We start from the raw sequence: 45,642 nt of genomic DNA on the forward strand, positions 1-45,642 counted from the left end.
GTTATGTCGCTAACCTTCTCAGTTTCGTTTCCGGGAGGAGCGCGGCGCTACAATCGTATGAGACCACGTTCCATCAGGATTTAAATAGCGATGGTGTTGTTGCGATAGCTGCTGGCAGTTCATCAATTGCAATGGCCGCAGACGACACCTTTGTGTTCCATTCTATCTTCGCCGAATCCAACAACTTTGAGTACGTTCCTACGGCGCTCCTAGGTTTGAATGCAGACAGCAATGGTGCAAGGGCCTCGCTCGGCCCATCCAATCCCGTGCTAGAAGCCGTGACGCAGATCGACGCAAATGTCGCCGATCTGCTTTCGGGCCACTTCAATCATCTGGCAGGTTTCGCGGCGCACGATCTGCTCGCCTGACGTATGCGAGCGAGGATAAAACGCAGGCATCGAGCCTGGCAGACGAGAGTGTCGAGAAGCTGCGTCGCCTGGCGAGGGATGCAGGCGTGGTCCAGATTTTGATATCTGAAGGTCTCTCGCAGATGCTGATCGATGTGTCTCTTTACCCGGTGCACTTGCGGCGCTAATTGCGGCGCAAAACAAGACCGCGCTCGCATTATTCGGACAAGCTTCTGCGGGAGCTTGAGGCGAAGAAGGCAGAGAAGCGGCAGCCGACTCCGCTACAAATCAAAATTGAGGAATTCCGAAAAATGCAAGGACGACGGTAACTGACGCGTCGTAACTGAATGTTACGAAGGGGATTCCGAGCCCATCTTGGTCTCGCGCCAGTTGGCGTGGAAGAAGGCGCCGGTTGCGTCGGGCAGGGACGCCCATCCGCCTGGCCAAGCCGCTACCGTTGAAGGGAATAAATCGCCCGCCCCCATGCTGCTTCGCCGGCCTGGGGCAGTTGCTGATACCGCTTTCAGACGCGTGGAAGATGGCACCCCGGCAACTTGCCCGTCACTCGGCTAAGTTCACCCCTTCCTTGAAATAAGCGATCGTCTTCTGCACCCCTTCGTCCAGTGCGACTTTCGGCTGCCAGTCCAGCAGCGCTTTGCCGTCGAAAGATCCGGCCGGCGGTGTCGCGGATCGTCTTGCGGCAGCGGCTTGAAGATGAGTTTGGAGCATGAATTGGTGAACTTGATCACCTTCTCGGCCGAATTCCGAGTTGCGGCCGAGATTGACGGCCCCCCGTGCACCCGTCAGGAGACAACATACCCGAATGGTCGCCTCGACGAGATCGTCGACATAACAAAACGACTGGTTTGGCCACCGTCGGCGAAGATGGTGATGGGATCGACCTTGAGCGCCTGCACGATGAACGATGAAACGATGCGGCCGTCGCTCGGCTGCATTCGCGGACCGTATGTGTTGAAGATGCGGCCAACAACCTTGATCGGCAACCGATGCTGGCGCCAATAGTCGAAGAACAGGGTTTCGGCGCAGCGCTCGCCTTCATCGTAGCAGGAACGGAGATCGGATTGACGTTGCCCCAATATTTTTCAGTCTGCGGATGGATCAGCGGCTCTCCATAAACTTCGCTCGTAAAAGCCTGGAAGATCCGCGCCTTGAGACGCTTGGCTAGATCCCATCATGTTGATGGCGCCGTGGACGCTGGTCTTAGTCGTTTGTACGGGATCGCGCTGGTAATGGATCGGCGAGGCCGGGCAGGCGAGATTGAAGTCGCGTCGACCTCGACATAGTGCGGAAAGGTTACGTCGCGCCTGACCGCTCGAACCACGGGTTCTGCAAGAGATGAGCGATGTTGCGCCGGCTGCCGGTGAAGCTTGTCGACCGAGAGGACCTCCGCCCCTTCGGCAAGCGGCCGTTCACACGAGTGGGAACCTATTAAGCCGGCCCGCCGGTCACCAGGATTCGGCCGTTGTGGTAACGCTCAAGGGCATCGGCTCCAGTCGCTTGGGTTCGGCTGACTAGGGCTCGAGCGCGACTTCTATTGGCGGCGCGGCTGATAGCCAATCCTTAATGTTATAGGTATTCTTATACCGTGGTCGCAATTTGCGCAAAGACCGGTCGCTGCATTGTCCGCTGTCCCGAGGCGTTGGCGCTTCCCGTCATTTTTTCTCGATAGAAAAGCGATGCTGCGCACGGTAAGACCCCCTAGGCGGGTTCGCGGCAGCGCCAAGGCAGGACTTCCACTGTGACGCCAATTTCCAGTCTCACCTATCGCAATTATCTGATTGCGCTGCATGACGCTATTGCGACAGCTCTGGCGGTCCTTGTCAGCTTCTGTCTTCGTTTCGAAGGCGATCTTCTATTCGAGCGATTACCTCTGCTACTTCGCCTGCTGCCGTTCTTTGTCGGGTTCAGCGTCGTCGTTTGCTACGTTTTCAATCTAACCACCACGAAATGGCGGTTCATATCTCTGCCTGACGCGCTCAACATTCTGCGCGTCGCGTCTGTTCTCACGGCCGCATTGGTTGTGGCCGACTACATTTTTGTATCTCCGAACGTCTTTGGTGCATTTTTCTTAGGAAAGATTACTATCGTTCTGTACTGGTTCTTTGAAGTATTCTTCCTTAGCGCATCGCGGTTTGCCTATCGGTATTTCAGATATAGCCGCACTCTTCGTCATGTTCGCGAGCAGAATGCGCCTCCAACGCTCATTGTCGGTAGGGCTGCCGACATGGAGGTCCTTTTGCGCGCGATCGAGAACGGCTTGGTCAAGGGAATTTTCCCGATAGGGCTCATTTCGCCTTCGCGAGCGGACCGAGGGCAGCTGGTTCGCAATATTCCCGTGCTTGGCGGCTTGGACGATTTCGAAAACGTCATTCGCGATTTTGCCAATCGCAAGCGACCGATAGCGCGGCTTGTGATGGGGCCGTCGAGCTTTGAGCCCGATGCGCATCCTGAGTCAATCCTTGTGCGGGCCAGAAATCTGGGCATGGTCGTAAGCCAACTACCCTCGCTGGAGAGCGGGGAGACGCCGAAGCTGAAGCCGGTCGCCGTAGAAGATCTCCTGTTGCGGCCGATCCATACCATCGACCATCGGCGGCTCGAAGATCTGGTCGAGGGAAAGGCGGTGGTGGTCACCGGAGGAGCGGGATCGATCGGCTCCGAAATCTGTGATCGTGTACTTCGTCACGGCGCGGCCAGACTACTCGTGATCGATAACTCTGAGCCCGCGTTGTACCGTTTGATGGAGACGATCTCCGTCACTAATCCGGCTGCGAAGCTGGAAGCCAGGATCGCGGACGTGCGAGACCGAAACCGGATCTTTCGGTTGTTGGCGGAATTCAAACCTCAAATCGTGTTTCACGCTGCGGCGCTTAAACACGTTCCCATTCTTGAGCAGGACTGGGGCGAGGGCGTGAAGACGAACGTGTTCGGCTCGATCAACGTTGCCGATGCGGCCGTCTTGTGCGGCGCTGATGCGATGGTCATGATTTCAACCGATAAGGCTATCGAGCCGGTCTCGATGCTTGGCCTCACTAAGCGGTTCGCAGAGATGTATTGCCAAGCCCTTGATTCCGAGATTGGAACGGGCCTCACGGCGGACCGGACGCGACTGATTTCCGTCCGCTTCGGTAACGTCCTTGCCTCTAATGGTTCCGTCGTTCCAAAATTCAAGGCGCAGATCGAGGCAGGCGGCCCGGTCACGGTTACGCATCCTGATATGGTTCGCTATTTCATGACGATCAGAGAAGCTTGCGAACTGGTCATGACCGCGGCGTCTCACGCGTTGTGGGCAGATCAAAGAGACGTGTCCGTTTATGTTCTCGACATGGGCCGCCCGGTGAAGATTGTGGATCTAGCAGAGCGCATGATCAAACTTTCCGGCCTCGAGCCGGGCCGTGACATCGATATTACTTTCATCGGCATTCGGCCGGGCGAAAGGCTGAACGAAATCCTGTTCGCGAGCGAAGAGCCAAAGGTCGATATCGGAGTTGCCGGCGTAATGGCCGCGAAGCCCAACGAAGCTTCGATGTGGAAGATGAGGAGCTGGGTAAAAGCACTGAAAGAGGCCAGTGAGAAAGTGGACAGAGAGGCAATTCAAGCGATTCTGCAGGAGGCCGTGCCGGAGTTCCGGAACGATGCGGCTTAGGCAGACGATCTTCTTTTTCTTCTTTTTTTGTGAGCGACGCAAAAGCCCGCTCAGCGCTATGCGGCCGCGCAAGCACCACCACCATGATTTCGATCGCGACGGACCTCTGTTCGCCGCGGTCGGGCTTTGAGCAAGGAAGACGCGCTGCTGCAGCGAGCGCTTGCGGCCCCCAGCGGCAGCGTACCCAGCTTTAATCTCGTAAATCCGATCTGTGCTGCAACGAACCGGTCGCGTCATCGTTCTCCAGACATGGGCCTGGCCAAGGGCAAGAACGCGTGGGCGACGGGACAAGTCTAATCTTGTTGCACGACTCACTTCATGCTTTTCTCAAGCGGTCGTTAGCTGGGGGAGTCGAATGAGCCCTTTGGTTCGAGCAACTGCCTTAGCAGGCTGTCTGGCCTCGCTTTTTGGTTGCGCCACTCCAAACCAAACGCCCTCGCAGTCCTCCAATCTATCAGGAGCGCCGTGGGCACGCGATCTTATGAACCACCGCCGCATCGGGAGCAGCCCTCTGGCCTGCCGCTAAGTATTTCCTCGAGACGGAGTTAGAGTCCGGCCCGAAGAAGGACGGACAGATGAAGCGAGCACGGTTCACGAAAGAGCAGATTATTGCGGTGCTGAAGGAGCATGAGGGGGGCGAAGACGGCCGATTGGGCTCGCAAGCACGGGGTCTCCGAGGCGACGATCTACAATTGGAAGGCCAAATTCGGCGGCATGGACTTCCGAGGCGAAGCGGTTGCGGGCCCTGGAGGAGGAGAACGGGAAGCTGAAGAAGCTTCTGGCCGAGCAGATGCTCGTTGCAGCCGCACTTCGCGAGCTCCTTTCAAAAAAATGGTAGGGCCCGCCGCCAAGCGCGCTGCTGTCGCGCATCTGCAGGCCGTCATGAGCCTGTCGGAACGGCGGGCCTGCTCGATCGTGGGTGCGGATCGGAAGATGATCCGCTATCGCTCCAGCGATTTCGATTCGACGTTGGTTGATGCCGAGCCGCATTGTAACTAGTTCGCGGACTTCGCCGCGCCGCGTGGCGGTCAGTCGCAGGGGAATGTGAATGGCCAGACGGCTGGGATGGACCGGATTGGCCGCGCTGCGGATCATCCCTGCCTTGGGTGCAGGGGCGACGATGGCGGCGACCTCGTCCCGACAGCACGTTCATGGCTGTTTGCTGCGCGGCACTTCAACGTGCGGGTGGAGAGAAGGCCGCGGACAGCGCGGCTCGCTTTTCGTTACTGAGCTTGTTGTACAGCTCGACGATGGATCGGCCGACGATGCGCGCCGAGAGCTTGTCGTCGACCAGTTTCCGCGCGGCAGCGCCAAAGCGTGCGCGCAACTCCCGCGACTGCGCAAGCGTCAGGATAGCGCTGGCGAGCGCCGGCGGATCTTCGATTGGGACCAATAGCCCGGTCTGATTGGCGATGCAGATCTCGCGGCAGCCGGCCGCATCGGTGGCAACCAGCGGCCGGCCACAAGCCGCCGCTTCCATCAGTGCGACCGGCAGGCCCTCGCGATGCGAGGGCAGCACTGCGATATGCGCCGTGCGCCACAGCGTGGCGATATTATCGACATAGCCGAGCCGGGCAACGCCGGGACGCCTGATCCAGGATTCGACCTCGTCGGGCGACACGGACGCCGGATTCGCCGGATCCGGATCGCCCCTGATAATCAGATTGATATTGTGCCCCTGAGTCCGCAACAGATCATGGGCCGCGACCAGCGCGCGGATGCCCTTGTCGACCAGGAGTCGTCCGACAAAGCCGATGGTGATCGGGCCATCAGGCTCGGGCAGCGGCTGCAGCCTGTCAGCATCGACGCCGGAGCCCGGGATCAGCGTGATCCGCTCGGGCCTCGCGCCAAGTGCCAGCAGTGCGTCGCGGTCATCAGGATTTTCCACCAGAATGTTGCTGTGCCTGCGGTTGAGTAGCCACGGCAAAAGCAAGACCATGCCCTGTTTCAACAGGCGCGCTAGAAGACCCGGCGAGGTGAAGATGTAGCCGAGCCCGGTGATGGCATTCACGATCGGAAAATCGCGGTCGAGTGCGGCAAGCGAGCCCAACACGCAGCATTGCAGAGCGGAGTGATGCACGACCGCAGGACCGATCGCGTTCTCGATCTTGCGGATCGCAAGCACCGCACGCATGGCCGCAAGCGGCGACAGGCCGCCGCGCTTGAAGGGAATCGGGTGGAGCACAAAGCCTTCCGCCTCGATCGCGGCCCGGCCTTCGTTCACATTGCTCGCGACATGGACCTCGAAACCTGCGTCGCGGGCGGCGCGCGCCATCGGTAGGCGGCTGAGCAGGAAGGCCCAATCCTCGACCACGACATAGAGGAGGCGCGACGGTCGATTGATCGCGCCTGAGGTCATCGGATGAGGGCCGTCGGTCACTCCGTCGCCTGCTTGTTCTCGCTGAGATAGGCGCGGTAGGCCAGCGCAATGCCGTCCTCCAGCGAAGTACGGGCGCGCCAGCCGAGTGCGGCGAGGCGGCTAACGTCGAGCAGCTTGCGGGGCGTGCCGTCGGGACGCGAGGTGTCGTAGCTGATCGCGCCCGTATAGCCGACGGTGCGCGCCACGACATTCGCAAATTCGGCAATCGAGATGTCCTCGCCGGTGCCAATATTGACCAAGTCGCTCGACGAATGCACTTTCATCAGGTGCACGCAGGCATCTGCCATATCGTCGACATATAGGAACTCCCGCCGCGGCGTACCGGTGCCCCAGACCACCACGTTTGCAGCTCCGGACAGCTTCGCCTCATGGAACCGACGAATCAGCGCGGCCACCACGTGACTGTATTCGGGATGGTAATTGTCGCCGGGGCCATAGAGGTTGGTTGGCATCACGCTGATGAAATCACAGCCATACTGGCTGCGATAGGCTTCCGCCATCTTGATTCCGGCGATCTTGGCGATCGCATAAGGCTCGTTAGTCGGCTCCAGCGGACCGGTCAGCATGGTATCTTCGCGCAAGGGCTGCGGTGCGAGCTTTGGATAGATGCAGGACGAGCCGAGGAACATCAGCTTCTCGGAGCTGTTCATCTGGGCAGCCTGGATCACGTTCGCCGCGATCGCGATATTGTCGTAGATGAACTCGGCGCGCAGCGTGTTGTTGGCAACGATGCCACCAACCTTGGCTGCGGCGAGGAAGGTCACCTGGGGCCGCGCGCGCGCGAACCAGTCGAACACTTGGGCCTGGTTGCAGAGATCGACCTCGCGCCGGTCCACGGTGACGAGCTTGACCTCTTCCCGTACCAGCCGGCGTACAATCGCACTGCCGACCATGCCGCGATGGCCGGCCACGAAGACCGTCTTGCCCTTCAGCTCAAACGGCGTGCTTGCCATTGGCGACCTCCAGCCGGGCCTCGCTAAGATCGCCCGCCACCATTTCCTTCACCAGCTGAGCAAAACTCGTCTTCGGCTTCCAGCCGAGCTTGGCCCGCGCCTTGCTGGAGTCGCCGATCAGGAGATCGACCTCGGTGGGGCGGAAATAGATGGGATCGATCCGCACCACGGTCTTGCCGGTCTTACTTTCGACGCCGGTCTCCTCGACGCCTTCGCCGCGCCATTCAACGTTGCGGCCGACCTCGGCAAAAGCAAGCTCCACGAACTCTCGCACCGAGCGCGTCTCGCCGGTCGACAGCACGAAGTCGTCAGGGCTATCCGCCTGCAAGATCGCGTGCATGCCCTCGACATAGTCCCGCGCATGGCCCCAGTCGCGCTTGGCCTCGAGATTGCCGAGATAGAGCGTCTCCTCCAGCCCCATCTCGATGCGGGCGACCCCGCGCGTGATCTTGCGGGTCACAAAGGTCTCGCCGCGGATCGGGCTCTCATGGTTGAACAGGATGCCGTTGCTGGCAAACATCCCATAGGCCTCGCGGTAGTTCACCGTTATCCAGTAGCCATAGAGCTTTGCCACGCCGTAGGGCGAGCGCGGATAGAACGGCGTGGTCTCCTTCTGCGGGATCTCCTGCACCAGGCCATAAAGCTCGGAGGTCGAGGCCTGGTAGAAGCGGGTCTCTTTCTCCATGCTGAGGATGCGGATGGCTTCCAACAGGCGCAGCACGCCGATCGCGTCCGCATTGGCGGTGTATTCGGGGCTCTCGAAGCTGACGCCGACGTGGCTTTGCGCAGCGAGATTGTAGATCTCGGTCGGGCGGATCTGCTGCACCAGGCGGATCAGGTTGGTCGAATCCGTCATGTCACCATAGTGCATCAAAAACGGCACGTTGCCGACATGGGGGTCCTGGTAGAGATGATCGACGCGGGCGGTGTTGAAGGAGGACGAGCGTCGCTTGATGCCATGCACGGCGTAGCCGAGGCCGAGTAGATATTCAGCGAGGTACGCGCCGTCCTGACCGGTCACGCCGGTAATTAGCGCCACGCGCCGTTTGTTGTCCTGTGCCTGCATCTCTTCTCCACCAAACGCGGTCGCCACTCGTCTCCGGCGTCAGCCAAGATCACGTCGGCCGTGCCCCCGCTCATAGTTCGGCACTGGCCCGAAAACCCCTGTTCATTGACACGGGAAGCGAGGAGCGCAATGAGCCGCCTCAACGGCGCATGGCCTTAGCATCTCGGCTTTTCAAAGTCTAATGGCAAGACGGGCCGAAAACGGAACGAAAAGTCCCGGCTCGCAACAGTCGCCTGTGCGGTCGGCGTGGCAGCGACGACAACGTTCCGCATGCCGTCGTCGGCGAAGTGGAAGCTGTCCTGCAAAGACTGTCCCAGGAATTGCAGCGACGCCGCATTCGCGCCGTTGCTCAGCGAAAGGGTGCCGGAAGCGCCGTCGAAGCTCGAATGCAGTGTATTGAAGTCGAAGCCACGCAGATCAACCTGGTCGGAGCCGGCAAGTGTGGTGTCGCCGCCAAAGCCCAGGAGCTGCCCGCTAAAAGTGGAGGGTGCGTCGAGCGTCAGCGCTTCTCCATTGAACGTGGTCTGCATTGCAGAAGCTGCGGGCGCCGTTGCGGGCATGCCGATCGTGCCGTCGCCGTTGAAGCCCTGCTGGAAGGTGGTTTCGTACGACTCGGCCGCGGTGCTCGTCGCTGCCGCGAAGCTGAGCGGGTTGGTGATGTAGTGTCTAGTGCTGTCGGTGCTCCAGATGTTGAACTGGCCGGTGCCGGCGTTCTTCCAGGCCACATCGTAACCGCCAAAAGTCTGCACTGCGCCGATCGGCGCCCAGCCGGCCCACATTCCGGCAGTGACGGGCGCTCCGCTGAAATAAAGCTCTGGGCCGGTGCCGCCGACTGGATTGAGAAAATAGTTCGGTCCGGCTTGAACCAAGCTGGTTGATCCGTCGGTCTGGATGACCACGGTCGGGATGCCGATCGTTCCGTCGCCATTGAAGTCCTGCTGGAACGTGGTTTCGTACGATTCGAGCGCGGTGCTCGTTGCGCTGGCGAAACTGAGCAGGTTGGTGATGTAGTGCCCGCTGCTATCGGTGCTCCAGATGTTGAACTGGCCGGTACCGGTGTTTTTCCAGGCCACATCAGACCCGCCTGACGCCTGCACCGCGCCGATCGGCGCCCAGCCAGCCCACATTCCGGCCGTGACCGGCGCGCCTGCAAAGTAGAGCTCCGGCCCGCTGCCGCCAGAGCTCGGGACCGGTCCAGCTGCCGGCGGCCTCGAGAAAATAGTTCCCTCCGGATTGGACCAACCTCGTAGTGAGGTCCGTTTCAAGGATGACAACTTGGATCCCGATCGCGCCATCGCCATTCAGATCCTGATGGAATGTGCTCTCGTAGGATTCCAGCGCGGGATTGCTCCCGGAAACGAAGCTCAAGAGATTTGTGCTGTAGTGGGCGCTGGCGTCGGTGCTCCAGATGTTGAACTGGCCGCTGCTGGCGTTCTTCCGTGCAATGTCGTAGCCGCTGACCGTCTGTGAGCCCATCCCGCCCACATCCTGACGGTGACGGGCGCACTGCCATATGGAGTTCGGGGCCGGTTCCGCCGCCGACCGGATTGAGAAAGTAGTTTGACCCGTTCTGGACAAGGCTTGTGTTCCGTCGGTCTGGATCACCACGGTTTCTTGCGCGGCCAGGTGGAATCCCAGCGTGTCCAGCCGCTTGAGGTCGATTGCGGTCAGCTGCTGCAGCGTGCCGGACGAGTAATATTCGTTGAAGGGATCAGTCGCGCCCTGAACGCCGCTGTTCAGAAAGTCGCTGGGATCCGAGTTCTGGCCATAGTCCGCGATCTTGGTATTGCCGCCATCCAGGGAAAAATAGGAGGCGCTCGCGGGGATGTTGTCGGTGAGCAGCCTGGCGCCCTGGCTCGTGAAGCGGTAGAGACCGAAAACGTCCGGCTGGGGCCCATAGGGCACGCGGCCCATCGCATGGGTCAGCTCGTGCAGCGCCACCCCGACCAGGAGATTCGGATCGATGTCGGTCGCGAAGGTCGCGGTGCCGTCGTCGGTTGTGGTGTCGTTGGCGCCAACCAATCCCCAGAGCTAGAGCTGTGCATTCCAGACCGCGACGCTCGACTGGCCCTGGATGGTCGATCCTGTCGGCAACGCGTTCAAATGGGGTGTCGCCGGGCGAGGCATTGTTGACGAGATCGGCTCTCACCGTCGAATAGGTGGCCCATTGGCCGCTATCGGGCCGGCTGCCGCGCCGCCGCCTGTCCCAGTTAGTCGATGTTGAAGTTCAACGTGACCTTGTCGGAGATCGCGGAGCTCAGAATCGCGGCCGCCTGCTCGATGCCGGCGCGGAAGCTCGCAGGCGCGGCCATCGCGGCCGCGTCGAAAATGAGATTGATGATCAGACCGCCGGAGGTTTCGGCGACCACGGAGCCAGGACCGCCAGGGCCGGAGGCGCTGACTGCCGCCTGGGCTTCGTACGTCTCGGCGGGAAGGACGACGGGTGTCGGCGGCGCGCCGGACGACTGCCCCTGTTGCAACAGCAACTGAAACGCCGATCCGCTGGAAAAGCTGTCCGACGGATCCGAAGCGTCTAGCGGATCGTGGAGGGTGGAACTCAAGCTCATCGCGGATTTCCAGAACCGGCAGACATGTCCAGCGCGCTGGCTTTGACCGATGCAACGAAGGATCACGCAACAAACGATTCGCGCACGGAATCCTGTGCGCGATTTCGTAGGACGGGCGTCGAGCCTTGATTTTGCGTGTCCCGCAGTGGAATCGAGATGCGACCTTGGATCGCAACTGCCGGCGGCGCGTCAACCCGTTCGTCTACGGCCGATGCTTTTCAGTTGCCGTAATCATTTGGCGTCAAAGCAAATGGTATCATGGGGCAGCTGACGCAATGATGAAGCTCGAAGCTTGTCGCCGTCGACGGCATCTTGCCCTGCTATATGCGCTCCGGTCGCGCCGCTCCCGATATCCTCCCGCCAACCCCATCTTATCTCGGAGAAAAAAGGTATTTTATTTCAATACATTATATGTGTTCACGTCTTGAACGTTCCGCTTGACGTTCACGGCTTGAACGCAGTAATAGCCTTCGCTGCGGCTGGAGACTTGAGAGGTGAGCGCTTGCTAAACGCAGACCATGAGAACGAGCGAATCGTTCTTGGCCTGTTGAGTTCGGTGGAAAGCGATGGTGCGCGCTCGCAGCGCCACATCGCCACCGAGCTCGGCATCGCGCTCGGCTTGGTCAACGCCTACCTCAAACGCTGCATCAAGAAGGGGCTGGTCAAGGTGAGTGATGCGCCCGCGCGCCGCTACGCTTATTACCTGACGCCGCAGGGCTTCGCCGAGAAATCCCGCCTCACGGTTCAATATCTGTCCAACTCATTTTCCTTCTTCCGGCTGGCCAAGAGCGATTGCGCGCGCGTGCTCGACGAGGCCAAGGCGAGAGGCTTTTCCCGCGTGGTGCTTGCGGGCCAATCGGACCTGGCCGAAGTTGCGATCCTCTGTACGGTCGAGGCGGGCGTTGCGGTCGTGGCGGTCGTCGATCCCGCAACCGAGGTTGCACGCTTTGTCGGCGTCAATGTTTTCAGGTCCTATGACGAGGTGAAGGAGGCGTTCGACGCCGTCATCGTCACCGACGTCGCGCACGCCGGCGCGTTCTATGACGCGGCCGCCGCGGTGTGCGGCGCGGAGCGGGTGCTCGCGCCGGGTCTGCTGGGCTTGCGCGAGCGAAACGGAAAAGCGGAAGGTGCACCATGAGCGAGGCGGTCGAGGCGCGCTGGTATGTGGTGCAGACCCAGGTGAACGGCGAGGCCAAGGCCGCGCAGAACCTGTCGCGCCAGGGCTACGAGATCTATCTGCCGCGCTATCTGAAGCGCCGGCGCCATGCGCGCAAAGTCGATTTCGTCGCAAGAGCGCTGTTTCCGCGTTACATGTTCGTGGCCATCGACATGGCGACGCAGCGTTGGCGCGCGATCCAGTCGACCCAGGGCGTGTCGCATCTCGTCTGCAACGGCGAAGAGCCGGCCGCGGTGCCGAGGGGCGTGCTCGGTGCGTTGAGGGCGCGCGAGGACGAGCGCGGCTTTGTGAGCATGGAAGCCAAGCCGGCGTTCGCGCTTGGTGACAAGGTGCGGGTGCGTGCAGGCGCCTTCATGGACAATGCCGGGCTATTCGACGGAATGGGGGACCATGACCGGGTCGCCATTCTGCTCGATATGCTCGGCCGCAAGGTCCGCGTTCACCTCGACGTGGATCTGGTCGCCACCGCCTAAGTGCGAGTACTCGCGCGGCGCGGTCTTGAGGGCGCCGTGCTTCGTGTCTGCTCCTTTCGGGAGCCTCCGGGTGGAGAGCGTTTCACCCGGAGTGCGGTAGCATGGAAATTTTCGGCGAATGACGATTCTGGTAACGGGCGGCGCAGGCTACATCGGCAGCCACATCGTGTTGGATTGGTCGATCGAAACGAGCGCGTGACCGTGCTCGCAACCTGTCGTCGGGCTTCCGGGACGAGGCGTGCCGGCGATCCGGCCGCCATCGTCGCTGACAGTCGGCGGCTGCAGCGAGTGTTGTCGTGGGCGCCCGCCTATGACGACCGTGAGTCCATCGTAAAGCACGCGCTCGCTTGGGAGCGGAAGCTCAACCTCCAATGAAAGCCATGACAGCCAAAATCATCATCTCGCACGGTCGCGTATCGACCGCACATCGTCTTGTGTGTCGCGGAATCGACTGCTTTTGTTTGGCCGGCGAGAGAGACCAACATTCGGCCTCACAACCTGACGGCGCGACGCGGAGCCGAGTATGACGATTGTTCTGACGCCTGTTGAAGATGAGATTGGCGGTATCAAAGATACCGACGTCAGCCTGCGCTCGCTGGAGATCAGTGCAGCCGAAGATTTGTGGCTTGGGCTCTTCAGGCGCGAGCTGTGGGGCCGGCTCGGCTGGCTCGATGTGAAAAGGCGTTATCGACGGACGACGATTGGTCCGTTTTGGACATCGATTACGCTTGCAATCTATACGTTCAGCGTCGGCTTCGTCGGCGCGGCGCTCTGGCACCAGGACATCTTTGAGTACTTGCCGTTTCTGGTCAGCGGCATGGTCGTTTGGATGCTGGTTTCATCCATTGCGATGGAATCGTGCAACATGTTCATTGCCGGACAGGCGCTGTTCCGCAACATCAGGTTCCAGTACTCGATCCTCGCCTATGCGCTGGTCTGGCGAAATTTTCTTGTGCTCTTGCACAACTTCGTTGTCTATTTCCTGGTCGTCGTGGCGCTGAAGCCGTCACTTCTCAGTTTCACACTCCTGCTGGTATTCCCGGGACTTGCGCTCGTCATCTTGAACGGCGTTTGGATATCGCTGTTTCTTGGGCTGGTCTGCCTGCGATTTCGCGACGTGCCACAATTGGTCTCCAGTGCCATACAGATTTCGATGTTGATCACGCCGTTGTTCTGGCCGGCCGACACGTTGACGGGAGTGCGACGTATCCTGTTTGTGGAATCGAATCCTCTCTATCACGTGATCGATGTGGTTCGCGGGCCGCTGGTCGGCAGGGTGCCGGGCGCGATCAGCTATGTGGTCATGATCGTCATGTGCATCGGCGGATGGTGGCTGACATATGCCATGTTCAAGCGCTTCCGCAGGCGCATCGCCTATTGGAGTTGAGCAAAGTGGCGACCGTCATTCTTGAAAATGTGAATGCGCATTTCCCGATTTATGGGGCTCAGCAGCAGAGCCTGCGCAAGGCGCTGTTCCAGCGTGCCACCGGCGGTTCGATCGAGCGCGAGGGCAAGAACAATGATCGCATCACCGTCAAAGCCCTGAGCGACATCTCGCTCGCGCTGCGCGACGGTGATCGTGTCGGCTTGGTCGGCCACAACGGAGCCGGCAAGTCGACGCTCCTCAAGCTGATGGCCGGCATCTATCCGCCGGTCTCCGGCACCGTCAGGGTCGAGGGACGCGTGACGCCGCTGTTTGACGCTATGCCCGGGCTCGACGGCGAGGACACCGGCTATGAGAATATCATCACGTCCGGAATGCTAATCGGGATGACGCGGCGGGAAATTGAGGCGAAAATTCCCGAGATCGAGGAATTCTGCGAACTCGGCGAGTATCTAAGCCTCCCGGTGCGCACCTACTCGACGGGCATGACAATGCGCCTGGGCTTTGCGCTAGTGACGTCGCTCGACCCCGGTGTGATCCTGATGGACGAAGGTTTCGGCACCGGCGACCTCCGCTTCGCCGAGCGCGCGGAGGCGCGAATGAAGGAGTTCATCGGACGAAGCCCCATCATGGTCCTGGCAAGTCACTCGGACAAGATCATCAGGACGATGTGCAACAAGGCTGTCCTGATGGAGTCCGGCCGGATCGTTGCGTTCGGTCCTGCGGACGAGATCTGTGACCAGTATTACGAGAGCGTCCATGCGGCGGCCGCGGCGGCCGAGCGTGCGAGGCAGATGGAACGGGCGGCGGCCGTCGCCGAGGCAGCCGCGGCAAATGATGGTGAAGCCGCCCAGGATTCCGAGGGCGGGTCCGCCGGCGAGCGTCGCGGGATGTTTCCCAGGTCTTCGTTGAATTTCCCCCTGGAAGCGCTGAGACCGGGCGATGATGTCGCGAAACTTCATGGCGCGCGATTGCTGGTGGGTGATCTCGACGGACTCGAAACCATCGACAGGAACGAACTGATCAGCATCGAAATGAAATTCGAAGTGCTGAAGCCTGGCCACACGATGATGCCGAACTTTCACGTGTTCCTGGGTGATCAGTATGTGTTCGTGAGTTCTCCGTCGCAGAATTCCGAGCTGGAGCCCGGTATCTACACCACCCGGATGTCAATCCCGCAAGGATTTCTCAATGTGGGGTTCTTCGTCGTCGGCGTAGCGCTCACCTCGGTCAATCCGCAGCGGATCCATTTCTATCTCCAGCAAGCACTGCGCTTCAGCATTACGGAGCGAGTGTTCGATGGAATCCCTGGGCCTGTCAGACCATCGATGACTTGGGACGTCGCCCGTGCGTGAGCGGCGGAGCGGAGCAGTCCGGTGATTTTCCACGCGCTTAAGTTTGCCGGTGCGTATCGTATCGAGCCGCAGTGGATCACCGATCAGCGTGGCAGCTTCGCGCGGCGGTTCTGCGCCGAGACCTTTGGTGCGCGCGGACTTGAAACCGACTTCATCCAGAGATCGATCTCCTCAAACAGACGTGCAGGAACCCTGCGCGGCATGCACTTCCAGGCCGCTCCGCATCTTGAGACCAAGCTCGTGCGATGCACGCGCGGGGCGATATTCGACGTGATGGTCGATTTGCGGCGGGAGTCGGCGACTTTCGGTCAATGGTACGGTGAAACCCTGACCGCCGACAACGGCATCATTCTCTATATTCCGAAGGGCTTCGCGCACGGCTTCCAGGCCTTGGTCGACGCCAGCGATGTCGACTACGAGATCACACCGGCTTACGTGCCTGGTGCCGAAAGGGGCTTCCGCTTCGATGATCCCGCGTTGGCCATCGACTGGCCGCTCGCGGACTTTATCATCTCGGAACGGGACCGCGCGCTGCCGCCATCGTTTCTCGAAGCATCACTTGGGTGAATTGCATGCCAGATCGAACTCCGACGGCTTCGTCGACACCGTCTCGCATACTCTATACCAAGCCGTCCATTACGGAGCTCGAGACGCGCTATGCGGCGGATGCCGCGGCCAACGGCTGGGGCGCACGCTGCTACGACTATATCAATCGCTTCGAGGCTGCCTTCAGGGATCATCTCGGAGTGTCCCACGCAATAGCCACGTCAAGCTGCACCGGCGCGCTGCACATGGGAATGGCGGCGCTCGGTATTGGTCCGGGTGACGAGGTCATCATGGCCGATACCAACTGGATCGCCTCGGCGGCGCCAATCACCCACCTCGGGGCGACCCCCGTCTTTGTCGATATTCGTTCCGACAGTTGGTGCATCGACCCCGATCTGGTGGAGGCCGCGGTCACACCGCGGACTAAGGCTATCCTTGCCGTTCACCTGTACGGCAATCTGTGCGACATGGACCGCTTGTTGGCGATCGGCGAACGGCATGGCATTCCGGTGATCGAGGATGCCGCGGAGGCGATCGGTTCCGAGTATTTCGGCAGACGTGCCGGAAGCATGGGGCGCTTCGGGGCCTTCTCGTTTCATGGAACCAAGACCGTCACCACGGGCGAGGGCGGGATGTTCGTGACCAACGATCCATCCCTTTACGAGCGCGTACTGACGCTCTCGAACCACGGCCGATCGCGAACGCAGCACAAGCAGTTCTGGCCGGACGAGGTGGGCTTCAAATACAAGATGTCTAACCTCCAGGCGGCTCTCGGCTGTGCGCAAATGGATCGAGTTGCCGATCTGATCGGCCGCAAGCGGCAGATCTTCCACTACTACCGCGACCGCTTGCGTGATCTGCCGGGGGTGCGAATGAACCCGGAACCAAGCAACATCGTCAACGGTGCCTGGATGCCCACGGTTGTCTTCGACGAAGCAACTGGCGTGTCGCGCGAAAAGCTCGCGGCCGCGTTCGCAGCCGACAATATCGATGCCCGGGTTTTTTTCTATCCGCTATCGGGATTGTCGATGTTCGAGGCCGTGCCGGGCAACCGGCTGGCGTGGTCGATTCCCGAACGCGCGATCAATCTGCCCAGCTATCACGATATGACGCAGGAAGAGCAGGATCGCGTGATCGCCGTCGTGCGCCGATTTCTGTCGGACAATTGACACTGCAATGAAGCTTCTCCTGTTTGCGGACGGTCACATCGGCTTCGAAGTCGCTCGCTGGCTGCTTGGAAATTATCCGGACGATCTCGGCCTGGTGGTGAGTACGGCCGACAATGAGATCGCCGCGATGGCGGGTTGCGCGGGTGTGCCGTCGCTCGTCTTTCAGTCGTCCAGCCAGATCTCGGATTTCGCCGCGAGCGAGCGCCTTTCTTTCGACCTCGGCATTCTGGCGTGGTGGCCGAAGATCATCCGGCCGCCACTGCTCGGCCTTCCTCGCCGCGGGTTCGTCAACACCCATCCGAGTCTGCTGCCCTACGGCCGCGGCAAACACTACAATTTCTGGTCGATTGTCGATCGGGTGCCCTTTGGGGTGACCCTGCATATGGTCGACGAAGGGGTCGATACCGGCGATATCGTCGCCCAGGCCGAGCTTCCCTATGACTGGGAGGATACCGGCGAATCGCTCTACCAACGGGCGAGGGAGGCCATGCTAAAGCTGTTTCAAGAGGCGTATCCGAGACTTCGGAGCCTCGACTTCGAGACCCGGCCGCAGCATCCCGGAGCCGGGACCTTTCACCGCGCCTCCGAACTCGAGCCGGCCAGTGCGATCGACATCGAGAGGACGTATTTGGCGCGCGATCTGCTGAATTTGCTGCGTGCACGCACCTTTTCAGGCTATCCCGCCTGTTCGTTCTCGGATGGCGATGACGTGTATGAGGTTCGCGTTGAGATCAAGAGGAAGCCGCGATGAGTGAGTATGAGAAATTCAAGCGCGAATGCGCGACCGAGATCGCGCAGATGGGCGATGATGGCGAACTCGCTCTTGCCACGCGCGCCTGGATGGATCGCGCCAATCGCGCGAAATACTCCTACCATTTCGAGTGGATGGGCCGTCCAATAATCCAATATCCTCAGGATATACTCGCTGTTCAGGAGATCATCTGGTCGGTGAAGCCTGACCTCATCATCGAGACCGGCATCGCGCACGGAGGATCGCTGATCTTCTCCGCTTCAATGCTGGAATTGAACGCGATTTCCGGCGGCGCGAAGGATGCCGAAGTGCTGGGAATCGATATCGACATCCGCGCCCACAACCGCGCCGCGGTCGAAGCGCATCCGATGGCCCGGCGGATCTCCATGATCGAGGGGTCCAGTGTCGCTCCGGAGGTGGTTGCCGCGGTCAGGGCCAAGGCTGCCGGCAAACGCAGCGTTCTCGTCATGCTGGACAGCAACCATACCCACGATCACGTCCTCGCGGAGCTGGACGCCTTCGCCCATCTGGCGACCGTCGGGAGCTATTGCATCGTGTTCGACACCGTGATCGAGGATATGCCCGCTGACGCTTTCACAGATCGACCCTGGAGCCGGGGCAACAATGCCAAGACTGCCGTATGCGAGTTCCTCGAGCGGCACCCGGAATTCGAGATCGACAAGAGCATCCAGCACAAGCTGTTGGTCACGGTGGCCCCGGACGGTTACCTCAAGCGTCTCAAGTGAGGGTTCGGGTAGCCAAATGACTGAGCCGCTCGTCACCATCGGAATACCGACGTTCGACCGACCGGAGGGGTTGCGGCGGACGCTTGGCAACCTTTGCGCGCAGACCTATCGTCACATCGAAATCGTCGTTTCTGACAACGCGTCTCCAGGCTCGGCTGTTCGAGACGTCGTCGACGAGTTCGCCGCAAACGATGCACGGGTCAGCTACCAACGGCATCCGGAAAATATCGGAGCCATGCGCAATTTTTCGTCCCTGGTGCTCAGGGCGCGCGGCGAGTTCTTCATGTGGGCCGCGGATGATGATCGCTGGGAGCCGTTCTTTGTCGAGCGCTGCGTCCAACGGCTCGTGGCAGATCCCGGGCTCGCGGTGTGCCAGATGGAAGCCCAATACGAAGTCGACGGGAAGATCTTGTTTCCGTTCTTTTTCGAGGGCTCGCCGTTCAACAGCTATTCCTCACGCTCGCCAGTCGACCGGGTGAAACATCTGCTCCGTCACGTCTACGGCAATCTGGTCTACGGCGTCTTCAGGCGGGAAGCTCTGTTCCACGATGGGAAGCCGGTTACCGAGTGGATTGGCCGGACGCTCAACGAGATCCCGATGCAGATCCTGCTGGCATCGTGGGGAAATATCCGGGTTATTCCGGAAATTGGCCTCTACAAGTCGGCGCCGCGAACCGTTTGCGAGCAGGCGCAATGGGAGCAGGTCGGCGGTCGGCTGCCCTATTGGCGGGGCTGGCGGAATTATCTTACGGATTGTCGATCGCTGCACCAGTATCACAAGATGGTCATGCATGAGAATTTCGCGGCAATTGACGCCCTCGGGCTCGATTCCCGGACGGCCGGACGGCTACGCACCTTCGCCGCATATTGTCTCTTCAAGCATGAATGTCTCCTCGCATTGCGGTGGAAGCCTGTCGGCCCGGAAGCACCGCGGCCCACCGCAGCGAAGCCAGTAGCACAGAATTGATCCTAGATGAGCGACCGCGTACCCCGTGTTTCGGTTGGTCTGCCGACCTACAATCGCCCCGAACTTCTCGCGCTGGTGCTCGATATCTTTCAGCGGCAGACATTCGCCGATTTCGAACTCATCATTTCCGACAACGCCTCCACCAACCCCGAGGTGAGGCAAGTATGCGAGCGCTACGCCAGCGAGGATCCGCGCTTCCGGTACGTACGTCAGCCGGTCAACCGGGGCGCCGAGAGTAATTTCTGGTTCGTCTATGACCAGGCGCGAGCGCCTTTGTTTCTCTGGGCGGCCGATGACGATTTGTGGCCGACCGACTTCCTGGAAAGAGGTGTCGCCGCGCTTGATCGGAATCCGCGTGCCTCGGCCTGGTTTTGCCAGGTCGTCAACATCAACATGAACGGCGACGTCGTCAGGGCCTATCCGAGCTTCAAACGTTTCCAGTCGAGCGCGTTCAAATTCCTCGATCTGGCGCGATTTCTCTGGGAGCCCGAAATCATGGGCAAGGCCAACCTGATCTATTCCATCTTCCGGCGGCAGGAACTGGCGCGGGTGATCGATCTGTTTCGTGATCGTCCGTCGACTTGGGGGAACGACATGAACCTGGTCTATGCCTATTTGTGTCGCTCCAACCTGGTCGTCGACGATGAACTTGTGCTGCAGAAGCGCGTCCCTACGGACATCGTCGATTCAGTGGTCAGCCCGCGCTCGCAGATCTATCCACGCGATGAGCGATCGACCTATTTCGAGAACTATCGCCGGGCAGCGGAGGGCAGCTACTATTGGCCGCTGACGGTGGCCGTACTGGCCGTGAGATCCCCGTACGACTATGTCGCATCCGGCAGAGCCGCATGGGACTACGAACATTCGGAGTTCAAGCGCGACCTCGATGAACGGATGAACGATTTCGAGAAGTGGAAGACGACAAAATCGCAAGAGATCCAGACGTGGAAGGCGCACGCTTCCGGTTTTATCGCGCGGAATGCCGCCAGAACCGGCGCGCTGTTCGCGCGAAAACTTGCGCGAGCCTCCCGACTTCTCACGCGGAATCTCGCACGTATTAGAGCACGAATCCCTGGATTAGGGGGCGGCAGGTAGGGAGTAATGAAATGAAAGCAGTCATACTCGCAGGCGGCATGGGTACGCGCATATCCGAGGAATCATTGGTGCGGCCGAAGCCCATGATCGAAATCGGCGGCCGTCCGATCCTCTGGCACATCATGAAGCTCTATGCGTATCATGGGATCACGGATTTTGTGATCTGCCTCGGCTATAAGGGGTACATGATCAAGGAATACTTCATGAATTTCGTGCTGCATCATTCCGATGTCACCATCGATGCCAAGAAGAACAGTGTCACCTACCATCAGAGCAGCGTCGAGCCTTGGCGGATCACCCTGGTGGATACGGGCGAGACCACGCTGACGGGCGGCCGGCTCAAGCGGGTGCGCAATTATCTCGATCCGCAGGAGCCGTTCTGCTTCACTTACGGCGATGGCCTGTCCGATATCGATATTGCCGCCAGCATCAAGTTTCACCGCAGCCACGGCAAACAGGCAACCGTGACGGCGGTGCGACCGCCGGGCCGGTATGGCGCGCTGGAAATCGATGACACGTCGGTAAAATCCTTCGTCGAGAAGCCGCCCGGCGACAACGCCTATATCAACGGAGGCTTTTTCGTGCTCAACCCGGCGGTGATCGACCGGATCGACGGTGACAAGACCTCCTGGGAATCGACGCCGCTGGAGGCGCTCGCCCGCGATGCGCAACTCGCCGCCTATCGGCACTACGGTTTCTGGCAGCCGATGGACACGCTGCGCGACAAGATGATGCTCGAGGAACTCTGGCAGTCCGGTCGCGCACCCTGGCGGCATTGGGGCTAGGCGCGATGGCCATTGGCTCTCCGATGTGCCGGTCCTGCGGCGCGCCGCTCACGGCCGTGCTGGTCGATCTCGGCATGACGCCGATTTCGAATGCGTTTGTCCGTGCCGAACATGCCTCGCTCAGCGAGCGGTTCTATCCGCTCAAGAGCTTTGTCTGCGACCATTGCTGGCTGGTGCAGCTGGAGGATTTCGAGACGCCGGAGACGCACTTCCATGCGGACTACGTCTATTTCTCGTCCTTCTCGGATAGCTGGCTCGCCCATGCGAGGATGTTTGCGGAAAAGGCCGCGGCGCGGCTTGGTCTCGGTGCCCGCTCGCGGGTCGTGGAGGTCGGCAGCAACGACGGCTATTTGCTGCAATATTTCGTTCAGCGCGGCATCCCCTGCCTCGGGGTCGACCCGGCGGCCAACTGCGCCAAGGCAGCCTGGGAGCTGCGGCGTGTACCGACCGAGGTCGCCTTCTTCGGGTCAAAGGCGGCAACGCGGCTGCGCGAGCAGGGCGGCACTGCCAATCTGATCATTGCCAACAATGTGCTCGCGCATGTGCCCGACATCAACGATTTCGTTGCCGGCTTCAAGATACTGCTCGGCGAGCGGGGCGTTGCGACCTTCGAATTTCCGCATGTTTTGGAAATGATCCGCAATGTCGAATTCGATACCATCTATCACGAGCATTATTCCTATTTGTCGTTGCTGGCCCTGGAGCCGCTGTTCGCTCGCCACGGTTTGCGGGTGATCGATGTCGAACGCCTTTCGACTCATGGCGGCTCGCTCCGACTCCATGTTGCGCATGACGACCGCACCGACGTTCTTGATAGCGTCAAGCAGCTCAGGCGCGAGGAGGCCCAAGCCGGCCTGGACCGGCTCGCGACCTACGAGACTTTCGGGCATCGGGTCCGGCAATTGAAACGATCGCTGCTGCGCCTTCTGATCGAGCTCATAGAGGCCGGGAAATCGGTCGCCGCCTACGGCGCGCCTGCAAAAGGCAATACGCTGCTCAATTACTGCGGAATCGGCCGCGACTTCATCTCGTTCACGGCGGATCGCAACGTGCACAAGCAGGGCTTGCTGCTGCCGGGCACCAGGATTCCAGTCCTCGCCCCGGATGAGATCGCGCGCAGGCGACCCGACTATGTTCTCATCTTGCCCTGGAACTTGCGGCAGGAGATCGTGCAGCAGATCAGCCAGATTCCCGATTGGACAGGCCAGTTCATCATTCCGGTGCCTGAGCCCGTCATTCTGGACAGCCGTGGGAATTCAGACAATGACTGAACAGGATCGCGCCCCCACCGTCAGCGTCGTGCTGTCGGTGCGGAACGGCGGCGTTGATTTGCCCAAGGCGCTTGAAACGATCCTCACGCAGTCGTTTACCGATTTCGAACTGATCGCGATCAACAACGGCTCGACCGACGGCACGCGCGAGTTCCTCGACCAGATCGCTGATCCCAGGGTTCGCGTGTATCATCAGGAGGACCAGGGCCTCGCTGCGGCTCTCAATCGCGGCATTTCGCTCGCACGGGGACGCTACATCGCGCGGCAGGATCACGATGACTGGGCGCTGCCGACCCGCATTGCGCAGCAGGTGGCGTTCCTCGATGCCAATCCCGATCACGCGCTGGTCGGAACCAGGGCCGAGGTCTGGGTCGGCAACAATCCGACCGGCCGGTTTCACGACCACCCCACCGAAGACGGGGACCTGCGCTTTGCGCTGCTGTTCAACAATTACTTCGTCCATTCCTCGGTTATGATGCGCAAGACGGCGCTCGACCAGGTTGGCGCCTACACCACCGACCGCTCGCGCCAGCCGCCCGAGGATTACGAGCTCTGGTCCCGCATCGCCCGACAGTTTCGTGTCGCTAACCTTCCGGAGCGCTTGACGATCTATCGCGAGGTGCCGACCAGCATGTCGCGCGACGGCGTCAACCCTTTCATGGAGAAGTTGATCCTGATATCGGCTGAAAACCTTGCGGCTGCGTCGACCGGCGTGCCGGAGCCTCAGCCCGTTCATCGCGACATTGCGTGTCTGGCTCATGGCCAGCCAGACAAGATGTCACGAGACGCCGATATCGAAGCCATGTGTGCTGCAATTGTCATGGCTGGAAAATCAATCTTCGGCGATCGCAGCTTTGATCCGAATAGCGATCCCGTCGCGTTCTGGTGCCGGAACCTGCGACATCACTTCGCCATTCGTCGCTATAGGCTCAAGGGTGCGCAGACCGTCGCGCGCAGCGTGAGAACGGCGTTGCGTCGGTTTGGCCTTTCGATTTGAGGTTGCTTGCGTTCGAGCGACAAATCGTCGTTGCGCATAATGAAGGAACATTGATTGCGCCTCCTGCTTTGCTGTGAATCCTATCCGCCACACCGAGGCGGCGTGCAGGAGGTCATGCGGCAGATCGCCGAACGCATGGCCGCACGGGGCCATGACGTCACGGTGGCCACAAGTATGCATCCGGACAGGCGATCGAAGGTCGTCAACGGCGTCAGGATTCGCGCGTTCGTCGCCGGCGGAAAGTCCGTCTATGGCCTAAGCGGCGAGATCGAGGCGTATCGCGAGTTCGTCAGGACGTTCCCCATGGACGCGATCCTGATCATGGCCGCGCAGCAATGGAGCTTTGATGCGCTGTGGCCCGTGTTGGACGACATTAAGGCGCGCAAGGTGTTCATTCCTTGCGGCTTTTCGGGTCTTTACGAGCCCGATTTCGCGGACTATTTCAGAGCGCTTCCGGACATCCTCAGGAAGTTCGATCATCTCGTCTTCAACGCCGAAAGATATCGCGACATCGATTTCGTCCGAAGGATCGGCCTGACCAATTTCACGGTGCTGCCCAACGGTATCAGCGAGGCCGATTTCGAGCGGGAAGCAGATCCCGAGTTTCGGCAGCGGATGGCGATACCGGAAGATGCGTTCCTCTTCCTGACCGTCGGCAATCCGATCGAGGCCAAGGGCCATCGCGACGTCGTCGAGGCGTTCCTGCACCTGGATACAGGCGGACGATCGGCGGTTTTGCTGTCGATCGCGGGATGGCCCGCCATTGAGTCCGGATATCTTCGGCACGTGAAGGCCGCCGTTCGCTTTGCCATGACCCTTGCTGCGCGTGCGGTCGCCGTGATCAGGCGCGAAGGCTGGTCCGGGTTGCAACGGCTAGTCCGGCGGGCGCTGGAAAGATTGCGCCACGCTATCGTCATCCGTCTGGTCAACTCGCGGCTGGGTTATGTCGCCCGCTTTGTCGATGCTGCCGTCCGGCGCGTCAGTCATATCGCGCAGGTCGAAGGATGGCCTGGCATCAAGCGACTTGTTCTGCGCAAGCTTGGCAGGCGCGCGCCCGTCGGCGTGGCCCCTTGTTCCGATATGCAGCCCAAAATGCAACCTGACGGCACGCACACAGCCGCCATGGGCGCGCCGCCGCCACCTGCGCCCCTCGCGAGCATCGAGAGCATCGCCAAGAGGGCCTCCGCGCAGCCGCTCAAGCGTGCGATCCTGACCGATCTGACGCGCTTGGAGTTGATTCAGGCCTACATGGCTGCCGATCTCTTCGTGTTCGCTTCGCGAATCGAATATTCACCGCTGGTGCTGTACGAAGCGGCCGCGGCCGGAACGCCATTCCTGACGGTTCCAGTCGGCAATGCCGACGAGATCGTACGCTGGACTGGGAGCGGGTTACTTTGTGAAGCCACCAAGGATACTCTCGGTTATACGCGCGTCGATCCGCGAAACCTCGCCAAGGCGATGGCAGATTGCATGCGCAAACCGGACGTGCTTGCCCGCTTGGGGACGACGGGACGGGAGCGGTGGCGCAAGCACTTCACCTGGCAGGTCGTTGCCGGGTACTATGAGGACATTCTTTCGGGCAAGCCGCCCGATGTCCGTATCACTGACCTGCAGTCCCCGGATCAGCCATCGCTGGATCCGCCGGGGCAGCCAATCTCGAGCGTAGCATGAAACACGCAGTTATCCTGGCCGGCGGTCGGGGCACCCGCCTCCGGCCGTATACCCTGACGCTTCCGAAGCCGCTGGTCCCGCTGGTGGACACGCCGATCGTGGAGATCGTGATTCGCAAACTGGCGAATGCCGGCTACGATGGCGCGACGCTTGCAATCAATCACATGGGCGATCTGATCAAGGCCTATTTCGGAACCGGCGAGCGATGGGGGCTGAAGCTTCGCTATTCGCTGGAAAATGAGCCTTTGGGTACGATCGCGCCGCTCCGACTGATCAGTGATCTTCCGGACAATTTTCTAGTCATCAACGCCGACGTGTTGAGCGATCTGAACCTGTCGACATTTCTTGCAGATCACGTCGCATCCGGCGCGATCTTCACCATCGGCGCCTCCCGTCGAGACCAGGTCCTGGACTATGGCGTTCTTGGCGTCGAGGGTGAACGCCTGGTGGAATTCAGGGAGAAACCGAAGCTGCCCCAACTCGTCAGCATGGGCATCTATGGCGTCAACCGGCGCGTGCTTGATCATATCCCGCCGACCGGCCCCTTCGGGTTCGATCAACTGATGCTCAAACTCATCGTGACCGGCGAGCCCGTCAATGTCAAAAGACATGACGGCTACTGGCTCGATATCGGCCGACCGGACGACTACGAACGCGCCACCATCGAGTTCGAAAAGGACCGGAAGCGCTTCCTATGACCGACCGTGTGCTGGTGACGGGCGGCAGCGGCTTCGTCGGCCGCAGCCTCGTTCGGTTCCTGAAAGACGCGGGCGTCGACGTATTGGCACCGGGACGCGAGATCCTTGATGTGGCGGCCGGATCTTTTCCCGACGTCTCGGTTGATTGGGTCATTCACCTCGCGGGCCGAACCTATGTGCCGGCGTCATGGAGCGAGCCGGCGGATTTTTACCGTGTCAACGCGCTCGGGACGGTCAACGTTCTGGAATATTGCCGTCGAACTCAGGCCAAGCTGATCCATGTGAGCGGCTATTGCTACGGCATTCCGGAAAGCCTGCCGATATCGGAAACCGCGCCGTTGAAGCCGAACAATCCATATGCATTATCGAAGTGCGCTGCCGAAGAAGCCTGCCGTTTCTTTTTCGAATGCCTGCAGATGCCCGTGATGATCGTGCGTCCTTTCAATATTTACGGCCCGGGACAATCGGCGAGTTTTCTCATTCCGCACATTGTGGAGCAGGCGATCGATCCGGACGTCGCCGCCATCGTGGTGGAGGACGATACGCCGAGGCGAGACTATGTTCATCTCGACGACGTCATCGGCGCGATCGAAAGCCTACGCAGGAGCCCCAAACTCGGGGGCACCTTCAATATCGGCTCGGGGGAATCCTATTCGGTTGCGGAAGTGGCGGAGATGGTGCGCAGCGCCGCCAATGTCAGCAAGCCCTTCGTCAGTCGCGGCAACCGGCGTGTCAACGACATACCGGACGTGATCGCCGATATCACCGCGATTCGGGATGCAGCCGGTTGGTCGCCGTCGATCACGCTCCGGGACGGGCTCCGTGACGTGGTTACTCACGCGAAAGCTCGTGGCGGTTCAGGTGCGGTCGTCTAGGCTGCGACCGGTTTCGATGTGTTTGAAGCCGGGTACGACCGACGCGACGTGGCGCGCGATCTCCGATTTCTCCAACTTCATGCTGGCGTCCGCTGCGATCTCGTCGAGAAACGCTAGGGCCGGCTCAAGGGGAACCGGGGCGGGCACATATCGCAACGCGCTCAGCGCCGCGAATTTGGTCGGTGCCGGCGTCTCGTCGACCGCCACGAATTCTTCATACGACTTCTCACCGCTGGTATCGAGCGGCGTCAGCAGAACGGGATAGGAGCCGCGTTTCAGCTCGGCCTCCGTTGCAGCGCATGCTTCCGCTTCGTGCTCGTAGAACGCAGGCTGCAAACCGAGTTCCTGGAGTAAGGACACGGCGATGTCGACCAGCGGCCGCAAATGCTCGTTCGGATCGAGGCGGGGAAAGGTGATGTGTCCAGCTTCGGCGGCGCCGGCGGTCAACAGACAAATCTCTGCCGCTTCCCTAGGGCTGACAAAGTAACGGCGTACCTCGCGAGGCACGGCCAACGGTTGGCGGCGAGCCAGTCGGTAGAGAAAGCCCTGCAGCAGGCTGCCGTTGGAAAAGGCGACATTGGCAAACCGCGTCGAGGTGACCGAGGAGCCATTGGCGCCGATCGAAAACAGCACGTGCTCCATGAGACGCTTGCTGGCGCCCATCAGGCTTGTCGGATTTGCTGCCTTGTCGGTGGACACCGCAAAATAGCGCTTTCCGTGGCCGTACTTCTGCAGCCATTTGGTGAAACGATGCATCTTGATCACGTTTGTATCGAGCATCTGAATGACGGATGGAACGTCCTTCTCGGAGCGAACATGCTTGTGGGCGGCAAAGTGCAGAACGAGATCGTAAGCCGGCTCCGACTGCAGCAGCCGCTCGGTCGCGGCGCTGCCATAGTCGATCGGCAGCAGGCGGAATTCGCCGCTGACCAGCGACTGCGGGCGCGAGCGGAAGTCGCGGACCAGTTCGACAAGGCCGTTTTCGGCAAGGTCGATGACATGAACGGCGGCAGGGCCGTAAGGGAACAGCAGCTCGAGCGTGGCACTGCCGATGCTTCCGGCGCCGCCGGTGACCAGGATGCGTCGGTCGGCGATCGCCGCCCTCAGCTGGGCATCGCGCGCTTTGACGTCCTCGGCAAAAAGCGAGGTCGTCCGACCTGTCGTCAGACGGCTCAGAGCGGGATCAAAGAACAGGGATCCCATGTCCATCAAACCGTTGCCTGAGAAGGCTTTCATAGCATATCCCATTCTTGCTAAAGGGGGGCAGGTCGGAATCCCGGCTCGGGCAATCTCCCATTCGCAACTTTTTCGTCATCCCGTGCTCTCTTTAAGGTGATCGGTGTCCATTCTGCAAGGTCGTAAATGAGTGCCATGAGCCCTGAATCCCCTCTGCTTGACTTCGAGCTCGTATTGCGGGGAGCGCGTGTATTCGTGACCGGACACAGCGGCTTCACCGGCGGCTGGCTCGTCAGCTGGCTGAAGCGCATCGGCTGCGATGTCGCGGGGCTTGCGCTTGAACCTGCGACCGAGCCCAGCCTGTTCGTGGCGGCAAACATCGCAGACGGGATCTCTTCGACCATCGGCGATATCCGCGATTTCGCCACGGTGCGCGACGCGATTGCACGGCATCGGCCGCAGGTCGTCATTCACCTCGCGGCGCAGCCGCTGGTCTCGAAATCCTTTGCGGACCCGATCGAGGCTTTCGCCACCAACGCGCTCGGCACCGCGCATGTGCTAGAGGCGGCGCGACTCACGCCGGACGTCAAGTGCGTCGTTTGCATCACCACCGACAAGGTCTATCGCGACCAGGACTGGGTGTGGGGCTATCGCGAGCAGGATCCGCTCGGCGGCAAGGATCCCTACAGCGCCTCCAAGGCCTGCGCCGAGCTGGTTGCAGCCTCCTACCGCGCGACGCTGGCCGAGCGCGGCAATGGCGTGCTCATCGCTAACGCCCGCGGCGGCAATATCATCGGCGGCGGCGATTGGTCGGCCAACCGGATCGTTCCGGACTTCGTTCGCGCCGTGACGAAGCGCCAGCCGATCTCGCTGCGCAACCCGGAGGCGGTGCGTCCGTGGCAGCATGTGATGGCGCTGGTCCATGGCTATCTGGTGCTCGCGGCTCGGCTGTTGGGCGGCGACCGCTTGGCCGCGGACAACTGGAACTTCGGTCCGAGCGATGAGGCCGCCCGGACAGTTCGGGATTTGGTCGAACAGCTCAGTGCTAGCTGGACAGCGCCGGAAATTGCCTACGCGCCCGGCAGTTTCCCCGAAACACGCTTCCTCCATCTCGACAGCACCAAGGCTCGAAGCCTGCTGGGTTGGGCGCCCCCTTTATCCTTTAAGGATACGATCGAACTCACCGCTGGCTGGTATCGCGATTTTACAGCCAATCCAGCAGACGCTGCGCAAATCACCGATCGGCAAATCGAACACTATCGTAACGCCTTGAGGAATCATGCCGACCCTTAACGTCCTCGTCACTGGCGCCTCGGGCTTTATTGGGGCTCATCTCGTCGCTCGCCTGCTGTCGGAAGGCAGGCGCGTCACGGTTTTGGCGAGATCATCGAGCGCGCTGCCGCCGGAATGGGACGACCGGATCAGCGTCATTGCCTGCGACGATTTCACCGAGAGGGGCTTGCGGCGGCTGCTTCATGCGCCCTTCGACACGGTCTTCCATCTTGCGGCTTATGGTGTCCGACCGAACCACCGCGACATCGATGAGATGATTCGTATCAATGTGGAGCTACCGGCGACCCTAGTACGGCTTTGTACGGAATGGCGTGCGCGGATGATCATGGCGGGCACCTTTTCGGAGTATCGAAGTCCATCGACCCAGGAACCGCTTACGGAAGATTCGCCCCTAGAGCAGGGCAAGCTCTATGGTTCATCGAAGGCGGCCGGCGGACTCATGGCAAGCGCGATCGCCAAAAGCAACGGCACCGATTTCCGGCTGTTACGTCTCTTCAAGGTCTATGGTGCGGGTGAAGCACCTCATAGGCTTCTGCCGGCGCTCGTTAGCGGCCTGACGAAACGCGAGCGGGTTGCCATATCGGCCGGCACGCAGATCCTCGACTTCGTGTACATTGACGACGTTATCGAGGCCATGCTTCGGGCCGATTCGCATTGTCGCGACAAAGGTGGCATCGCGACCTGGAACGTTTCTACCGGTCGCGCCCATTCGGTGCGAGATTTCGCCGAGCGCGTCGCGGCGGCGATGGGCGCGGATGCGTCCCTGCTTGGTTTCGGTGCAATCAACATGCGTAGGGACGACGAGCCTTGGCTCGTCGGCTCGCCAGATTTGCTTCGTTCGGAACTCGGCTGGCAGCCTTCGGTCGGGCTTGATGAAGGCGTACGTGCTGCGGTCGCCGTGCTTTGCCGCGCCCAGTCAGCGGAATAGGTGCCAAGTGATTAGTGTATCTCTCATCGGCGGGCTGGGTAACCAGATGTTCCAATATGCGGCCGGCAAGGCGCTTGCGGAGCGTCATGGCGTCCCTCTTGCCCTCGACCTTAGCGGATTCCGCAATTATGCGCTCCGCTCGTTTCTGCTGGACCGCCTGCTTGTGCCGGAGGCTGTCGCCTCGTCGGCGCAAGCCGAAATTATGCCGCAGCCCGATAAAAATTTTACGCGCGTCAAATGGAAGGGGCGGATCGATCGGCTGCTCGGGCGGGCCGGCCTGCCGAAGCTTGCGCCGTTGCCGCATGAATATCGCGAGCCGCATTTCCACTACGACTCTGCGTTCGAGGCGCTCGGGCCGCAGACCTCGCTGTTCGGCTATTTCCAGAGCGAGCGCTATTTTGGCTCGATCACGAAGAGCTTGCGTGGCTGGTATTCTCCCCGCGAGCCGTTCGGCGGCGCAGCCGCCGACGTGCTTTCGCGCATCGAAGCCAGCCGGCTGCCGATATCGGTGCATGTCCGGCGCGGCGATTATCTCAATCCTGGTACGGCCGAATTCCACGGCATTCTGGGGGAGCCCTACTACAGCGAGGCGCTCGGCCGCCTCGAAGGAGAGATCGGCGGGGGGACGGAGCTTTTCGTATTCTCCGATGATCCTGTCGCGGCGGAACAGATCCTGAATTTCGTACCGAAATCGCGCGTCGTTCACGTCCGCGGCGATCCGGAGCGGCCCTGGGAAGACATGGCGCTGATGGCACGTTGCCGGCATCATATCATAGCAAACAGCTCCTTCAGTTGGTGGGGCGCCTGGCTCAACGACGCGCAGGACAAGGTCGTCATTGCGCCGCGGGCGTGGTTCGCGCCAAATGAATTGAGGAAAGTCAATACGGCTGATCTTTACCCGGTCGGCTGGATATTGGTCTGATCATTTGCGAGGGAAGCCAGCAAACTCTACAAGGAGATTATCGTGCAACTGACAGCTCGCTCGATCATCCGCAGCCTGGGTCGGAAAGACAAGAAAGCGGCCAATGCAACAGCGGAGCTGGAGCCCGCGTTGCGGGCTTCTGTTCCGGGTCGGACTGCAACAACTGAAATCGCGCCCTCCTGGCCCGATCCGGTCCGCAATTCCACGGCGTCCGAATTCGAGGTCGATCTCTGGACGCTCTCGAGCTTTCTTTTGGAGAAGATCGTACCAGTGGTTGGCACGCACCCGTACCCTCTAAATGAATTGCTGCTCATGACGGCCGCGGCATGCCGCCTCAAACCGTCGGTGGTGTTCGACTGGGGAACACACATCGGGGTCTCCGCCCGGATCTTCTATGAATGCGATCAGGCTTTCGAGCTGGGCTATGAAATTCATTCCATCGATCTGCCGCCTGATGTCGCGCATGTCGAGCATCCCGGTCAGGAACACGGCCGCCTGGTCCGAGGCATCGACAAGGTTCATCTGCATCGCGGCAACGGCGTAAAGGTGGCGCTCGATCAGTGGGAGAGGCTCGGCCGGCCGCGGCGACCCCTGTTCTTCGTCGACGGCGATCACGCCTATGAATCCGTTCGTGACGAGCTCAACGAGATATTTTCGGCCGTACCTGATGCGAGCGCGCTGGCGCATGACACATTCTTTCAATCCGCCGAATCGAACTACAATATCGGGCCAGCACGCGCCGTCGAGGAGATCATGGAAAGATTCCCCTCGCGCTTCCGCGTCATCAAATCAGGCCTCGGGCTGCCGGGCATGACGCTGTTGGCCACGATGTGATGCCAGCGCAAAAACTGCTGCGATCGCCTGCCTAAATATGAGCAGCCTGGATCGGCCGCCTCTCGTGTCCGTCATCATGTCGATGTGCAACAGCGCCGCGACCGTGGGGGCGGCCGTGCGCTCGGTGCTACAGCAGACGCTTGCGGATTTCGAGCTGATCGTGATCGACAACGGTTCCTCCGATCAGAGCGGCGCCATCGTCGCCGGCTTCAACGATCCGCGCATTCGGTTGGTCCGTGAGGCGAGCAGGTCGTGCCTTGCGGTCCGACTGAATCAGGCGGTCACACTCAGCCGCGGCGAGTTCATTGCGCGGATGGACGCTGACGATATCTGCTTCCCGGATCGTCTGTCCCGGCAGGCTGCGAGGTTGCGCGAGGATCCCAGGCTCGATCTTATCAGCTGCGGCGCCGTGGTCTTCACCAGCGCGGGTGAGCTCGTCGGCGAGTTGCCGGTCGGTCGTGTTCATCAGGACATCGTGGCGCGGCCGTTTGCCGGCTTTCCGTTTCCGCACCCTACCTGGTGCGGGCGCGCGACCTGGTTCAGAGACAACCCATACGATTCCAGCATTGGCTATGCGGAAGACCAGGATCTCCTGCTACGCAGCTTCCGACACTCCAGGCTAGGCGCCGTCGATGCCGTGCTGCTCGCCTATCGCCAGGATCATCTCATGCTGAGCAAACTGATTACCGGCCGTCTGACCTTAATGGGATCGCTCTGGCGCCATGGGCTTGCGACCCGCGAAGTCCTGCCGGTGCTCGCAGGAATGACAAACCACATCGTTAAGGCGGCGGTCGATATTGCGACCGTAAGCACCGGCCTGAACCGATCCATGCAACTTCGTCGGTTGAGGCCGATTTCGCCGGCGATTGCGCCTCAGTGGCGTGAGCTGCGACAGGTGCTCCTGGTGCCCACGAACCTCGCCGGAAATCCCGGTCCATGCGCGGCATAGCGGGTCGACCTACGTCGGCGCGCGATCAGTCCTCTACGGCGTGAGCTACCTCGATATGGCCTGACGCTTTCTCTGCGCTGAAGTCCAGACCAGCCGCGGTGATCGGGTTCGAATCGATGCCGCAAGGGTCCGGGAACTTCAGGCGAGGCAGCACCGGACCGTTAAGTCGAGGCTTCCGACCTTACGCGCGACGTTGGTTTGACTAGCGACAACGCCAAGCTCCCGCTTGCCGACTTTTTCATCATCACGGTCCCGAATCCGATCGATGCTGCCAACAGGCCCGATTTGAACGCCATGTTCGAGTGGCGACCCCGGACGCCGCGCTGGTTTCGCGGCAGAGGGACGCCAACGGCCTGAAGCGGCTTGTGGCAAAACTCAAGAGCGTGGCGCCGCGCGTCACCGTCGATCATCTCAAGGTGCACCGGCCCTGAAGCAGCTACCAGTCGGTCGACAACGAGCACGCCATCAGGTCAAGCGCATCATCGTCGAGCCGGGCCAGCGGCTGTCGCTGCAGAAGCACTATCATCGCTCCGGGCACTGGATCGTGGTGTGGGCGCTGCGCGTGTCACCGTCAACGAGCAAAACCGTGCACGAGAACGAATCGATCTATACCCCGATGGGCGCCGCGCATCGTTCCTTGCAAGATCATGCTGGAACTGATCGAGGTCCAGACCGGCAGCTATCTCGGCGAGGACGACAGCATCCGCATCGAGGACGACTACGCCGCTCGGGAAGTGGGATTCGCGGGTCGTTATCTTGGAATACCGTTCGCTGGCCCAAAGCCGACGAAATCGAATCAAGGAGGCGAAGAAAGTGTTTTGAACCTCCATCGCGCTTTGGGTCTTTTGTCCGGCTTGCTCCTTTTGGAAACCCGCAGCATACTTTTCCGAATGTTGCTGTTATGCTGCGCTTGGTTTCCAAAGAGGCTGCATGTCCGATAGATTGCCGCAACCCGCGGTTCGCGATGGATTTCTCGACTGCCTGAAGGGTTTTGCGATCCTCACCGTAGTGGCCGGTCATACGTTCCAAGGCGCGACGCCGGATTTTGACGACTACTGGCCGTTCAAATTCATCTACGCATTCCACATGCCCATGTTCATGTTCGCGTCGGGCATGACGGCAGCGTTTTTCTTCAAGCGGCAAGTCCTCGAACGGCACGGCACCGCGCAAATCGATGTTTCCGTCTTTGGCCTTGACCTCTGGAAGAAGGCGCAGCGTCTTCTCATTCCGTTCTTCACCTGGGCTGTTGTCAGCTACGCGCTGAATCCTTCGGGTGACTTTGTCTCCTACATGGTCAAGGTCATCCAATATCCGGACAATGGGCTGTGGTTTCTGCCGGCTCTTTTCCAATGCAGCATTGGCTTGACGGCGGCAGGCCTGCTCGTGGTTGCGTTCCGTCGCTTGTGTCCGGAAAACTGGTCCATCTCCTGGGACGACCATAGGACCCAGGCTCTTGCCTTCATCGTTGCAACTGTCCTTGTGAACTACGCCAGCCGTTGTCTTCCCAGCGGGCTTGGTCTTTATCTTGCGCGGCTGCACTTTCCCTACGTTGCCGCCGGCCTCGTTTACCAGATCGGGCTTTCGCGCGGTTTGCGGGCTGTTCTTCGTCCGCTTCCCTACGTGATTTTCCTGGCGCTTGTTCCCTTCTGGCACCGCACCGACGTGTCATCGCTCGTCGCTTATTTCCCGCCTTCCTGGGGGCATCCGCGGTCGATCAATAGCATCTACCTCATGATCGTCGCCATGGCCGGTACTCTGGCATTCGTCGATCTTGCAGGAATTATCTATCACCGCTTGCCAGCCTTCCTGGAGCGCTCGCTGGTGTTTCTTGGCCAGCGATCCCTGGATATCTATGCCATCCATTTTCATTTTCTCGGAACGTGGCCTCCGATCATCGCTCCGACATTGTACAGCCTGGCGGTCTCGACGGTGCTGAGACTGAATTCATGGACCGCCTGGATCTTCTTTGGCCAGCGGCAAAGCCTATTGTCGCAAGGTTCGCGTCTTGCCGATCATGCTCCCGTCGCGGTTGATGCGAGGCCGATTGGGCGTGCTGCGCCGTGAAGAAAGCCGACCGGCGGTCAGCATGCTCCATCGCCAAGAGCCGCGACCTCTCATGTCCGTGATGAATACCTGCTTGTCTGCTCCCGCGCGAGTCCATGCAAGTCCACTTACCACGAGCTGTTCGCGGAGGTCAATCCGCGTCGCGGACCATTGGGCCGAGCAGCATTGGCAATGTCTGGTGTTTGCGAACGCCGTATGTTGTTCATCTCCCTCAGCAACATCAGTCGAGACGAAGCTGTGCTCCGTTCAGGAGCGATTCAAACAGGGCGAGGACCTCTCGCGCCTGAACGTAGACCTCCATGCTGATAGCGTGTTGATCGAAGCCGTACGATCGGAGACGCGCCTCGATATCGAGCGCCGCGGAAGCATCCAGTTGCCAGTCCAGGGCATTACCGATGGTGTAGATTTCGGCTACATCCTGGAAATCCGGGGCAATGCCTGCCACATCAATGCGGCGAAGGGTCATCTCGATTGCCTTTTGGCGATAGGTGCTCAGGAGCCTATGCCGCAGAATCCGGTAGCGTTGCATCTCCCAGGAGAGTTCTGCGATGTCGATCGCGAGCAGCCACTCGATGGCAGATCGAGGATCGAGGTCGCGGAAGATGACGGCTTGAAGAGCCAGGTAGTGGTCGATGTTCTCTCCAGGCAGAAGTTGCGGCGTAGGACACAGCGCCGCGAACTGAGGGGGCAAGAGGCTGGCCGACTGTGGTTGAGGAAGGTTGACAGGACCATTCATTGACCTAGCGCCTCTGAAAGCGGGCGCGGAGGCGGCGCAGCAACTGGTGCTCCGTTCGCCAGATGGACGGGACTGCCATCCCAAAGCTGCTTTTCGATCGGCAACGGCGAAATTTGCAGGTTGGTCCACCAGGCTCTTTCGTCTCCGTGTCGGTGTAGGGACTGATGATGCCATCGGCAAAGTGGCACCGTGAACTCGTCGCTGACTTTGCGACCCAAGGTGCGCGGCTGAGCGAACTTCAGGTGATGAGCATCAGCAGGTGTCTTCTGACAGACCAGACAGCCCTGGCTGCGAATAAAAGCGAGGTGATCCTTGCTCCGTCGCCGAGGCGGCTCCTTCGGGAAGGCAAGACCGGTCTGCTCTCCGGGACAGGCAGGTGCGTCAGCGTCGCCGGAGATCTGCGAAGGATGTTCCTCAAGTGGAAGTCGTCCAGCCTCTGACATAGGATGCTGATTTGCCAAATTGATATTGGGAAGGGCGGCTCGCTCGAACCTCTTCTGGTAGGCGGCCTCAAGCAAGCGACCGTCTGCCTCCAGGAGGGTGTTCTTGAGCGGGAGGCTGATCTTGGCCCAGGCAAGCAGCTCCTCGCCGCCCTCCTGAAGAGCAAGCTCGCCCAAGAGCCGATCGAGAAGTTCCGCGGAGCGTTCGGGAGCCAACATCGGCGGCCGGTTCAGGACGCGTCCAGGTGGCTTTCCTTTCGGTCCTGGCAGGGTCTCAGGGTCGCGCGCCGCCGGAGACCCCGTCATGACATCAGGCGCATCCAAATCGTCCTCCCCGGCGATCCCGACCAAGGCGAACAGGGCATACCGGCGGGCATATGTCAGTGCTGCGCCCATCCGGTGCGGTGCTTCAACATCCTTTGAGGCGCAGACCGGAAGGTCTGAGGAGATCCATTCTCCGGAGGCGTGGGCGAGCAGGGTGGTGAGATGGATCTGACCGGTGATCTGCTCGATCCGGGTGGTCTGCATGGTCGCGATTTCCTGCTGACTTAACGTCTTGCGGACGTATCCAGGCCGGAGGCCAGGGAAGCATACCGGAAGCTTCGATCATCCTTACGCGGGAAGGGCGACCGGATCACGGCGGTCAGGGTCTTCTCGGGGTTCGTCAGCTCGGCCTGGGCCCGCGCCAGGGCGGCGGCGATAGTCCCAATGCGCTCACTGGACCGATGCATGGGGTCCCTCCGCCGGCTGGGCTTCGAAGCTGACCGCGCCGGACTTAAAGCGCTTGGCCTTGATGCCGTGACGGGTCGCTTCCTTGGCGTCCTCCGGCATGAGGATCTTCAACTCGGCCTTGGCTGACTCATGTTGTCCGTGCGCGTCTCGGGTTCTTAAGTAAGTGGCCGCCAGCTCTGCCCATTGGTTGGAGGTGGACATGTCGACCACTCTGACAGCCTCCAGCCGCGGGCGGGCGTCTCGATGTTGAACAGAGCGGGCGGCTCCCCGCTCTGGACGCAGCGCCAGAACTTCTTCTCGGCGGTCAGCAGAAGATGTTGATACAGCGGATCGGCGTGGACTTTGATCTCCACCCACTTGCCGCCGCCGGTGATGATCGAGAGGACTGCGTTGCGGCTGGCTGTGACCCACATGTTGTGCTGCAGCTGGGCCATGTGCTTCTCGGCTGCAGCTTCCTCGGTAAAGGCCCAGGGCAGCATGAACTTGGCTTCGAAGACCGCGCCGGTCTGCTCGACGGTCCCGTCCAGCGTTGCCGCCATCCATTTGTGCACGGGGTGACGGACGCGCTTTTGGATGTCTTTGACGGTGTGACCGCTTGCGCGCTGATACCAGGCGCGGTTCAGGACCTCTGTCACGGTGCCGAGCTGAACGATCAAGTTGTCTGAGAGGTCCTCAGGCTCTGCTTCGCCGCGCTTTTCGCGCCAAAGGCGGATGAGGCTCTCTTGGTCATCCCCCATGATGATGCGGGCGTCTGAACCGCCGATGAATTGGCGTCGGTCGTTCGGGTTGAACCTAATGATATGATTTGGCGCATCTGCACCATTCGTTTGAACCGTTGTCACCAGTATCTCCTACGCAAGAACAAGCGGCTGTACCTGCCGCACTGCCTGAAGCCCCGCGTCCGCGAGGCGAGATACCGGCGCTATAATCGGCGTTGCCGCCCGGCCGACTCAGTAACGCTCCAATTGCACGAGAATGCCAGTCCTTTCAGCAGCAACATTGTTGCTTCCTTTAGGGGCAAGAATGGCTCTCGTTCTCACGCGTTTGGGGCGGGTGACGGGAGGCGGAGCAGCATCAAAGCGACAAAACGAAGCCAATCTACGCTTCAACAGTAACCGGCATGAGGCCCACACCTAGCCACTCCTCGGCGTGCGCGCGATACAGCCTGGCATGAGCTGATCGGTGGAGGTGGAACGATGGCAGATGCCATGCTTGATGCCAGGCAGGAAGGTGACTCCTATCGTCGCGTCGAGGTGATCACGGGGGAGCGCCGACGGCGTCGGTGGACGGGTGAGGAGAAGGCCAGGATCGTGGCGGCGAGCTTTGAGGAGGGTGCGAACATCTCCGAGGTGGCGCGGCGCAATGGCGTTTCGCGCGGACTGCTTACGGTGTGGCGACGCCAAGTTGCGGCGGCGGTGGTGGGCAAGGCGCCGAACTTCGTGCCGATCCAAATTGGTGCCGAGAGCGGTAGCGGGACAGCTGGCGAGCCCGCGCGCATTTCGCAGCTACAGACGAAGCCTTTGGAGATCGCCGCGCCGCCGGCCAAGGTTTGCGGGGTGGTTGAGATCGAGGTGAACGGGGCACGCATCCGGGTCGAACCGGGCGTGGAGCTGGCGACGCTGTCGACCGTGCTGGCGGCGCTTCGGGGCATCCGGTGATTGCGCTACGATCTGACCTCAAGGTGGTGCTGGCGACACAGCCGGTCGATTTCCGCAAGTCGGTGCACACGCTGTCGGCGCTGGTGAGCGAAGCGCAGCGTGCGAACCCGTATTGTGGCGACGTCTTCGTGTTCCGCAGCAAACGCATGGACAGAGTGAAGCTTCTGGCGTGGGATGGCAGCGGCATGGTCCTGGTGACGAAGTGGTTGCACCAGGGGCATTTCACCTGGCCGCCGATCCGCGATGGCGTGGTGCATCTCAGTGCGACGCAGCTCGCGATGCTGCTCGACGGACTTGAGTGGACACGTGTGTCACCCAAGCCTGTGAAGCAGCCGTCCGTTGTCGGCTGAGAGGCGAGGATTTCGCTGGAGCCTGCGGCGCGCGGATGTATGGTCCGTTCATGGCGATTCGCCCCGACGTTCTCCCGACTGATCCAGCCGCTCTGACCGAGATGGTGCTCGCGCTTGACGCCGAGAACGAGAAGCTGCGTGTGGCGATGCAAACGCTCAAGGAGATGATCTTCGGGAAGCGCTCGGAGCGGCTTGCCGCGCTCATGGCCGAGCAGCTTGCGCTTGAACTGGACGATCTTGAGGCCGGCGTCACGCCGCCTGCAGTTGCCAACGACGACGCGCCTGCGGCGAAGCCGCTTGGCAAGCTGCCGCGCAAGAAGGCGCGCCGCAACATCGGGGCGCTGCCAAAACACCTGCCGCGCTGTGAGCAGGTGCTGGAGCCGGCCGCAACCGCGTGCCCATGCTGCCAGGGCCAGCTTCACAAGATCGGCGAGGACGTCAGCGAGGTGCTGGACGTGATCCCGGCGATCCTGCGGGTGCTGCGGACGGTCCGTCCCAAATACGGCTGCCGCAGCTGCACCGATGGCGTGGTCCAGGCGAAGGTGTTGCCGCGCCTGATTGAGGGCGGCATGGCGTCGACGGCCCTCGTGACCCACGTGGTGGTCTCGAAGTTCGCCTGGTATTTGCCGTTGTACCGGCAGGTGCAGATCCTGGCCGGCCAGGGCATCCATCTTGACCGCGCAACACTCGCTGGCTGGGTCAAGCGTGCCGCCTGGTGGCTCAAGAGCCTTTATGAGCTGCAGTTGCGGATGATTCAGGCCGCGCCGCGCGTGTTCTGCGACGAGACGCCGATGCCGGTGCTCGACCCCGGACGACATCGCCCCCGCATCTGCCAGTTCTGGGCGCATGCCATGGATGACCGTCCCTGGGGTGGGCCCTCGCCGCCGGCGGTAGCCTACGTGTTCGCCGACAGCCGTGGCACCGAGGCGATCGCCGGACAATTGACCGGCTTTTCCGGCATTCTGCAGGTGGATGGGTATGCCGCCTACAAGGCGCTGGCCCGCGGTCATGGCGGCGCGATCCAGCTCGCCTTTTGTCTCGCCCATGCCCGCCGCAAATTCGTCGAGGTGTTCAAAACGACCGAGTCGCCGTTCGCTCGCGAGGTGATCGAGCGGCTGCAGGCGGTCTATGCCATCGAAGTGGAGATCCGTGGCAGCAGTGCGGAGCAGCGGCTGGCCGCCCGTCGCATCAGGAGCGCACCGTTGATGGCAGCGCTTAAGGCGCGACTGACCGAGATAGTCGGCCAGTTGTTCTCCCAGTCGAAGCTGACAGAGGCGATCAACTATGCGCTCAATCACTGGGACGGGCTGACGCTGTTTCTCCGCGACGGCCGCATCGAGGTCGATTCCAACACAGTCGAGCGTTCCATGCGCCCGATTGCCATGGGAAGACGCAACTCGTTGTTCAGCGGCAGCGAAGGCGGCGCCGAGAGCTGGGCGATCCTGGCGTCGATCGTGAACACGGCAAAGCTCCATGAACTCGATCCGCAAGCCTATCTGACCGACGTGCTGGAGCGTATCGTCTCCGGGCGAACCAGAAGCCATCAACTGCACGAGCTGCTCGCCTGGAACTGGAAGGCTGCGCGCCAGCGCACCGCACAGGCCGCCGCGTGAGGGGACGTCGCCATAAAGAAGCATCGTCATCGATGACCGCCGCCGCGATGTCACTTGCGGAGCTCGAGCGATGGCTGCAGGCTCGCGTCGATCAGCATCCTGCCGCCACCAGTCTCCCCATGCTCGACGGCTACGTCGCCGCAATCGTGGCCGGACCGGTGTCGATGAGTCCACTCGACTGGATCTGCCCGCTGCTCGCCATCGATGCCGATGCCTTCAACCACGGCGGCACCCCGGAGTTCGCAGCCATATCGGCCGTCGCGCTGCGCCACAACGACATCAGCAACACCCTCTCGACCGCACCCGACCGGTTCGCGCCGATGCACCGCCGCAAACCCAGTGGAGACGTCGATCCGCGACCCTGGTGCCAAGGCTTCTATGCCGCGATGCGGCTCAAACTATCGGCGTGGGCCCCGTTGCTGGACGCCAGAGGCATCAATCACGGCCTAATTCTGCCTATCCTGTTGCATTGTCGCGACGATCAGGGCCGTCCGCTGCTGGGACCACCACGAAGCGGCCGCGAGACCAAGAACTTTCTGCGTAACGCCCACGCCGATATTCCGGCGGCGGTCGAGGCCTTGCGGCAATACTGGATGCCGATCCGCTACGCCCGCGCTCGCTGATCACCGCAGACGTGGGAGCTCATACCGGTTACCTTCAACAGCGAACAGCTGAATGCAAGGCGCGGGGCGCAGAGGAGCGTCTTGTCCGCCCGGGACTTGTTGAAATGGAGCAGTGATTGTCGGAAGATCGGCAGTATTGCTCCAGACGTGGGTGAATGAGCTTTGAAACGTCCAGCAGTTTTCTTTGATCGTGATGGCGTCCTCAACGAGGACGACGGCTATGCGTTTGATCCGGATAAGATCCGGTGGGTCGAAGGAGCCCAACAAGCCGTGAAAGCAGTCAATGAGGCAGGGTACTTTGCCTTTGTCGTAACGAACCAATCAGGAGTTGCGAGAGGCCTTTACGAGGAGCGGCATGTTCGCAACCTGCACGAATGGATGTCGCGTGAGCTTGCTGTTGTTGGTGCGCATATCGATGCGTTCGAGTTCTGCCCACATCACCCCGATGGACTGATTGAGAGATACCGTGTCCTCTGCAACTGTCGCAAGCCGCAACCGGGGATGATTAGAGCCCTGCTTGAACGGTACCCAGTGGATCTCGATGCAAGCTTCATGGTCGGGGACAAGCAGAGCGACCTCGCCGCAGCGGGGGCGGCTGGCATCGCGGCCTATCTGTTTGATGGGCCTAACCTCCATACCTTTATCGCGCCGCTGTTGACGGCTTGGTCCCGCGATCTTCCTCATCAACATCGTGGCGTCCCGGGAACGGAGGATTAGCGCCGTCGATTAGCGATCGAGATCGGTCGATCGCTAATTCTCGAAATCAAGGAGGGAAGGTGGCGACAAGGAGACAAATCGAAGCCAATCGCGCAAACGCGACGAAGAGTACCGGCCCGCAAACAAGTTGTGGGAAGGCAATATCGAGCCGCAACGCCTATCGGCATGGTCTTTCTCGTTGGGACGATTCCGAAGGTTCTAGTTTCGCCGGGTTCGATGCACTTCTTGCGGAGGAGTTCAAGGGCGCCGGTATGGAGCTCGCACTTCAAGATTTGGCTCAGGCCAGGAATCGACAGGAGCGGCTGCGAATGCTTCGGTTAGGTCTGATCTTAGCCGTTATAGAGAGCGCTGAACCAAAGCAGATGAGACTTCTGTCGAGCTTGGAGCGTTACGAGAAGGCCGCCCTGTCGCGGCAGCGGCGAGGGCTCAAACGAATGAAGTGGAGCAACGGATGAGGACCTCAAGCTGGCTAGGTCCATAGAAGCGAGGCTCGACGGGCAGGTAGTACGTCGGCGAACATCGCCCCCATCGACGGTGCATCGCTGCTGGATTTATTTCGACGTCATGGAGGCGGCATAAACTACCATTGGGCCCTCGCCATCGGGCGGTCGATCCCGGCCGGTCGATAAGGTCCTCGCTGGATCGATTCAAGTCCGAGCTGTCGAGTGAGCTAGTTGCGTACGGATCGGCGAAGGGCTGAAAAAGACCCCAATGGCCGTCTCGCTAAGCGTACCGAAAAACAGAAATGGAACTTGCGTCGTCGGGCAAAACAGTGGTTCATAGGGTGCTGGTCCAGCGCAAATGGAGCCCAGCCAATGGCCAACGAATGCAAGTCTTTGTCCGATCTGCCGGAAGTAGCCAAGCTTAACGGAGAATTCCGAAAGAATTACGGAATGGTTCTCGGAGCGTTCCTGTACCTGCGCTCAATCAGCGCCGCCCGTGGGCGTTCCTGGTTTTGGACTGCATTGCTTTCGGCCGCTTGCTCGACGGCGCTGGCTTGGCTTGGGAAGCGAATGCTGCTGTGAGCAGCCAGGTTATAGCTTCCCAAAAAAAGGCTATTGCCCGTCGGGAAACGATAAGGGCCCTCGATCTCGTGGGCAACGGGGGAGGCGACCCCTAGAAGAGCCGCCTAGACCATACCGCCAAAGTCGATGTGTTCCTTGGCAAGCTCCTCGGCTTCCTAGGCGAAAGCGGCGGGCTTAGTATCGAGGTAGGGATGCTCAGAGGCTGGCATGATGGTTCGGATGTTTTAACCATCCGCACGTGTGATGCGGGCAACACAGAGGTTGTGGCCGTGCTCAAACCGCTGGATGTAATACTGCTTGTACGTAATCAAGAAGCTCGAACGCAACTGACGCTGGCACAGGCTCTATCTACTTGCCCCGCCCTGCCGCATAACGGGTGTTGATGGGTAGTTAATGTCCGCGAGTCTGAACCGACCCGGAACGACGCAACGGTCGTTGATAGCTGCGCCGTCGTCCGTAAGCTAAAGGGTTGCGAGGAGCACTAGTTTGAGACATTGCTGCAGGGTCAGCACTTGGCGATCCCCGATCTGATTAGCCAGCCCGGCTTGGATCATCTCAATTCCCATGTCGTCTGGCCAGCACGGATCAGGGCTCTGCGAAAACACAGCGCGTCACCAATTCCGCAGCGGAAGCCGTCGTTCCTAACTGAGTCGAGCAGCCCTCCCGTGCAGGTCAAACCAAGTTTAAACCAAGTTTAATGAGCTTCTCTCTCGTTACTCATCGATTCACGGCGCTTGCACTTTTGGTGGGCGACCTCGCTTTGGGCGATTCGGCCTGATCTTTGGTGGTGTCGCAGGTTCGACTGCCAATCTGACTTGCAAAGCTCCGAACAGGTTTAGGACACGTTTCAGTTGCGGATCGACGGTTCCTCCGAAAGTTTTGTACACTGTCGTCCGCATGACCCCCAGTTTAAGGGCCAAAGCGCTCACGTTTTGGGATTTGACGACTTCGCTCAATCCAAGGATGGCCTCGGCAGGGTCCTCTCGACCGAAAGCTTCTGTCAAGCGCGCCGCAATCGCCTCGGAGCCGCCTGGTGCGGGTGCGACTCTGGGTACCACGTTCATGGCCGCTAGGAGCTTGAGAACCCGGCTCAATTGAGGGTCGATTCGGCCCCCAAATGTTTTGTAAAGAGCATCCCGCCTTAGTCCGGCGTCCCGCGCCAGCATCTGCACATTTTGGGCGACAAAAACCACATAAAGAGCTGCCCGCGCTCGTCCTGGGTCGTTTTCTCCAAAGTTTTCAGTTAGATAAGAGGATATTCCCGCTGGGTTGTCGCGGAGCAATACGTTTAAATCTGGGCTATCATCCTCCAGCATCACCGGGCCTTTGTCCGTCACTGTGGCCGCCGAGCTACAGCAATTCTGGCGAATGCGTCTAGATTACCTCAATCGGACATTGACCGCTTGCACTTTGGGGACCTGAAAATGAAGAAGACTTTGCTCGCGCTGGCCGCCGTTGCGGCGATGACCGGTTCGGCCTCAGCGGCTGACCTCGCGGCCCGTCCTTATGCGAAGGCTCCGATGCCGGCGCCCGTCGCCAACTGGACCGGCTTCTACGTCTTCGGCGGTGGCGGCGGCGGCATCTGGGACGCCGATACGTATTCTCAAGTTGCAGCAACGGGTGCAGCACTTAGCCTGCACCAAAATCAGGGCGGCGACGGCTGGTTTGGCACGGTCGGCGCCGGTTACGACTGGCAGTTCAGCGGCACCTGGGTCGCCGGTGTGTTCGCCGACGGTCAGTTCGGCAGTTTGAGGGGCAACGTTCAGGATCCCTTCAACGCCGTGACCGGCAAGCTCAAGATGGAAACTGCTTGGGCCGCTGGTGTCCGTGTTGGTTATTTGATTGCTCCGAACGTTCTCTCTTACGTCAATGGCGGTTACAGCGGATCGCATTGGTCCGGCTCGACCTTGCTCGGCAGTTTCACTGGCCTTCCGACTGGTTTCCACACCGACTCGTTCAACCGGCATGGCTGGTTCGTAGGTGGTGGCGTGGAGAACAATTTGAACATCTTCGGCATCCAGTCGCCCGGTTGGTTCATGAAGACGGAGTATCGCGCCGCTTACTATGATCGGAAGAGCATCGATGCGCTGTCGGACGTCGGCAACGTGCCGGCGGCGACTAACCTTTCGTTCAAGCCGTGGGTTCAGACTATCAGCACCTCGCTGGTCTATCGATTCAACTGGACCGGTCCGGTCGTCGCGAAGTACTGATCTGATCCCACGATCAAGCGTCAAAGCCCCGGCATCGCCGGGGCTTTTTTTTTTTGGTGGCGCCCCTGCTTCGAGGTGGCCTCCGGGAAAATTACGCTGCACAGCGGTGACGGAAATGCACGTTAAAGGGGGCAGGTCGTGTCCGCGCTGAGGGTTTTCACGCCGTGTGCCGCCTTCAACGGTGGATACACCCCGCGCTGACGGGGTGGTCGGCGTGATTTCGCAGGCTGCATTCGCTGCAATGATTGCGGTTCTCGCAAGGAGCGTCCATTGCACTGCCGGCCGCCCGTATGTGCTTTATTGTCGACCATGCCCGGGACTCGATGCCGGCTTCTAGTTGCTCGGGTCTACAGAGCCGCGGGTCTCGATCCCTGGTCCATGTGCAACAGAAAACGAGCGATTCGCGGCTCGTAAGGCGAGCATCGAAGCCTTTAG

40 protein-coding genes and 6 pseudogenes are annotated in these 45,642 nt (G+C 60.6%); 34 read left to right on the top strand and 12 right to left on the bottom strand.

Translation table 11 applies throughout. The features are described from left to right. Positions 1-368 (top strand): hypothetical protein (locus XF30_RS38115; protein WP_158284377.1); only part of this gene is annotated, 368 nt, incomplete at its 5' end. Between the two features lie 540 nt (positions 369-908). Here XF30_RS38115 and XF30_RS13955 read toward each other — a convergent pair. Next, positions 909-1,820, bottom strand: a pseudogene (locus tag XF30_RS13955) (UDP-glucuronic acid decarboxylase family protein). A 286-nt stretch (positions 1,821-2,106) separates the two neighbouring features. Here XF30_RS13955 and XF30_RS13960 point away from each other — a divergent pair. Continuing rightward, positions 2,107-4,011: a polysaccharide biosynthesis protein gene (locus XF30_RS13960; protein ID WP_109143045.1), complete on the top strand. Its 1,905-nt coding sequence runs from the start codon at positions 2,107-2,109 to the stop codon at positions 4,009-4,011. Between the two features lie 575 nt (positions 4,012-4,586). Next, positions 4,587-4,965: pseudogene (locus tag XF30_RS13965) on the top strand (transposase); the annotation flags it as partial. A gap of 220 nt (positions 4,966-5,185) precedes the next feature. On the opposite strand, the gene XF30_RS13970 reads toward XF30_RS13965, so the two are convergent. The 6 genes from XF30_RS13970 to XF30_RS13995 all read right to left on the bottom strand — a co-directional run bounded on the left by XF30_RS13970 (position 5,186) and on the right by XF30_RS13995 (position 10,977). Next, complete coding sequence (locus XF30_RS13970) at positions 5,186-6,370, bottom strand: glycosyltransferase family 4 protein (protein ID WP_109143046.1); 1,185 nt, start codon at positions 6,368-6,370, stop codon at positions 5,186-5,188. 17 nt (positions 6,371-6,387) lie between these two features. Next, positions 6,388-7,344 carry a GDP-L-fucose synthase gene (fcl, locus tag XF30_RS13975; RefSeq protein WP_109143047.1) on the bottom strand — a complete coding sequence of 319 codons (957 nt, stop codon included), beginning with the start codon at positions 7,342-7,344 and terminating at the stop codon, positions 6,388-6,390. Beyond that, positions 7,325-8,410 (bottom strand): GDP-mannose 4,6-dehydratase, encoded by a 1,086-nt coding sequence (gene gmd / locus XF30_RS13980; protein ID WP_109143048.1) that lies wholly within the window; start codon positions 8,408-8,410, stop codon positions 7,325-7,327. Before gmd ends, fcl begins: the two co-directional genes overlap by 20 nt. 155 nt (positions 8,411-8,565) lie before the next feature. After that, positions 8,566-9,537, bottom strand: coding sequence for a hypothetical protein (locus XF30_RS13985; protein ID WP_502696098.1), 972 nt, complete (start codon positions 9,535-9,537; stop codon positions 8,566-8,568). Then, positions 9,485-10,432 (bottom strand): hypothetical protein, encoded by a 948-nt coding sequence (locus XF30_RS39330; RefSeq protein ID WP_109143050.1) that lies wholly within the window; start codon positions 10,430-10,432, stop codon positions 9,485-9,487. The genes XF30_RS13985 and XF30_RS39330 overlap by 53 nt, the downstream gene beginning before the upstream one ends. Before the next feature lie 188 nt (positions 10,433-10,620). Next, complete coding sequence (locus tag XF30_RS13995) at positions 10,621-10,977, bottom strand: hypothetical protein (protein WP_146207701.1); 357 nt, start codon at positions 10,975-10,977, stop codon at positions 10,621-10,623. Positions 10,978-11,269: 292 nt separating this feature from the next. Here XF30_RS13995 and XF30_RS14000 point away from each other — a divergent pair, with 292 nt between their 5' ends. From XF30_RS14000 to XF30_RS14080, 17 genes and pseudogenes are all read left to right on the top strand, one after another. Then, positions 11,270-12,115 carry a winged helix-turn-helix transcriptional regulator gene (locus tag XF30_RS14000; protein WP_244608948.1) on the top strand — a complete coding sequence of 282 codons (846 nt, stop codon included), beginning with the start codon at positions 11,270-11,272 and terminating at the stop codon, positions 12,113-12,115. Beyond that, the gene (gene nusG / locus XF30_RS14005; RefSeq protein ID WP_109143053.1) at positions 12,112-12,627 is read left to right on the top strand and encodes a transcription termination/antitermination protein NusG; all 516 of its coding nucleotides are present in this window, start codon (positions 12,112-12,114) and stop codon (positions 12,625-12,627) included. The genes XF30_RS14000 and nusG overlap by 4 nt, the downstream gene beginning before the upstream one ends. Before the next feature lie 118 nt (positions 12,628-12,745). After that, a pseudogene (locus tag XF30_RS40140) lies at positions 12,746-12,854 on the top strand (NAD-dependent epimerase/dehydratase family protein); the annotation flags it as partial. 296 nt (positions 12,855-13,150) lie between these two features. Beyond that, the gene (locus XF30_RS14015; protein ID WP_109143055.1) at positions 13,151-14,014 is read left to right on the top strand and encodes an ABC transporter permease; all 864 of its coding nucleotides are present in this window, start codon (positions 13,151-13,153) and stop codon (positions 14,012-14,014) included. Positions 14,015-14,019: 5 nt separating this feature from the next. Further along, positions 14,020-15,366: an ABC transporter ATP-binding protein gene (locus XF30_RS14020; RefSeq protein WP_192893137.1), complete on the top strand. Its 1,347-nt coding sequence runs from the start codon at positions 14,020-14,022 to the stop codon at positions 15,364-15,366. 21 nt (positions 15,367-15,387) lie between these two features. Beyond that, positions 15,388-15,933, top strand: a complete 546-nt coding sequence (rfbC, locus tag XF30_RS14025; RefSeq protein WP_109143057.1) for a dTDP-4-dehydrorhamnose 3,5-epimerase — start codon at positions 15,388-15,390, stop codon at positions 15,931-15,933. Positions 15,934-15,938: 5 nt separating this feature from the next. After that, positions 15,939-17,081: a DegT/DnrJ/EryC1/StrS family aminotransferase gene (locus XF30_RS14030; protein WP_109143058.1), complete on the top strand. Its 1,143-nt coding sequence runs from the start codon at positions 15,939-15,941 to the stop codon at positions 17,079-17,081. Positions 17,082-17,088: 7 nt separating this feature from the next. Continuing rightward, positions 17,089-17,832, top strand: coding sequence for a formyltransferase family protein (locus tag XF30_RS14035; protein ID WP_109143059.1), 744 nt, complete (start codon positions 17,089-17,091; stop codon positions 17,830-17,832). Beyond that, positions 17,829-18,578, top strand: a complete 750-nt coding sequence (locus XF30_RS14040) for a cephalosporin hydroxylase family protein (protein ID WP_109143060.1) — start codon at positions 17,829-17,831, stop codon at positions 18,576-18,578. The genes XF30_RS14035 and XF30_RS14040 overlap by 4 nt, the downstream gene beginning before the upstream one ends. Before the next feature lie 16 nt (positions 18,579-18,594). Continuing rightward, entirely contained in the window at positions 18,595-19,545 is a 951-nt protein-coding gene (locus tag XF30_RS14045) for a glycosyltransferase family 2 protein (RefSeq protein ID WP_109143061.1), read from the top strand. Positions 19,546-19,551: 6 nt separating this feature from the next. After that, the gene (locus XF30_RS14050) at positions 19,552-20,640 is read left to right on the top strand and encodes a glycosyltransferase family 2 protein (RefSeq protein WP_109143062.1); all 1,089 of its coding nucleotides are present in this window, start codon (positions 19,552-19,554) and stop codon (positions 20,638-20,640) included. Between the two features lie 11 nt (positions 20,641-20,651). Beyond that, complete coding sequence (rfbF, locus tag XF30_RS14055) at positions 20,652-21,425, top strand: glucose-1-phosphate cytidylyltransferase (RefSeq protein ID WP_109143063.1); 774 nt, start codon at positions 20,652-20,654, stop codon at positions 21,423-21,425. Between the two features lie 5 nt (positions 21,426-21,430). Beyond that, positions 21,431-22,696, top strand: coding sequence for a class I SAM-dependent methyltransferase (locus tag XF30_RS14060; protein WP_109143064.1), 1,266 nt, complete (start codon positions 21,431-21,433; stop codon positions 22,694-22,696). After that, on the top strand, positions 22,689-23,693 hold the full coding sequence (locus XF30_RS14065; RefSeq protein ID WP_109143065.1) for a glycosyltransferase family 2 protein: 1,005 nt from the start codon (positions 22,689-22,691) through the stop codon (positions 23,691-23,693). The genes XF30_RS14060 and XF30_RS14065 overlap by 8 nt, the downstream gene beginning before the upstream one ends. A gap of 102 nt (positions 23,694-23,795) precedes the next feature. Then, entirely contained in the window at positions 23,796-25,364 is a 1,569-nt protein-coding gene (locus tag XF30_RS14070; RefSeq protein WP_109143066.1) for a glycosyltransferase family 4 protein, read from the top strand. Beyond that, on the top strand, positions 25,361-26,062 hold the full coding sequence (locus XF30_RS14075; RefSeq protein WP_109143067.1) for a nucleotidyltransferase family protein: 702 nt from the start codon (positions 25,361-25,363) through the stop codon (positions 26,060-26,062). Before XF30_RS14070 ends, XF30_RS14075 begins: the two co-directional genes overlap by 4 nt. Continuing rightward, entirely contained in the window at positions 26,059-26,937 is an 879-nt protein-coding gene (locus XF30_RS14080) for an NAD-dependent epimerase/dehydratase family protein (RefSeq protein WP_109143068.1), read from the top strand. The genes XF30_RS14075 and XF30_RS14080 overlap by 4 nt, the downstream gene beginning before the upstream one ends. On the opposite strand, the gene XF30_RS14085 is transcribed toward XF30_RS14080, so the two are convergent. Further along, positions 26,920-28,173: a polysaccharide biosynthesis protein gene (locus XF30_RS14085; protein ID WP_244608949.1), complete on the bottom strand. Its 1,254-nt coding sequence runs from the start codon at positions 28,171-28,173 to the stop codon at positions 26,920-26,922. The two genes, XF30_RS14080 and XF30_RS14085, sit on opposite strands and share 18 nt — an antisense overlap. 135 nt (positions 28,174-28,308) lie before the next feature. Between XF30_RS14085 and rfbG the strand changes: the two genes are divergently transcribed. The 7 genes and pseudogenes from rfbG to XF30_RS14120 all read left to right on the top strand — a co-directional run bounded on the left by rfbG (position 28,309) and on the right by XF30_RS14120 (position 35,103). Then, positions 28,309-29,406, top strand: a complete 1,098-nt coding sequence (gene rfbG / locus XF30_RS14090; RefSeq protein WP_109143069.1) for a CDP-glucose 4,6-dehydratase — start codon at positions 28,309-28,311, stop codon at positions 29,404-29,406. Beyond that, entirely contained in the window at positions 29,393-30,334 is a 942-nt protein-coding gene (locus XF30_RS14095; protein ID WP_109143070.1) for an NAD-dependent epimerase/dehydratase family protein, read from the top strand. Before rfbG ends, XF30_RS14095 begins: the two co-directional genes overlap by 14 nt. Next, positions 30,279-31,256 (top strand): alpha-1,2-fucosyltransferase, encoded by a 978-nt coding sequence (locus XF30_RS14100; protein WP_109143071.1) that lies wholly within the window; start codon positions 30,279-30,281, stop codon positions 31,254-31,256. Before XF30_RS14095 ends, XF30_RS14100 begins: the two co-directional genes overlap by 56 nt. A gap of 42 nt (positions 31,257-31,298) precedes the next feature. Next, positions 31,299-32,090 carry a class I SAM-dependent methyltransferase gene (locus XF30_RS14105; protein ID WP_146207704.1) on the top strand — a complete coding sequence of 264 codons (792 nt, stop codon included), beginning with the start codon at positions 31,299-31,301 and terminating at the stop codon, positions 32,088-32,090. A 64-nt stretch (positions 32,091-32,154) separates the two neighbouring features. Next, a complete protein-coding gene (locus tag XF30_RS14110) occupies positions 32,155-33,039 on the top strand; it encodes a glycosyltransferase family 2 protein (RefSeq protein ID WP_158284379.1) in 885 nt (294 codons plus the stop codon). Positions 33,040-33,335: 296 nt separating this feature from the next. Next, positions 33,336-33,761 (top strand): annotated as a pseudogene (gene cpsB / locus XF30_RS14115) (mannose-1-phosphate guanylyltransferase/mannose-6-phosphate isomerase); the annotation flags it as partial. 208 nt (positions 33,762-33,969) lie between these two features. Further along, entirely contained in the window at positions 33,970-35,103 is a 1,134-nt protein-coding gene (locus tag XF30_RS14120; protein ID WP_109143074.1) for an acyltransferase family protein, read from the top strand. A 220-nt stretch (positions 35,104-35,323) separates the two neighbouring features. Here XF30_RS14120 and XF30_RS14125 read toward each other — a convergent pair whose 3' ends face one another. The 3 genes and pseudogenes from XF30_RS14125 to XF30_RS14135 all read right to left on the bottom strand — a co-directional run bounded on the left by XF30_RS14125 (position 35,324) and on the right by XF30_RS14135 (position 37,748). Beyond that, positions 35,324-35,839, bottom strand: a complete 516-nt coding sequence (locus XF30_RS14125; protein ID WP_225129278.1) for a hypothetical protein — start codon at positions 35,837-35,839, stop codon at positions 35,324-35,326. Next, positions 35,836-37,010: pseudogene (locus XF30_RS14130) on the bottom strand (ERF family protein). The gene XF30_RS14125 and the pseudogene XF30_RS14130 overlap by 4 nt, the downstream one beginning before the upstream one ends. Beyond that, a pseudogene (locus XF30_RS14135) lies at positions 36,994-37,748 on the bottom strand (YqaJ viral recombinase family protein). The pseudogenes XF30_RS14130 and XF30_RS14135 overlap by 17 nt, the downstream one beginning before the upstream one ends. Positions 37,749-38,207: 459 nt before the next feature. On the opposite strand from XF30_RS14135, the gene tnpA reads away from it, so the two are divergent. From tnpA to XF30_RS14170, 6 genes are all read left to right on the top strand, one after another. Further along, complete coding sequence (gene tnpA / locus XF30_RS14140; RefSeq protein WP_109143075.1) at positions 38,208-38,669, top strand: IS66-like element accessory protein TnpA; 462 nt, start codon at positions 38,208-38,210, stop codon at positions 38,667-38,669. Beyond that, positions 38,666-39,019, top strand: coding sequence for an IS66 family insertion sequence element accessory protein TnpB (tnpB, locus tag XF30_RS14145; protein WP_109143076.1), 354 nt, complete (start codon positions 38,666-38,668; stop codon positions 39,017-39,019). Before tnpA ends, tnpB begins: the two co-directional genes overlap by 4 nt. A gap of 50 nt (positions 39,020-39,069) precedes the next feature. After that, positions 39,070-40,632, top strand: a complete 1,563-nt coding sequence (gene tnpC / locus XF30_RS14150) for an IS66 family transposase (RefSeq protein WP_109145706.1) — start codon at positions 39,070-39,072, stop codon at positions 40,630-40,632. Between the two features lie 32 nt (positions 40,633-40,664). Further along, positions 40,665-41,255: a YecA/YgfB family protein gene (locus XF30_RS14155; RefSeq protein ID WP_109143077.1), complete on the top strand. Its 591-nt coding sequence runs from the start codon at positions 40,665-40,667 to the stop codon at positions 41,253-41,255. 162 nt (positions 41,256-41,417) lie between these two features. Beyond that, positions 41,418-41,972 (top strand): D-glycero-alpha-D-manno-heptose-1,7-bisphosphate 7-phosphatase, encoded by a 555-nt coding sequence (locus XF30_RS14160; protein ID WP_109143078.1) that lies wholly within the window; start codon positions 41,418-41,420, stop codon positions 41,970-41,972. Positions 41,973-42,787: 815 nt separating this feature from the next. Then, positions 42,788-42,997: a hypothetical protein gene (locus XF30_RS14170; protein ID WP_109143080.1), complete on the top strand. Its 210-nt coding sequence runs from the start codon at positions 42,788-42,790 to the stop codon at positions 42,995-42,997. 725 nt (positions 42,998-43,722) lie between these two features. Here XF30_RS14170 and XF30_RS14175 read toward each other — a convergent pair. Next, positions 43,723-44,334, bottom strand: a complete 612-nt coding sequence (locus XF30_RS14175) for a helix-turn-helix domain-containing transcriptional regulator (protein WP_109143081.1) — start codon at positions 44,332-44,334, stop codon at positions 43,723-43,725. Between the two features lie 87 nt (positions 44,335-44,421). Here XF30_RS14175 and XF30_RS14180 point away from each other — a divergent pair, with 87 nt between their 5' ends. Further along, complete coding sequence (locus XF30_RS14180) at positions 44,422-45,207, top strand: outer membrane protein (RefSeq protein WP_109143082.1); 786 nt, start codon at positions 44,422-44,424, stop codon at positions 45,205-45,207. Positions 45,208-45,642: the final 435 nt, after the last annotated feature.

The sequence above is a fragment of the Bradyrhizobium sp. SUTN9-2 genome, assembly GCF_003122645.1.
Lineage (GTDB): Bacteria > Pseudomonadota > Alphaproteobacteria > Rhizobiales > Xanthobacteraceae > Bradyrhizobium > Bradyrhizobium yuanmingense.

Coding starts and splice junctions, on each gene's coding strand:
- XF30_RS14015 (WP_109143055.1), top strand. CDS start 13,151: ATGACGATTGTTCTGACGCCTGTTGAAGATGAGATTGGCGGTATCAAA.
- XF30_RS14155 (WP_109143077.1), top strand. CDS start 40,665: ATGACCGCCGCCGCGATGTCACTTGCGGAGCTCGAGCGATGGCTGCAG.
- XF30_RS14065 (WP_109143065.1), top strand. CDS start 22,689: ATGACTGAACAGGATCGCGCCCCCACCGTCAGCGTCGTGCTGTCGGTG.
- XF30_RS14100 (WP_109143071.1), top strand. CDS start 30,279: ATGAAGGCGTACGTGCTGCGGTCGCCGTGCTTTGCCGCGCCCAGTCAG.
- XF30_RS13970 (WP_109143046.1), bottom strand. CDS start 6,370: ATGACCTCAGGCGCGATCAATCGACCGTCGCGCCTCCTCTATGTCGTG.
- XF30_RS14120 (WP_109143074.1), top strand. CDS start 33,970: ATGTCCGATAGATTGCCGCAACCCGCGGTTCGCGATGGATTTCTCGAC.
- tnpA (WP_109143075.1), top strand. CDS start 38,208: ATGGCAGATGCCATGCTTGATGCCAGGCAGGAAGGTGACTCCTATCGT.
- XF30_RS14170 (WP_109143080.1), top strand. CDS start 42,788: ATGGCCAACGAATGCAAGTCTTTGTCCGATCTGCCGGAAGTAGCCAAG.
- XF30_RS14125 (WP_225129278.1), bottom strand. CDS start 35,839: ATGAATGGTCCTGTCAACCTTCCTCAACCACAGTCGGCCAGCCTCTTG.
- XF30_RS13985 (WP_502696098.1), bottom strand. CDS start 9,537: ATGTGGGCTGGCTGGGCGCCGATCGGCGCGGTGCAGGCGTCAGGCGGG.
- XF30_RS14030 (WP_109143058.1), top strand. CDS start 15,939: ATGCCAGATCGAACTCCGACGGCTTCGTCGACACCGTCTCGCATACTC.
- XF30_RS14095 (WP_109143070.1), top strand. CDS start 29,393: ATGCCGACCCTTAACGTCCTCGTCACTGGCGCCTCGGGCTTTATTGGG.
- XF30_RS14045 (WP_109143061.1), top strand. CDS start 18,595: ATGACTGAGCCGCTCGTCACCATCGGAATACCGACGTTCGACCGACCG.
- fcl (WP_109143047.1), bottom strand. CDS start 7,344: ATGGCAAGCACGCCGTTTGAGCTGAAGGGCAAGACGGTCTTCGTGGCC.
- XF30_RS14060 (WP_109143064.1), top strand. CDS start 21,431: ATGGCCATTGGCTCTCCGATGTGCCGGTCCTGCGGCGCGCCGCTCACG.
- XF30_RS14180 (WP_109143082.1), top strand. CDS start 44,422: ATGAAGAAGACTTTGCTCGCGCTGGCCGCCGTTGCGGCGATGACCGGT.
- rfbF (WP_109143063.1), top strand. CDS start 20,652: ATGAAAGCAGTCATACTCGCAGGCGGCATGGGTACGCGCATATCCGAG.
- XF30_RS14075 (WP_109143067.1), top strand. CDS start 25,361: ATGAAACACGCAGTTATCCTGGCCGGCGGTCGGGGCACCCGCCTCCGG.
- tnpC (WP_109145706.1), top strand. CDS start 39,070: ATGGCGATTCGCCCCGACGTTCTCCCGACTGATCCAGCCGCTCTGACC.
- XF30_RS14085 (WP_244608949.1), bottom strand. CDS start 28,173: ATGAAAGCCTTCTCAGGCAACGGTTTGATGGACATGGGATCCCTGTTC.
- XF30_RS14050 (WP_109143062.1), top strand. CDS start 19,552: ATGAGCGACCGCGTACCCCGTGTTTCGGTTGGTCTGCCGACCTACAAT.
- XF30_RS14035 (WP_109143059.1), top strand. CDS start 17,089: ATGAAGCTTCTCCTGTTTGCGGACGGTCACATCGGCTTCGAAGTCGCT.
- rfbG (WP_109143069.1), top strand. CDS start 28,309: ATGAGCCCTGAATCCCCTCTGCTTGACTTCGAGCTCGTATTGCGGGGA.
- XF30_RS13995 (WP_146207701.1), bottom strand. CDS start 10,977: ATGAGCTTGAGTTCCACCCTCCACGATCCGCTAGACGCTTCGGATCCG.
- nusG (WP_109143053.1), top strand. CDS start 12,112: ATGAGCGAGGCGGTCGAGGCGCGCTGGTATGTGGTGCAGACCCAGGTG.
- XF30_RS14040 (WP_109143060.1), top strand. CDS start 17,829: ATGAGTGAGTATGAGAAATTCAAGCGCGAATGCGCGACCGAGATCGCG.
- gmd (WP_109143048.1), bottom strand. CDS start 8,410: ATGCAGGCACAGGACAACAAACGGCGCGTGGCGCTAATTACCGGCGTG.
- XF30_RS14080 (WP_109143068.1), top strand. CDS start 26,059: ATGACCGACCGTGTGCTGGTGACGGGCGGCAGCGGCTTCGTCGGCCGC.